Genomic DNA, 57,085 nt, shown 5'->3' with positions numbered 1-57,085 from the left:
AACTCGGTGATTCTGGTGACGCAGATCGATGCCTACGAGCGCGACGGCTACACGCCGTGGGATGCCGTGGTGGAAGCCACCGAGCACCGGCGCCGTCCTATCCTGCTGACCGCTGCGGCAGCCAGCCTGGGCATGATCCCGATTGCGCGGGAAGTGTTTTGGGGGCCGATGGCCTACGCGATGATTGGCGGGATCATCATCGCCACCTTGCTGACGCTGTTGTTCCTGCCAGCGCTTTATGTGGCCTGGTACAAGATTCGCGAGCCGAAAAAAGAACAGGCCTGACCCTCGGCGCCTTCCTGCAAGGATGTGGGAAGGCTCCTGGAAACACTTTCCCTACAGTTGTCTGGCATTAAGTGCTTTACCCTCCGGGCCTGTTTCCGTTTTGGAAGGCCCGTGTCATGCGCCGTTTAGTGCTGATTTTTTGCCTGTTGCTGTCTCCCCGACTCTTCGCTGGCACCGTGCTGGAAAACGCCCTCTGGCGGGTCGAACTCGACCCCGCCACGCTGGCGCTGCGCGTTACTCCGGCGGGCGAGGCCGCAGTGCAGGCTTCCAGCGGTGTGGCGGCGCACGCGGTCACCGGTGTGCAGGCCGATGCCGGGCAAGCCACTTGGCAGTGGGACAGCGGCGCCTACCAGCTGACCGCGCGCCTTGAGCAGCGCGACCTTGCCCTGACCATCAACGCGCGCGAGCCGGGCCAATTGGCGCTGCTGCGCCAACCCGCCGAGGCGATGGGCAAAGGCTTGATCTGGCCCTTGGCCGAAGGGCATTACGTGCCCGCCGGCAACGCCGTGTGGAACTCGTTTTTGCTGGATCAAGGCGAGGTTAATACCACGCAGGATCTCAGCCTGCCGTTATGGGGCTTAGATCATGGCCGTTTCACGCTCAACTGGTTGCTCACCAACCCCTATAACAACCACCTGCAATGGCAGGCAGACGGTGGCGGGCTGGCGCTTTCAATGGCGCATGAATTCACCCGGCTTGAGCCCGCCGCGCCGATGACCCTGCGCCTGCACCTGGGCGATGCCGACCCGTTGGCCGGGGCCAAGCGCTACCGCCAGTGGCTGGTGGCGCAGGGGCGTTATGAACCGCTGGCGGACAAACTGCGTCAGACCCCCGAGGCTGAAAAGTTGCTGGGTGCCAGCCACGTCTATCTGTGGGGCAATGACCTGTTAGGGCCGGAGGATGTGCGCGACTGGCCGCTGCTGGTGAAGGTGCTGCGCGGCCACGAACTCAAGGGCTTGCTGGACAAAGAGGCCACGCAGGTGCTGACGCAGGCCGGCACGTTGGATCGCTACCAAAAGACGGTTTTGCTGCGTGGGCTCAACGCGGCGATCAACAAAAAGGCCCGGCAAACCTGGCAGGCCACCGACGAGCCGGACATGCTCAAGCTGGCTGACGGTTATGGCGTACTGCGCCGTGAACTGGCCACAGCGTTTGCCGGCGCCTTGAGCCACAGTCCCGAGACCTGGGGCAGCACGCTGTCGGCCCAGACCGTCAAGGCGCTGCAAGATGCTGGGTTGAAGCGCCTGCTGCTGACCCTGGGCGAAGGCTGGGAAGGCGGCCTCTGGCACCCCGAAGCGATTCAGGCGGGCGTCAAGGCGGGTTACCTGATGGCGCCGTACGATTCCTATGAAACGGCCTTGTCCACCACCGAAAACCCCGACTGGACCACCGCCCACCTGGGCAGCAAGGCCTATCGCGACTGCGCCATCATCTTGAAAGACGGCAAACTCAAGACCGGCTTCCAACAGTCCGGCCACTACACCGACCCGCGCTGCGTGCGGCCGTTACTGGAAGCGCGGGTGAAAGCGGTGCAAGCCAAGGCCGGTTTCAACGCCTGGTTCCTGGATGCCTATGCGACCAGCATGGTCTTTGACAGCTACCGCAATGGCGCCGAAATGACCCAGGCGCAAAACGCTGAAGGCAATATCGACGCGTCACGCTGGCTCAACACGGTGCTCAAGCTGCCCGCCGGTTCCGAGGACGGCAATGCGGTCACTGCCCAAGGCATTCTGTTTGCCCACGGCATGCAGACGCCCGTGCTCGGCTGGGGTGATCGCGCGATGACCAAGGATAAACAATCGCCTTATTACGTCGGCAACTGGTATCCGCCGGAGCAACCGGCGGTGTTCTTCAAAACGGTGCCGTTGAATGAGCCATTTCGCACCGTGTATTTCGACCCGTCCATGCGCTTGCCGTTGTATCAGGCGGTGTTCCACGGCTCGGTCATCACCACTCACCATTGGCTGTTCGACAGCCTGAAGCTGAGCAATGTGCGGGCTGAGAACGAGCTGGCCCAACTGCTGTACAACGTGCCGCCGCTGTATCACCTGAGTGCCGCGACCCTGAAGCAGCGCATACCGTTGATACAGCGCCAGGACCGGTTTTTTCGGCCGTTGCATGAGCGCTTGGCGACACAGGCAATGACCGATTTTCGTTGGCTGACGGCCGATCGGCAGGTGCAGCAGACCACGTTTGCCGATGGCACGCGGTTGGTGGCGAATTTTGCTGCAGGGGACAAAGAAGGGTATGCGGGAAAGAGTGTGACGGCGTTGGTAGAGGGTGAAAAACCTAGGGTGTATCAGGTGGATTAGCTGGGCCGCTGACGCCTTCGCGAGCAAGCCCGCTCCCACATGGAAATGCATTCCAAATGGAGGAGCTGGCTTGCCTGCGATAGAGCCGGGCCAGACGACGAACATCTACAGTTTGCGCCACACACTCGCCAACCAAGGCTGTTGTTCCCGAGGCAACCCGGCCGGCCGGTAGTAATGCTCCAGCTCCACAAACCCGGCCGCCGTCAGCAGTGCCTGCCACGCCGCGAGGTCGTGATAAGACCCATAGCGAGGGCCGTTCCAGCCTTCCAGGTTTTCACCGCGCGGGTTGGAACTGAACAGCACGCCGCCAGGCTTCAGCGCACCCTGCAACTGCTTGAGCACCCGTGGCAGCTCCTGCTTGGGAATATGGAACAACACCGCGTTGGCAAACACCCCGTCGAAGCGTTCGGTCGGCAGGTCCAACTTGAGAAAGTCCTGCAGCAGCACTTCACAGCCACTGTCCTCGCGGGCCATTTGCGCAAACCGTTCGGAGCCATCGAGCCCCACGGCAATATGGCCCATGCGCGTAAACGTCTGCAGATCACGCCCCGGCCCGCAGCCGAAATCCAGCACGGTAAACGGCGCTGTGCCCTGGATATGGCGCAGCAGCGCGTCGATGTTCTGGCTCACATCGTGATCGCGGGTGCCTTCACGGAAGTCCTCGGCCACCTTGTTGTAGTGGCCGAGGGTGATGGAAGTGATCTGGTTGAGGTCGTCGGGCTTGAGGGTCATGGTGGGAAATACCGGGCGCTAAGATCGCCCGACTATACCTCACCGCTTGTTCAGCACCCGAGCCAGGCGATCGCCGCCCAACTGAATCACCGCGACGAGAACCACCAGCAACACAATCACGGTGAGCATGATCTGCGTATCGAAACGCTGATAGCCGTAGCGGTAGGCAATGTCACCCAAGCCGCCTGCGCCGATGGCGCCCGCCATGGCTGACGAGTTGATCATGGTCACCAGCGTGATCGTGAACCCGCCCACAATCCCCGGCAGCGCTTCCGGCAACAGCACGTGCCAGATGATGTGCCAGCGGCGGCAGCCCATGGCCTGCGCGGCTTCGATCAAACCGTGGTCCACTTCGCGCAGGCTTACCTCGGCGATCCGCGCGAAAAACGGCGTGGCGGCGATGGTCAGCGGCACAACGGCCGCCCACACGCCATAGGTGGTGCCGACGATCAGCCGGGTAAACGGGATCAGCGCCACCATCAGGATCAGAAACGGAATGGAGCGGAAGAGATTGACGAACGCGCCGAGCACGCGGTTCAGCGCCGGTGCCTGATAGATGCCGCCCTTGTCGCTGGTGACCAGAAACACCGCCAGCGGAATACCCACCAACAGCGCGATCAACGACGACACGCCAACCATCAACAGGGTGTCGATGGCGCCCTGCAATAAACGATCAAACCACATAGCCCAGCACCTCCACCTGTTGCGCCCAACGCCCGGCCAGGGTGCGCAGTGCTTGTGCGTTGTGTGGCGAGCCATTGACCGCCAGCAGTAATTGCCCCAAGGCGTGGCCCTGGATCCGTTCCACGCCGCCTTGCAGCAAGCGCACGCGTCCGCCAAGGGCGCCGAACAGCGCGGCCAGGTCGGGTTCGTCGGTGGCGCTGCCGGTGAACTGCAAACGCAGCACCAACGCGGCGTCGGCCGATGTCTGGGTGGGTTGCAGGCGGTTTTGCAGTTCTTCCGGCAGCCCGTGTTGCAGCGGCGCCAGCAGGGTTTTGCTGACCTCATGCTGCGGGTTGCCGAATACTTGCCACACCGGGCCTTGCTCCACGATTCGACCGTGCTCAAGCACCACCACGCGGTCGCAGATTTCGCGGATCACCGCCATCTCGTGGGTGATCAACACGATAGTCAGGCCCAGGCGTTTGTTGATGTCGCGCAGCAGGCCGAGAATCGACTGGGTGGTTTCCGGGTCGAGGGCCGAGGTGGCTTCGTCGCACAGCAGAATCTGTGGGTCGTGCACCAGCGAACGGGCAATGCCGACGCGCTGTTTCTGCCCGCCGGACAGCTGCGCGGGATAAGCCTTGTGCTTGTCCTGCAAACCCACCAGTTCAAGCAGCTCACGCACCTTTTGCTCGCGCTGCAGCTTGGGCACGCCGGCGACCTTCAGCGGCAGCTCGACGTTCTGCCACACCGTTTTGGCCGACATCAGGTTGAAGTGCTGGAAGATCATGCCGATGCGCCGACGCAACGCGACCAGACGGTCTTCGTCGTACTCGCCGATGTCCACCTGATCGATCAGCACGCGCCCGCTGCTGGGTTGCTCCAGGCGGTTGATGGTGCGGATCAGCGAGGATTTGCCAGCGCCGCTGCGGCCGATGATGCCGAACACCTCACCGCGCTGGATCGCAAGGTCAATGCCTTGCAAGGCATGCACGCTGCCGTCATAGGTTTTGCCCAGATTGATGAACCGCACATGGGCACGGTTCAGGTCCGGGTGCAGCGCTGTCTGCTTGGCGTCCCTGGGCGTGGTGCCCACGTCGCGCAGTTGGGCGTTGGCGGCGGTCATTTTTTATCTTCCCAACCGACTTGGTAGAGCTTGCCGAGGGATTTATCCAGCGCGGCGCGTACCACCGGCGAATGCTGGTAGATGTCGACGAACTTGACCACGCGCGGGTCGGTTTTGCTTTTGGGCTGGATCACAAACTGGATCACGTATTCAGGGTGATCGAGGCCGTCGAACAGCAGCGCCGACTCGGCATCGAAGGTCTTGGACAGGCGGATGTAGGCCGGGTAGCCCTGCACCAGATCGGCGTCGTCATAGGCGCGCACCAGCTGCACGGCTTCCACTTGCAGGATCTTGATTTTCTTCGGGTTGGCGATGATGTCTTCTTCGGTGGCCTTGTAACCCACGCCCGGCTTGAGCGTGATCAGCCCGGCCTTGGCCAGCAGTTGCAGGCCGCGACCGCTGTTGATCGGGTCGTTGGCGATCGCCACGCTGGCGCCCTGAGGCAGGTCGTTGAAGCTTTTGTACTTCTTGGAATACAGGCCAACGTTATTGATGATGCCCGGCGCATACGGCACCAGGTCGAACCCGGCGGCAGCCTTGGCGTTTTCCAGGAACGGGATGTGCTGGAAGTAGTTCACGTCGATGTCGCCGGCGGCGAGGCTGACGTTGGGCGCGATCCAGTCGGTAAACTCCACCAGTTCGACCTTCAGGCCTTGCTTGTCGGCTTCGGCGACGGCGGCTTCCAGGGGAATCGCGAAGGCGGCGGTGGTGCCGACTTTCAGCGGTGCATCGGCGGCGAATACCGCCGAGCTGAATAAACCAAAGGCCAGGGCCAGTGCTTTGACTGGGTGGGTGAGCAGTGTCTTTTTCATGATCGGTTTCCAGTCATAAGGTGTCTGTAAGAACAATGTGGTCAACTGTGGGAGCTGGCTTGCCTGCGATAGCGGTCTGTCAGGGATATTTTCTTTGCTGGCCCACCGCTATCGCAGGCAAGCCAGCTCCCACACTTCTAATTCAGTGTCGGTAGGTGGAACCGGTGTGTTGTTCGGGTAACCGTGCAGTGCCCTGGAAGACTTTTTCGCGCAGCGTTCCCTGCTCATAAGCGGTCTTGTACGACCCACGCTTCTGCAGTTCCGGCACCACCAGGTCGATGAAATCGACATAGCTTTCCGGCGTGACAATGCGCGTCAGGTTGAAGCCATCCAGCCCGGTTTCGCTGATCCACGATTCCAGCTCGTCAGCCACTTGCTCGGGCGAGCCGACCAAGGTGATATAGCGCCCGCCGAGGGCGTGCTGCTCAAGCAATTTGCGCCGCGTCCAATCGTTGTTTTGCAGGTTCTTGGTGGCCGACTGAATCGCGTTGCTTTTCACGTACTGGATCGGCTCATCGATTTCGTATTGAGCAAAGTCGATGGCCGTAGAGGCCGAGAAGTGCGCCACTCCGGCTTCCGGGCTGGCATAGCTCACGTACTCGGCGTGTTTGGCCCAGGCCAGTTCTTCGGTGGCGCCCACGATCACGTTGAGGCCCATGAACACCTTGATGTCATCCGGGTTGCGCCCCGCCTGCGCCGCACTGGCGCGCACCTTGTCCACCTGGACTTTGGTGGCGGCCTTGTTCTGGCCGCTGATGAATACGCACTCGGCATGGCGCCCGGCGAACAGCAAGCCACGCTCCGAGCTGCCGGCCTGGAACAGCACCGGCGTGCGTTGCGGCGACGGCTCGCAAAGGTGGTAACCCTCGACCTGATAGAACTCGCCGTGGTGCTCAACCTTGTGCACCTTGCCGGGCTGCGCATAGACCCGTTGCTGTGGGTCGTTGATGACCGCGTCGTCTTCCCAGCTGCCTTCCCAGAGTTTGTATAGCACTTGCAGGTATTCATCGGCCTGGTCGTAGCGCCGGTCATGCTCGACCTGTTCGGTCAGGCCCATGGCCTTTGCGGCGCTGTCGAGGTAGCCGGTGACGATGTTCCAGCCAACCCGGCCACGGCTCAGGTGGTCGAGGGTGGACATGCGTCGGGCGAACAGATACGGCGGCTCGTAGGTGAGGTTGGCGGTGAGGCCGAAGCCAAGGTTTTGGGTGACGGCCGCCATGGCCGAGACCAGCAGCAACGGGTCGTTGACCGGCAGCTGGATCGACTCCTTGAGCGGCACATCGATGGCGTTCTGGTAAACGTCGTACACGCCGACGATGTCGGCGATGAACAAGCCGTCGAACAGCCCGCGCTCCAGGGTCTGCGCCAGGTCGGTCCAGTATTGGAGGGTCTTGTACTGCGTCGAGGTGTCCCGTGGATGCGTCCACAGGCCATGGTTGATGTGCCCGATGCAATTCATGTTGAAGGCATTGAGCAGGATTTTTTTCTTCGCCATTAAATGGTCCCCCGCAGTGGCGGGTTTTCATCGTTGAGGTAGTAATTGCCCACAGCAAAGTACTTCCAGCGCACCGGGTCGTGCAGGGTGTGCACGCGGGCGTTGCGCCAGTGGCGGTCAAGGCCATGTTCGGCCAGGGTTGCCTGGCTGCCGGCCAGTTCGAACAAGGTGCTGCCGGCGGCCAGGGAAATTTCAGTGCTCAAGGCGCGCACTTCGGCGACGGCGATGGAGGCTGCCGCGACGGTTTCGGCAGTGCTGTCGGCCTGGGCGCGGTCGAGGAACTCACCGGAGCGTTCCAGCAATGCCTCGGCGGCGTGCAGGCGGATGCTCAGGTGGCCGAAGCTTTTCAAGGTGAGCGGGTCTTCAGTGGCCTTGTCGTTGCCGGAGTCGATCCACGGCCGGGTCTTGGTGCGCACAAAATGCAGCGCGTCCTCGAAGGCGGCGCGGGCGATGCCGGTGTCGATGGCAGCGTGAAGGATCTGCGCCAGCGGGCCGACCGTGGTCGGGCGCTCGAAAGCGCTCTGGAACGGGACCACGTCCTGGGCGGCGACCCACACGTTGTCAAACACCACGGAGCCGCTGCCGGTGGTGCGCTGGCCGAAGCCGCTCCAGTCGTCGATTACCGTCAGGCCTTCGCTGTCGCGCGGCACAAATGCCAGTTGCTGCACGCCGTGTTCATCCACCACCGAGGTGGGGATGCGTTGGGCGTAGATGGCGCCGGTGGAGTAGAACTTGCGGCCGGTGATACGAAAACCGTCGCCGTCGCGGGTGATTTTGGTCACCCGGTCATGGGCAGTTTTGGTACCCAGCTCCGCCAAGGCGTTGCCGAAACGTCGGCCTGCGAGCACTTCGGCGTACAGGCGTTTCTGCTGGGCCGGGCTGCCATTCACGCGCAGCACTTCCAGGGCATAGAAATGGTTTTGCGGGATCTGGCCCAGCGAGGCGTCCGCCTGGGCAATCAGCGCAATGACCTTGGCCAGGGTGACGTTGGACACACCCGCGCCACCGTGTTCCTTCGGCACGCTGATGCCCCACAGGCCGGAGCGCGAAAACACCTCCAGCTCGGGCAGGGGCAGGCGGCGTTCACGGTCGCGCTGGGCGCTGTCGCGACCCAAGTCTTCGGCCAGGTCGCTGGCGACAATAAGGGCTTGTTCGTCGCTGGTGATAACCGCGACGTTTGTAGAGAAAGTCATGATGTTCTCCAGATGTCTGGTCGGTCAGATCCAGGAATGACGAGCCGGCAACGTGCCGTTCAGGCGATAGGCGCCGATGGCGTGATACTTCCAGCGCACCGGGTCGTGCAGGGTGTGCACGCGGGCGTTGCGCCAGTGGCGGTCGAGGTTGAATTCGGCGAGGGTGGCGCGACTGCCGGCCAGTTCGAAGAGCTTTTCGCTGACCAGCAGCGACACTTCGGTGGTCAGCACTTTCGCTTCGGCCACGGCAATTGACGCGCGCGCGGCGGATTGCGCGGTGATCGGCGCAGCGCTGACCTCGTCCAGCACCTTGCCGGCCTTGCGCAACAGGGCTTGGGCGGCATGCAGTTCGATGTTCAGCTTGCCGATATCGGCGATCACATACAGGTCATCGCTGGCGCGTTCGACCTTGGCGTCGATCCATGGGCGCGAGCGTTCACGCACGAAGGCGATGGTGTCATCGAGGGCGCCGCGGGCGATGCCGGCGTCGATGGCCGCCTGGATCAATTGCGAGATAGCGCCCTGGATGTTCGGGCTTTCGCCGATGCGCCAGTTCTCTATCACCAGTTCGGCGTCCACCGGTACCCGGTCAAGCAGCACGGTGCCGCTGGCGGTGGTGCGTTGGCCGAAGCCCGACCAATCGTCAACGATGCGCAGCCCTTGCGTGCCACGGCGCACAAAGGCCATGACTTGTTTGCCGTCATCGTTCAACGCCTTCACCGCCACCCAATGGGCAAACAGCGCGCCGGTGGAGTAGAACTTCTGGCCGCTGACCACATAGCCGTCACCTTCGGCGGTGAGCCGCGCTTTGAGTTCCAGGGTGTTTTTGGTGCCGCGTTCCGGGCCGCCATTACCGATGCGCCAGCCGTCGAGGACGCTCTGGAACAGCTGCTTTTTCTGGCGTTCGGTGGCAGTGCCCTGCAGCAGATACAGGATGCCGAAGTGGTTTTGCGGGATCTGCCCGAGGGCCGGGTCCGCCGCGCTGATGATCGCGAACACCTCGGCCAGGGTCACGAACGATACCTGTGGGCCGCCGTATTCACGGGGAATGGAAATACTGCCCAGCCCGCTGCGGGTGAACTGCTCAAGCTGCGCCCAGGGCAGCTTGCGCTGCTGGTCGCGCTTGGCCGCTTGCAGGCGCGCGGCCTGAGCCAGTTCGTGTGCTGCGCTCAACGCTTGTGCGTCGTCGCGCAGCACAGCTGCCGGCAACAGCAGTGGGGCTACGTCCAGATCACTCTGGGGGGGTGTTAGAGCCAAGTTAGACATCAGCGCCGCTCCTTGGCTGCACGTAATGCCCTGGCGTTATGCACCGGGGTAATTCTGACCATACCGACCTCGCATTCAATGAAATAAAAACAGAAAAATCAGAGATGTCCGGTGGTCCGGTGCATATACCCTAAGCGTGTTAAATCTTTAAATAAACTAACTTCTAGGAATATGCATAGAAGGTCTGTTACCCAGGTTCGCAGGGAGAACCGGGCTGACGTGGTTGATAGGTCGACGCGGCCCCGGCCGGGCGGGGTGGCGCCTGCGAGGAGCAGGCGGCGATGTTCAACGTGCGCGCGGGTGCCCAGCGCGAATTATTGCCAACGCGATCCAGAATGCAGTACGTCACGTCCAGCCGGCAGTCGTCGCCCGCTTCGACAATCACCGCAGAGGGCACCCACACCTGCACTGTCAGACCGACGTCCTTGCGCTGGATCGTCGGCAGGTCCAGACGCACGTCGCCCCAACGCAGGGTAATGGCGTCGCCAGTGGTCATATGCGCGTACGGCTCGATGCTCAGCGGAATGCCGCGTCGCACCTGGCTACCGTTGATGCCGTAGCGGCGGATCATGTCGGGCAGGCTGACGGGCGCAAGGTTCTGGTTTTCGTCACTGAACCGAGGCGACGGCTGGCCGCCGGGTGGGCAGGTCTTGACCCGCACGTGCGTGACTGCCGAACGGGCCGGGCCGTGGCCGATCTGCATGACCTGGTAGTGAATCTGCGCCGAGCCATCCTGCACAAAGCTGTGCGGGATGCGCAGGCGGGTGGGGGTGCCGATTTTGCACGCGCTCACGCGCCGGGAGTCGGCAAAGCAGTTGTTCCAGAACAGCTCGATCAGGTCGCCTTCCTCCATGCCGGGGTAGGGGGCGATATCCACCTGCAGTTGGGCGGCGGCGAGGGCGTTGATACCGTATCGATTAGCCTGGGGCAGCGTCGGGGCGGTGAGCATGGCCGAGGGTGCAGTGCGCGTCATAAGTAATCTCCTTGATGCAGCCAGCAGCAATCGTTCCGGTGCCCGTGGCGCGAGTGTGCGCAGGGTGCCGAAAGGAACGATTCAGTGAATAGCCGGGATAGGATCCAATCCTCTGGGCCCTAGATAAGAGGGTTGGCCGGCGGGCGTCAATGGCGGCAAAGGGCTAAACGGCGGGTTGGAGCAGATTCAGAAAGAGCTGACGAGGCGGGGGATTTTAAGGTGGGTGCGGCGGTGCGTTTTATTCGTTATCGCGAGGATTTTATGTAGGAACGCGCTTAGGTGGGAGCTGGCTTGCCTGCGATAGCATGGCTGCGGTGTGACTGACACACCGAGGTGCCTGCATCGCAGGCAAGCCAGCTCCCACCCAGGTTTTTCGGGGTGTCAGTGGGCTAAAAACTTGCTCAGGAACTGCTTGGTCCGTTCTTCCTTGGGGTTGGCAAACAGCGCCTTGGCTTCGCCCTGTTCGACGATCACGCCCTTGTCGAAGAAGATCACCCGGTTGGCCACATCCCGGGCGAAGCTCATCTCGTGGGTGACGATGACCATGGTGCGGTTTTCTTCGGCCAGGCTGCGGATGGTTGCCAGTACTTCACCGACCAACTCCGGGTCGAGTGCCGAGGTGGGTTCGTCAAACAGAATCACCTCCGGCTCCATGGCCAATGCACGGGCAATTGCCACGCGCTGTTGCTGGCCACCGGACAAGCGCCGCGGGTAAGCCCCTTCCTTGCCCGCCAGGCCGACCCTGGCCAGCAGCGTACGGCCCAGTTCGGTGGCTGCTTCGCGCGGCATCTTCTTGACCACCATCGGGCCTTCGATGACGTTTTCCAGCGCGGTGCGGTGCGGGAACAGGTTGAAGTTCTGGAACACAAAACCCACGTGCTGGCGCAGGCGCCGCACCAGGCCTTGTTGCTGGTTGAGCGGCTTGCTGCTGTCGATCTCGATGTCACCCACCTTGATGCGACCACTGGTGGGTTCTTCGAGGAAATTCAGGCAGCGCAGGAAGGTGGTCTTGCCGGAACCACTGGGGCCAATGATGGCGACAACTTCGCCTTCCTTGACCTCAAGGTCGATCCCGTTGAGTACCACCTGACCCTTGAATTGTTTGGTCAGTTTTTCAACCACGATCATGCTTCAAGACTCCAGGTCATGCCGGTTGACCCGGTCTTCCAGGCGGTTCTGAAAATGCGCCAGGATGCTTGCCAAAATCCAGTAGATCAGGGCAGCGGAGAGATACATGGTAAAGATTTCGAAGGTGCGCGCAGACACCAATTGGGCCTGGCGGAACAGCTCGGGCACCTGGATGGTAGCGGCCAGCGCGGTGTCTTTTACCAGCGAAATAAAGCTGTTGCCCAACGGCGGCAAGGCCGTGCGCATGGCCTGCGGCAGGATGGCCCGGCGCAGGGTCTGCGCGCGAGTCATGCCGATACTGGCTGCAGCTTCCCATTGGCCGCGCTCGATGGAGCTGATGGCGGCGCGCAGGATTTCACAGGCGTAAGCCGCCATGTTCAGCGAAAAGCCAATCATGGCGGCCGGGATCGGGTCCAGCTCGATGCCCACTTGCGGTAAGCCGTAGTAGATCAGGAACAGCTGCACCAGCAAGGGCGTGCCGCGAAAGAACGACACGTAGACGCGGGCGATCCAACTGACCAGTTTGAAGCGCGACAAACGCATCAAGGCCAGGCCGAAGCCCAGCAGCAAGCCGAAAAACATCCCGCCAAGGCTAAGAATCACCGTGTAGTACGCGCCCTTGAGCAGAAAGGGCGCGGAGTCCAGCGCGAGTTGGAAACCTGCTTCCATTATTGAGTGACGTCAGCGTTGAAGTATTTCTCGGACAGCTTCTTCAAGGTGCCGTCGGCACGCAGTTTGTCGAGGGCCTTGTTCACGGCGTCGAGCAGTTCAGGCTCGCCTTTGCGCAGGGCAATGCCGGCTTCCTGACGGGAGAAAGCATCGCCAGCGGCAGCAGTGTCCGGAGCTTTCTTGGCGTATTCCAGAGCGGCCAGACGGTCGATCAGGATGGCGTCGATGCGGCCGATGCGCAGGTCCTGGAACTTGGTAGGGTCATCGTTGTAGGTCTTGATGATGGCTTTGGGTTGGTTGTCCTTGAGCCATTGTTCGTAGTTGGTGCCCAGGCCTACGCCGACTTTCTTGCCGGCCAGGTCGTCGGCGGTCTTGATGGCGTCGACGTTTTTCTTCAGCACCAGCGCCTGGATACCGGAAACGGTGTAAGGCTTGGAGAAGTCGTACTTCTTCTTGCGCTCCTCGGAGATGGTCACCTGGTTGACCACTGCGTCCAGGCGCTTGGATTCCAGGGCCGCGAGAATGCCGTCCCACGGTGTGGCTTGCAGCTTGACCTTGACGCCCAGCTCTTTGGCCAGCGCTTCGGACAGCTCGACTTCGAAACCGCTGAGCTTGCCGCTTTCATCGACGAAGCTGAACGGCGGGTAGGTGCCTTCCAGGCCGATCTTGATCTCGCCGGCCTTCTTGATGGTGTCCAGCTGTTCACCAGCGATGGCTTGGCCCATCAGACCAGCCCCAAGTGCCAAGCCCAATGTGCCAACCAGCAACGTGCGACGCAATACAGAAATAGTCATGAACAGCCCCTGTGTTTTTTATGTTGAGCGAAGCAGGTGACGCAGTAGTCGTATCCTGCCTTAAAGCGCGAAGCGCGTCTTCGCCTTCGGCGCGACTATAAAGCCAGTTTCTAAGACTTGAAAATAATATAAATTTAATTTGTTATTCGTTATTGGAATATGTAATCCATTTAGTGTGGGAGCCAGCTTGCTCGCGAATGCGCTGTATCAGCCGCCGAATGGATGGGCTGACACTCCGTATTCGCGAGCAAGCCCGCTCCCACCTTCTGATCTGCGTTTATTCAATTAAACGCGGTGTCATACGCAAACAACGCCGGCGCTCCGCCGGTGTGCAGGAAAATAATCGGCCCGTCCTCAAACCGCTGCCGCCCAATACCATCGAGCAGGCCGGCCATGGCCTTGCCCGTATACACCGGGTCCAGCAGCAGGCCTTCCTGGCTTGCCAGTAACTTGACCGCAGCCAGGGTGCCGGCGTTCGGTTCGCCGTAGCGCGGGCCGAAATATTCGTCCCACAGGATCACTTTGAACGCGTCCGGAACGCCCACGCCGAGCAACTCGGCGGTGCGTTCGGCCAGGCCTTGCACTTTCGGGAACTGAGCTTGCTCGGTGCGCGACACGGTGATGCCCACCACGGGCAATGTTGGCAGCACTTCGCTCAACGCCAGGGCGAGGCCACTGTGGGTGCCCGCACTGCCGGAGGCGAGTACCACGGCAGCGAACTCAATGCCGCTGGCTTCGATCTGCCCGGCTAACTCCAGCCCGGCGCGTACGTAACCCAGCGCCCCGAGTGCATTCGAACCGCCGATAGGCACCAGGTACGGCTTCTTGCCGTTGCTGCGCAGGCGATCGGCGAGGGCATTGAGTTGGTCGTCAACGTTGTCGAGGTTCTCGACCCGTTCTACTTTGGCGTCAAACAGCTCCAGCAACAGGCGATTGCCGTTGCCCAGGTAGTTCGGGTCTTCGGTGCCGGTCGGGTTCTCCAGCAGTGCCACGCAACCCAGGCCCAACTTGGCGGCCAGCGCAGCAGTTTGGCGCACATGGTTGGACTGGATCGCGCCAGCGGTCACCAGGGTGTCGGCACCCTGGGCGAGGGCGTCGGCTGCCAGGTATTCGAGTTTGCGCAGCTTGTTGCCGCCCATGGCCAGTGGCGTGGTGTCGTCGCGCTTGACGTAGATGTCCCTGCCCAGCCAGGCCGACAGCCGCTCGAGTTTTTCCAGGGCAGTGGCACCGCCCAGCAGGTCCAGGCGGTTAAAACGGTCGAGCTGTTGTTTGATCATGGCGACGCACAGTGGCTAAGTGATTGGGCGACTATAGGCAGGCACTTTTCATCGGGCAACCGCCAATCGCTTATGTCGGTTAGTTCTTAGCATCACACCATTGGTTCTTAAGGACCGTCAGGGTGCATACCGTAAAGTGATGGGCAATTCGTCAGGAGTGAATACCGTGAGTGAGCGTTCCAGCCATTGGCAATTGCAGACCATCGTCAGCCAGCTGCGCAGCGCCCGGGACCAGTGGCGAACGCGCAATGGCCGCTTGAGTGGCGAGCACGGCGGCCGCGAATTGCCGTCGCGCGAAGCCGTGGCGCAGATTCTTGAATCGCTGTGCGGCGCGTTGTTCCCGATGCGCCTGGGGCCGGTGGACTTGCGTGAAGAGAGTGAAGACTTTTACGTCGGCCACACCCTCGACGTCGCCTTGAATGCCCTGCTCGGCCAGGCGCGCCTGGAGCTGCGCTACGCCGCACGCCAGGGCGGCCAGGACGACAGCGAGGTCGATGCCCTGGCGATCCGCCTGATCCAGGATTTTGCCCTGGCCCTGCCTTCGCTGCGCAGCCTGCTGGACACCGACGTGCTGGCCGCCTACCACGGCGACCCGGCCGCGCGCAGTGTGGATGAAGTGCTGTTGTGCTATCCAGGGATTCTGGCGGTGATTCACCATCGCCTGGCACACCATCTGTACCGCGCCGGGCTGCCGCTGCTGGCGCGGATCAGCGCGGAGATCGCGCACTCGGCCACGGGTATCGACATTCACCCGGGCGCGCAGATCGGCCCGAGTTTCTTTATCGATCATGGGACGGGCGTGGTGATCGGCGAAACCGCGATCATCGGCGAGCGGGTGCGCATCTACCAAGCGGTGACGCTGGGCGCCAAGCGCTTCCCAGCAGATGAGGACGGGCAGCTGCAGAAGGGTCATCCACGCCATCCGATCGTTGAAGATGATGTGGTGATTTATGCCGGGGCGACGATTCTGGGGCGGATCACCATCGGCAAGGGCTCGACGATTGGCGGCAACGTGTGGCTGACCCGCAGTGTGCCGGCGGGGGCGAATATCACGCAGGCGAATTTGCAGCATGAGGATGGGGCGCAGAAATAGAGAATCAGTACAAAGCCCCTGTGGGAGCGGGCTTGCTCGCGAAGGCGGAGTGTCAGTTATTGGATATGTTGCTGACCCACTGCATTCGCGAGCAAGCACGCTGCCACATTTTTGACCGCATTCCATTTTTGAGCCGTACTTAACGTGGAAATCGCTGAACGATTTACCTCGCGCACCCGTCATACCAATCCCTGAGCTAGTGTAGGAATGACCTACCACTCAGCCCTGCGATTAGTCCCAAACCGCCTATTCATGTTTAACTTGAATGTTCGTTCAAGTTAAACCGGTGGTTCGCTGCCCGCTCACAACAGGAGGCTTACCTTTGCTGAGTCCGTTATTTACAGCCACATCCCACACCCTCGGGGTGCATCGTTCATGAGTGCATCGTCCACCCCATCCAGCGGCATGGTGCGCATGAATGCGCCCGTTTTCTACTTTGCCGCCAGTTTCATCCTGCTATTCGGCATCACGGTCATCGCTATCCCGCAACAGGCCGGTGCCTGGCTGCTGGCTGCGCAAAACTGGGCGGCCAACACGGTCGGCTGGTACTACATGCTCGCGATGACGCTGTATCTGGTCTTCGTGGTGGTCACCGCGTTATCGGGCTACGGCAAGATAAAACTCGGTGCCGACCACGACGAGCCCGAATTCAGCTACCTGTCCTGGGCCGGCATGCTGTTCGCCGCCGGGATCAGCATCACGCTGTTCTTCTTCTGCGTGTCCGAGCCGCTGACGCACCTGGTGCAGCCGCCCCAAGGCGCGCCGATGAACGCCGATGCCGCGCGCCAGGCCATGCAGATCCTGTTTCTGCACTGGGGCCTGCACGGCTGGGGCGTCTTCGCGTTTGTTGGCATGGCCCTGGCGTATTTCGCCTACCGGCATAACCTGCCGCTGGCGCTGCGCTCGGCGCTGTACCCGCTGATCGGCAAGCGCATCAACGGCCCCATCGGCTACGCAGTGGATGGCTTTGGCATCATCGCCACCGTGTTTGGCCTGGGCGCCGACATGGGCTTTGGCGTGTTGCACCTCAATTCCGGGCTGGATTACCTGTTCGGCATTGCCCACACACAATGGATTCAGGTTGGCCTGATCACGCTGATGATGGGCGCCGCGATCCTCGTCGCCGTCTCCGGTGTCGACAAGGGCGTGCGGGTGATGTCCGACATCAACATGCTGCTGGCCTGCGCGCTGCTGCTGTTTGTGTTGTTCGCCGGGCCCACCCAGCACTTGCTCAACACCCTGATCCAGAACATCGGCGACTACCTCGGCGCCTTGCCGACCAAGAGTTTCGATGTGTACGCCTACGACAAACCCAGCGACTGGCTGGGCGGTTGGACGGTGTTCTACTGGGCCTGGTGGATTGCATGGTCGCCGTTCGTGGGCCTGTTCATCGCGCGTATTTCCCGTGGCCGTACCATCCGCGAGTTCGTGTTCGGCGTGCTGCTGATCCCGCTGGGCTTTACCCTGGCGTGGATGTCGATCTTCGGCAACAGCGCCATCGACCAAGTGCTGAACCACGGCTTGACCGCCCTCGGCCAGTCGGCCATCGATGACCCGTCGATGAGCCTTTACTTGCTGCTGGAAACGTACCCGTGGAGCAAGACGGTCATCGCGGTCACGGTGTTCATCAGCTTCGTGTTCTTCGTTACCTCGGCCGACTCCGGCACCGTGGTGCTGTCGACCTTGTCGTCCAAAGGCGGTAACGCCGATGAAGACGGGCCTAAATGGCTGCGCGTGTTCTGGGGCGCAATGACTGCGTTGGTCACCAGTGCCTTGCTGTTTGCCGGCAGCATCGATTCGCTGAAATCGGCGGTGGTGCTGACCTCGTTGCCGTTCTCGCTGATCCTGCTGCTGATGATGTGGGGGCTGCACAAGGCGTTCTACCTCGAATCGCAAAAGCAGATTGCCCAGTTGCATTCGCTGGCGCCGGTATCGGGCTCACGCAAGGGCACTGGCGGTTGGCGCCAGCGCTTGAGCCAGGCGGTGCATTTCCCATCGCGCGATGAGGTGTACCGGTTCCTTGAGACCACGGTGCGCCCGGCGATCGAAGAAGTGACGGCGGTGTTTGTCGAGAAAGGCCTCAGCGTCGTCACCCAGCCCGACCCGTCGAACGACAGCGTCAGCCTGGAAATCGGCCACGGTGAAGAGCACCCGTTCGTGTATCAAGTGCAGATGCGTGGCTATTTCACGCCGTCGTTTGCGCGCGGCGGCATGGGCTCCAAGCAGCTCAATAACCGCCGCTACTATCGGGCGGAAGTGCATTTGAGCGAGGGTAGCCAGGACTACGACCTGGTGGGCTACACCAAGGAGCAGATCATCAACGACATCCTTGACCAGTACGAGCGGCACCTGCAGTTCCTGCACCTGGTGCGCTAGCCTCCTGTGCTTGCCCGCGATCGCACCAGCTCGGTGTTTGAGAGACACCGAGTTGCCTGCATCGCGGGCAAGCCCGCTCCCACAAAAAAGCCCGCAAAGCCCCGTTCTACGGGGCTTTTTTTAAATTTAATTTCATTCGTTGAAACCCCGGTTTGACTCCGAACTGTCATCTGGCCACTGCGTAATTGTGTGAAGCGTTTGACGCTTTCATTTCAGAACAGTGACGGAGACCGGTAACAATGAAGACGTTAATAAGCCCCGTGGTGGGTGTCGCCATGGCGAGCTTTATGCTGTCCGCCCACGCCGATTTTATCGACGACAGCCACGCCGATGTGACCTTGCTCAACCGCTACCTCAACCAGCAAGGGCGTGATGTGGTGAACAGCAACGCCAAGGCCCACAGCATTCGTGATTGGGGCCAGGGTTTCGAGTTCAACTTCAAGTCGGGCTACACCGATGGGCCGGTTGGTTTTGGCCTCGATCTGCAGGCCTTCTATGGCTTGAAACTGGACTCTGGTGGTGACCTCAATGACAAGGACCACCAAGGGCGCTACCCCGGCAGCATGTTCCCGTTGGACAACGGCAAATCCGCCGACCAGTTTGGTGTACTGAGCCCCACATTCAAGATGCGCTTTGCCAAGGATGAGCTGCGCGTGGGCACGCTGTACGGCAACAACCCGGTGCTGGCCAACACCGACGGGCGCCTGTACCAGCAGACCAACACCGGCGTGCAGCTGGTGTCCAAGGACCTTACCGATTTCACCTTCACCGGCGGCGATATCTTCAAGACCAAGATCCGCAACGAAACCGGCGACCAAGGCATGATCACCGCCGGTGGCACCAAAGAGAGTGACCGCTTCCTGTTCGGCGGTGCGGACTACACCGGCATTCAGAACACCACCGTCAGCCTGTGGTATTCCAACCTTGAGGATTACTACCAGCAGTTCTTCCTCGGCGCCAAACGGCATGATGCGTTGTCTGTGGGCGCCATCGACACCGACGTGCGCGTGTTCCGCAGCCTGGGTGTGGGCGCCAACGCCGATGGCGACAAAGACTTCGCCGGGGCCGGCCTCTACGGTGACGGCACCAGCAAAGGCCGCATCAACCAGACCACCGCCAGCTTGCTGGAGAGCTACAGCCTGGACGGCCATACGGTCGGCCTCGGTATCCAGAAAAACAGCGGTGACAGCGACTTCCCGTACCTGGATTCGGGCTTGAACAGTGGTGACGCACGCCAAGGCCCAGGTTCAGGTGCGGACACGCCGGCGCTGACCAACATGCAGCTGAACAAATTCCAGCACGCCGGCGAGCGTACCTGGCTGGCGCAATACAAATATGACTTCGGCAAGCTGGGCCTCACCGGCCTGACATTCTCGGCCGCGTATGCCCACGGCGATGACATCCGCACAGCGCAGGGCGACACCAGCGAATGGGAACGCAACATCGCGGTGGCCTACCAGGTACCCACCGGCACTCTCAAGGGCCTGGGCGTGACCTGGAAAAATGCCCACGCCAGCCCGGACATTACCGGCGCCACTGTGCAAGATGAAAACCGCTTCTATGTGAGCTACGTCGTTCCACTTTGGTAGGAAATTGCTGTAAAAGAGACGGGCATAGTTAAGCGATTCAGCGGCTTAAAAGGCCTGGGAATAACCTTATTCCCAGGCCTTATTTGCCCCTAAGCCCAGAGAGGATTCGATGACGTACATTGCTGCCGAAAACCGCTATGAATCTATCCCTTATCGCCGCGTAGGCCGCAGTGGATTGGTGCTGCCCGCACTGTCCCTGGGGCTGTGGCACAACTTTGGCGACAGCACCCCGATCGACACCCAGCGCGCGTTGCTGCGCACCGCGTTCGACCTGGGGATCAACCACTTCGACCTGGCCAACAACTACGGCCCGCCCTATGGCAGCGCCGAGATCAACTTCGGCCGTTTGCTGCGCGAAGACTTCAAGCACTATCGCGACGAACTGATCATCTCCAGCAAGGCCGGCTGGGACATGTGGCCCGGCCCTTACGGTCAGGGCGGCGGTTCGCGCAAATACGTATTGGCGAGCCTGGACCAGAGCCTGCAACGCCTGGGCGTCGACTACGTAGATATTTTCTACTCCCACCGTTTTGATGCCGACACCCCACTGGAAGAAACCGCCAGCGCCCTCGCCACCGCCGTGCAACAGGGCAAGGCGTTGTACATCGGTATCTCGTCTTATTCCGGCGTGAAAACCCGCGAGATGGCTGCGCTGCTCCAGGAATGGAAAGTGCCGCTGCTGATCCACCAACCGGCCTACAACCTGCTCAACCGCTGGGTGGAAAAAGACCTGCTGGACACCACCGAAGAACTCGGTACCGGCGTGATTGCCTTCACGCCGCTGGCCCAGGGTTTGCTCACCGACAAGTACCTCAATGGCGTGCCGGCGGATGCGCGGGTTAATCGCCCAGGGGGTGGTTCGCTGCAGGCCAAGCACTTGTCCGAAGCCAACATCGCCCATGTGCGTGCGCTGAACGAAATTGCCAAGCGTCGTGGCCAGAGCCTGGCGCAACTGGCGCTGGCCTGGACCCTGCGTGACCCACGGGTGACCAGTGCGCTGATCGGTGCAAGCCGGCCGGAGCAGATCATTGAAAACGTCGGGGCGCTGCAGAACTTGAGCTTCAGTGCTGAGGAACTGGCGGAAATCGATCGGTTTGCCCAGGAAGGCGGGATCAACCTGTGGGAAAAACCATCGACCGCTGAATAACCTGATAGCACCGGGTCAATGTGGGAGGGGGCTTGCCCCCGATGGCGGTGTCAGTCACGTGACCCGTTGACTGACCCAGAGCTATCGGGGGCAAGCCCCCTCCCACATTTTATGTGCAGTGTGGCGACTAGAACGGCACGTCCCCAAGAATCGTCGCGCGGTACATCACTCGCCGCTGCGGCCGGTAGTCATCGACCGCTGAATAACCTGATAGCACCGGGTCAATGTGGGAGGGGGCTTGCCCCGATGGCGGTGGCAGTCACGTGACCCGTTGACTGACCCAGAGCTATCGGTGGCAAGCCCCCTCCCACATTTTATGTGAAGTGTGGCGACCAGAACGGCACATCCCCAAGAGTCATCGCGCGGCACATCACTCGCCGCTGTGGCCGGTAGTTATCGACCGCTGGATAACCTGATAGCACCGGGTCAATGTGGGAGGGGGCTTGCCCCCGATGGCGGTGGCAGTCACGTGACCCGTTGACTGACTCAGAGCTATCGGGGGCAAGCCCCCTCCCACATTTTATGTGCAGTGTGGCGACTAGAACGGCACATCCCCAAGAGTCATCGCGCGGTGCATCACTCGCCGTTGTGGCCGGTAGTCATCGACCGCTGAATAACTTGATAGCACCGGGTCAATGTGGGAGGGGGCTTGCCCCGATGGCGGTGGCAGTCACGTGACCCGTTGACTGACCCGGAGCTATCGGGGGCAAGCCCCCTCCCACATTTTTGCTCTTCAGCGTGGCAAATGTATTCGCTACGACTCGATCACTGTGGGAGCCGGGCTTGCCCGCGATGACGGTGGGTCAGTCGATGAAGGTTGTGCCTGGCTTAAAAGGGCACGTCGCCCAGAATTGTCGCGCGGTGCATCACTCGCCGTTGTGGCCGGTAGTCATCGACCGCGTAATGCTGGGTCACGCGGTTGTCCCAGAACGCTACGTCGTTCTCCTGCCAGCGCCAGCGGATGGTGAACTCTGGCCGTGTCGCATGAGCAAACAACAGCTTGAGAATGGCTTCGCTTTCAGGCGGCTCCAGCTCATTGATCCTGGTGGTAAACCCATCGCTGACAAACAACGACTTGCGCCCACTCACCGGGTGCGTGCGCACTACCGGGTGCGACAGCGGCGGGTTTTTCTTGCGGGTTTCTTCCCAGCGCGCCAGGTCGTCGGCGGTGTTGCCAAAGCGCTCCAGCGGGAAGGACTTGGTGAAGTCATGAGTCGCCGTCAGGCCATCGAGCAGGCGCTTGAATGGCTCAGACAGCGCCTCATACGCCGCAATGCCACTGGCCCACAACGTGTCGCCACCAAACGCCGGCAGCAGCTTGGCGCTGAGCACCGCGCCGAGGGCCGGAGTGGGCAGGAAGGTCACGTCGGTGTGCCACACGGCGTTGTCACGCACGTCGGTCACGGCGGTATCCAGAATCAGCACTTCGGGCTGCTCCGGCACGTTGGGGTAAATCGGGTGAATGTGCAGGTCGCCAAAATTTGCCGCGAACCGCGCCTGTTGCTGCGGGGTAACGGCTTGGCCACGGAAAAACAGCACCGAGTGGGTGAGCAATGCCTGCTCAATGGCGTCGCGCTGTTCCAGGTTCAGCGGCTGGGTGATATCGACGCCACTGATCTGGGCGCCCAGGGCGGTGCTTAAAGGCGTAACGGTCAGGCTGCTCATGCTCTTCTCACTCAATGTGCCTGGCCATGCCAGGGCACCCATTTACGCTGCAGGGCACGCAGGCCCATTTCCATGGCGAAAGCGATCAGGGCGATCACCAGAATCCCCAGCACCACCACATCGGTGACCAGGAACTGCGCCGCCGACTGCACCATAAAACCCAGGCCGCTGGTGGCGGCGATCAACTCGGCCGCAACCAAGGTCGACCAGCCTACGCCCAGGCCGATGCGCACACCGGTGAGGATGTCGGGCAGGGCGCTGGGCAGGATCACGTGGCGAATCAATTGGGCACGGGTGGCGCCCAACGATTGCGCGGCCCGCAGCTTGGCCGGGTCGACGGTGCGCACGCCGGTGGCAGTGGCGATGGCGATAGGCGCGAAGATCGCGAGATAAATCAGCAGCACCTTGGACAGCTCGCCGATGCCGCACCAGATCACGATCAGTGGCAGATAAGCCAGCGGTGGAATCGGCCGGTAGAACTCAATCAGCGGGTCGAGAATGCCGCGCGCGATACGGTTGGCCCCGATGGCAATGCCCACCGGCACGGCGGTCAGCACCGCAAAACCCAGGCCCAGGCCGATGCGCTGCAGGCTCGCGCCCAAGTGCTGCCACAAGGTGGAATCCATGTAGCCAGTGGTCGCCAGCAGCCAGCCTTTTTGCAGCACGGCGGACGGTGGCGGCAGGAACAGCGGTTCGATCAAACCGGTGGCAGTCACCGCCCACCAGAGTGCCAACAAGGCAAACAAAGTGAGCACGCTGATCCAGCGTGTGCTCAGGCTGCGACGCACAGGAATAACGGCGTGAGCCACCGGCTTGGCGGCGGTGGCGGGGAGTTCGTAACTGCTCATGCGGACACCTGCCGTTGCGAGAACACTTTGCCCAGCACGTGCTCGCGGGTTTCGATAAAGCGCGGGTCGGACTTGATCGCGCGCGCCGATTCACCGGCGGCGTAGCGCTGGCCGAAGTCCAGGTGCAGGCGCTCGACGATCTGGCCCGGGTTGGGCGCCAACAGGATCAAATCGGTGGCGAGGAACACCGCCTCTTCGATGTCATGGGTGATCAGGAACACCGGCTTGGCCGTGCGCCGCCAGACTTGCAGCAGCAACTCCTGCATCTGTTCGCGGGTGAAGGCATCGAGGGCACCGAAGGGTTCGTCCATCAGCAGTACACGCGGGTCGGCTGCCAGCGCGCGGGCCAGGCCCACGCGCTGTTTCTGGCCGCCGGAGAGTTGCCAGATACGGCGACTGTCGAAGCCGGCAAGGTCGACCAGCGCGAGCATTTCACGGGCGCGTACTTCGCGTTGTGCCTTGGGCACGCCAGCCAGTTCGAGGCCGAAGCCGACGTTGGCCAACACGTCCTGCCAGGGCAGCAGGGCGTCGTCCTGGAACACCACGCCACGCTCGGCGCTGGGGCCTTTGACCGGCACGCCATCGAGGGTGATGCGCCCGGCAGAGGGTTCGACGAAACCGGCAATCAGGTTCAACAGCGAGGTCTTGCCACTGCCGGACGGGCCGAGAGCTACCAGCAATTGCTGGGGCCCAAGGTCCAGTGAAATATCAGACAGTACCGGTTCTGTGGCGCCTGGGTACTGTGCGCTGATGCGCTCCAGTTGTAGCAAGGCCATCGCAATGAACTCCTTGAATCAGTTAGTGATGAACTTGGCGCTGACGTAAGGGGCGTAGTCCGGCAGCACGGCGTCGACCTTGCCTTGCTCCTTGAGAAACGCGGCGGTGTCGGTCACAGCCTTGGTGGTCGGGGCGCCCAGCAGGGTCACCTGATCAGCGGCCAGCGGGTAGACGTTGCCTTGCAGCAGCAGCGGGATGTCACTGGCCTTGGCGCCGGAAAGCTTGACCAGCTTGTCGACGTTGCCTGTGTCGGCGAGCCACGCTTGTGGGTCCTTGCGGTACGCGGCGTAGGCGTCCAGCGTGACTTTGGCGAAGGCGGTGACGATTTCCGGGTGCTTCTCGGCGAAGTCTTTGCGCACGATCCACGCGTCGAAGGTCGGCGCGCCGAACTTGGCCAGTTCGCCGGAGGTGATCAGCACCTTGCCGTTTTCCTTGGCCACGCCCAGGGCGGGGTCCCACACGTAGGTGGCGTCGATGTCACCGCGCTTCCAGGCGGCGATGATGGCCGGCGGCGCGAGGTTGAGGATGGTCACCTTCGAAGGGTCGATGTTCCAGTGCTTCAGCGCGGCCAACAGGCTGTAGTGGCCGGTGGACACGAACGGCACAGCGATCTTTTTGCCGATCAGGTCCTGCGGGCTGTTGATCCCTGAACCGTTGCGCGCTACCAAGGCTTCGGCGCCGCCGATCTGGGTGGCGACGAGGAAGGTTTCCACTGGGACTTTGCGGGTCACGGCAGCGGTCAGCGGGCTGGAACCGAGATAGCCGATCTGCACGTCGCCGGAGGCGATGGCAGCGATGATGTCGGCGCCATTGTCGAATTTGCGCCAATCGATCTTGGCGTTAGTGGCTTTTTCGTACGCGCCGTCGGCCTGGGCGACTTTCGCCGGGTCCACGGTGGTTTGATAAGCGATGGTGACATCTGCCGCCTGGGCAAACAGGCTGGCACCGGCCAGGGACAATGCGGCCAAGAGGCGCAGAGGGGTAAGCAGTTTCAAGGGGAAGCTCCTCAATCAGGCGGCCGAGGGTCGGCGTGTGAGGAGACTAAATGATCTAAGAACCCGAAAATAAATAACGTTTTCGAATTAGCTTATGTGAAGAAAGGTTGAAGCAAATCTTGAGCTTGATGAGGGCAAAAATGTGGGAGGAGGCTTGCCCCCGATGGCGGCGGATCAGTCACTGATGGGTGACTGACACTCTGCTATCGGGGGCAAGCCCCCTCCCACATTTCGAGCCGGGTTCGGCTTCAGTTAGTTACTGATTGCCAGGATGCTCGCCTGGTACGACCCGACGAACACATCGAAGTCGCCGACCTCGTTCTGCTCCAGTTCCGCCTGTTGCGCCAGCGACGTGCGCGCCAGTTCTTCAAAGCGCGCCTGTTCTTCGGCCGGCAGCGGCTCTTTACGGAAATGCTCGGCGTGCACCTCGCTCTGGTGCAGGGAGAATTGCGCAAAGCTTTCCTTGCGCTCGGCCATCGCCGCCAACACCTGGGCTGATGGCGTCAGGGACGGATCCTTGACCTTCGCCAGCTGAGCGTCCAGCGCCTCGCTGTGCTCGGTCATGCCATGGCTCTGATCCAGCAACGCTGCCAACGGCGCAATGTGCTCCAGCAGCTCGGTGGCCCATTCCTTCATGTCCACAGGCTGGCCCTGACGCTGCAACTGCAGGCCCGGACGGCGGCCTTCCTTGACCACGCTGAGGAAGTTGGAGGTGGCATTGCCGCACTCGTTGTTGGCGAACAGCGGGCTGTCGTTCAGTGCGCAATACAGCAGGAATGCGTCGAGGAAGCGCGACTCCGGCAAGTCAATGCCCATGGGCAGGAACGGGTTGATGTCCAGGCAACGCACTTCGATGTACTGGATGCCACGGGCCATCAGCGCCTGAATGGGGCGCTCGCCGGTGTAGGTCACGCGCTTGGGGCGAATGTTGGAGTAGTACTCGTTTTCGATCTGCAGGATGTTGGTGTTGAGCTGAACCCACTCACCGTCCTTATGGGTGCCAACTTCGACATAAGGCGCGTAAGGCGTTGCCACCGCTTCGCGCAGGCTGTCGGTGTAGCTGGCCAGGTCGTTGTAGCACGGCGTGAGGCCGGCCTGGGCGTTGCTCTGGTAACCCAGGTCGCTCATGCGCAAGCTGGTGGCGTACGGCAGGTACAGCGTGTCGGCGTCCAGCACTTCCAACTGGTGCGAGCGACCGCGCAGGAAACCTGCGTCCAGGGCCGGCGAGGCGCCGAACAGGTACATCAGCAGCCAGCTGTAGCGGCGGAAGTTACGGATCAATGCAATGTAGGCCGTGGACTGGTAGTCGCGGTCGGTACCGACGAAACCTTCAGTCTCCTTGAGCAAGGGCCACAACTGCTCCGGCAGGGAAAAGTTGTAGTGAATGCCGGCGATGCACTGCATGGTCTTGCCGTAACGCAGGGCCAGGCCCTTGCGGTAAACGTACTTGAGCTGGCCGATATTGGAGGTGCCGTAGTAGGCAATCGGGATATCTTCCTCAGCCGGCAGCGGGCACGGCATCGAAGGGCTCCACAGGTACTCGTTGCCGAGTTTGCTGTAGGCAAAGCGATGGATCTTGTCCAGGCTGCTCAGGGTATCGGCCGGGTTGGGCAGGGCTGGGGTAATAAACTCCAGCAGCGATTCCGAGTAGTCGGTGGTGATCAATTCGTTGGTCAACGCGGCGCCCAGGGCTTCGGGGTGCGGCGTTTGTGCCAGGCGACCCTCACCGGTGACGCGTAGGCATTCGCGCTCGATGCCGTGCAAGCACTGCTCTAGCAGGGAGAGGTGTTCGCGCTTGCCGAGCAAGGCCAGGCGGCGGTTGAGAAGTTCGCTCAAGTTGGATTCCTTCACGCGTCAGTCGCCCCAATATGGGGGTGGGCAGGACGGTCTACAAGGGTGAAGTTAAAACTGGCGTTATCGCCTGGTTTTGAGTCGATTTGACCCGCTTTGAAAAAGCCTACTTCACTCCATGAATTGGGCTATAGCGCAGCAAGAAAATTCCGACGCTGTTGTCGCAGCGCCGAAATTAACTCAAATCGAGGGCGGGGAGCTATAGGACAGCGAATGTGCCTTGTGCTTTTGCGACCAGTTTGTCGTCCTGATACACCTCCGCTTCGACCACCAATGTGCGCCGACCCGCGTGGATAACACGGCTGGTGCACAGCACGTCGCCATCGGACACGGCACGGATATAGTTGATTTTGCACTCGATGGTCGCGCTCTGCTGGTCGAAACCATGGGAGCTGGAACAGGCCAGCCCCATGGTGATGTCCACCAGGCTGAAAATCGCCCCGCCGTGGAGCTTGCCTGCACGGTTGCGCAGCTGCGGCTCCAGGGTCAGGGCCACCTCGGCAACGCCCTCGTCCAGGCGTTGCAGGCGACAGCCGATCAGCTCGCTGAACGCGCTCTGGGTCAAACCGGCCGGGATTTGCATCAGCGTTTCTTCAACTGCTTGGCATTGGCAAACAGCGACGCCATGGCGTTGTTGCTTGGCGCTGCGGTGGCAGTTTCTTTGCGCGGTGCGTTGTTCTGCGACTGGCGTGGCGCCGAGCCTGGGCGAGCGCCACGGGCACCGTCGATTTTCTCGCCGGGGGTGTCGCTCATGCGCATCGACAGGCCAACGCGTTTGCGTGGAATGTCGACTTCCATGACCTTGACCTTGACCACGTCACCGGCTTTCACCGCTTCGCGAGGGTCTTTGATGAACTTCTCCGAAAGCGCGGAGATATGCACCAAACCGTCCTGATGCACGCCGATGTCCACGAACGCGCCGAAGTTGGTCACGTTGGTGACCACGCCTTCGAGGATCATGCCCAGTTGCAGGTCCTTGAGGTCTTCGACGCCGTCCTGGAACTCGGCGGTCTTGAACTCGGGACGCGGGTCACGGCCAGGTTTTTCCAGCTCTTGCAGAATGTCGGTGATGGTCGGCACGCCGAAGGTTTCGTCGGTGTACTTCTTTGGATCCAGGCGCTTGAGGAACGCGGCGTCGCCGATCAGCGAGCGGATGTCGCGGTCGGTCTCGGCAGCAATGCGCTGTACCAGCGGGTAGGCTTCCGGGTGAACCGCCGAAGCGTCCAGCGGGTTGTCGCCGTTCATTACGCGTAGGAAGCCAGCGGCCTGTTCAAAGGTTTTTTCGCCCAGGCGTGCGACCTTTTTCAGCGCCGCGCGGGTTTTGAACGCGCCGTTCTCGTCGCGGTGGGTGACGATGTTCTGCGCCAGCGTTGAGTTGAGGCCGGAAATACGGGCCAGCAGCGCGACCGAGGCAGTGTTCACATCCACGCCGACCTTGTTCACGCAGTCTTCCACCACCGCATCCAGACCGCGTGCCAGTTTCAGCTGCGACACATCGTGCTGGTACTGGCCGACACCGATGGATTTAGGGTCGATCTTCACCAGCTCGGCCAGCGGGTCTTGCAGGCGGCGAGCAATGGAGACGGCGCCACGGATCGATACGTCGAGGTCCGGGAATTCCTTGGAGGCCAGTTCCGACGCCGAGTACACCGACGCGCCGGCCTCGGAGACCATGACTTTGGTCATCTTCATGGCTGGGTATTTTTTGATCAGCTCGGCGGCCAGCTTGTCGGTTTCACGGCTGGCGGTGCCGTTGCCGATGGCGATCAGGTCCACGGCGTGCTTGGCGCACAGCGCAGCCAGGATGGCGAGGGTCTGGTCCCACTTGTTGTGCGGCACATGTGGATACACGGTGGCGTGGTCCAGCAGCTTGCCCGTGGCGTCGACCACGGCCACCTTGCAGCCGGTGCGCAGGCCCGGGTCGAGGCCCAGAGTCGCGCGCGGGCCGGCCGGGGCAGCCAGCAGCAGGTCGTGCAGGTTGTGGGCGAAAACATTGATCGCTTCGGTTTCGGCGCCGTCGCGCAGCTCACCGAGCAGGTCGGTTTCCAGGTGGGTGTAGAGCTTGACCTTCCAGGTCCAGCGCACGACTTCACCGAGCCACTTGTCCGCCGGGCGGTTCTGATTCTGGATGCCGAATTGCTGACCAATCATGCCTTCGCACGGGTGCATGGTGCCCGGCAGCTCGTCGCCGACCTTCAGCGCGGAGCTGAGAATGCCTTCGTTGCGGCCGCGGAAAATGGCCAGTGCGCGGTGCGAGGGCATGCTCTTGAGCGGTTCGTCGTGCTCGAAATAGTCGCGGAACTTGGCACCTTCCTCTTCTTTGCCAGCGATGACGCGGGCGCTGAGGGTGGCTTCCTGTTTCAGGTAGTTACGCAGTTTTTCCAGCAAGTTGGCGTCTTCGGCGAAACGCTCCATGAGGATGTACTTGGCGCCTTCGAGGGCCGCTTTGACGTCGGCGACGCCTTTTTCGGCGTTGATGAAGCGCGCGGCTTCGGTTTCCGGGGTCAGCGACGGGTCGTTGAACAAGCCGTCCGCCAAGTCGCCCAGGCCGGCTTCCAGGGCGATTTGGCCCTTGGTGCGGCGCTTCTGTTTGTACGGCAGGTAAAGGTCTTCGAGGCGGGTTTTGGTGTCGGCGAGTTTGATGTCGCGTTCCAGTTGCGGGGTCAGCTTGCCTTGTTCCTCGATGCTGGCGAGGATGCTGATGCGCCGTTCGTCGAGTTCTCGCAGGTAGCGCAAGCGCTCTTCCAGGTGCCGCAGCTGGATGTCGTCGAGGCTGCCGGTCACTTCTTTACGGTAACGGGCGATGAAAGGCACCGTGGAGCCTTCATCCAGTAGAGCGACGGCCGCTTCGACCTGTTGTGGGCGTACGCCGAGTTCCTCGGCGATGCGGCTGTTGATGCTGTCCATAAAACCACCTGAAATTCTGAAAGCAGCTCGCACGCCCGGAAAACAAGGCGTTGCAAGGCTGGTTGAGCGGCCCGACTGGCGCCGCTACCTGGGTCAAAAGGCAGCCTGTTGACCCTCGAAATCGGAAAATTGCTGCCCGTCGCGGTAAAAAATAGCGAGGCAGCAAGCAGTAAAGTCTGACATTGCTCAGTGCAAAGGCGGCGCATTATAACCAGCGTTCTGCAGCTGGGGGGGATTGCGCCGAAGGTTGCAGGGGGCGGGTTCGCTGGCGGTAGAGGAAAAATCTGCTAACAATGCACACGGTGCGTATAACGGCAGCTACGCCATAATGCGCGCCGAGATAAGAGGAGCATCTAATGAGCAGCACTGCACAAACTGCTGAAGGCGAAAAAATTCTCATCGTTGATGACGACCCGGGGCTGAGCAGCCTGCTGGAGCGTTTTTTCAACTCCAAGGGCTACCGTGCCCGCGCGGTGCCAAACACCGAGCAGATGGACCGCCTGTTGGGGCGCGAAGTGTTCAATCTGGTCGTACTCGACCTGATGCTGCCCGGCGAAGACGGCCTCACCGCCTGCAAACGCCTGCGCGGTGCGAACAACCAGATCCCCATCATCATGCTTACCGCCAAGGGTGATGAGTTGAGCCGCATCAAGGGCCTTGAGCTGGGCGCTGATGATTACCTGGCCAAGCCGTTCAACCCGGACGAGCTGATGGCCCGGGTCAAAGCCGTGTTGCGCCGTCAGGCAGCCCCGGTACCCGGCGCGCCAGGCAGCGAAGACGAAAGCGTAACCTTTGGCGACTATGAACTGTCGCTGGCCACCCGTGAGCTCAAGCGTGGCGAAGAAGTGCACATGCTGACCACCGGTGAGTTCGCCGTGCTCAAGGCCCTGGTGATGAACGCTCGCCAGCCGCTGACGCGCGACAAACTGATGAACCTGGCCCGTGGCCGGGAGTGGGATGCATTGGAGCGCTCCATCGACGTGCAGATTTCCCGTCTGCGCCGCATGATCGAGCCGGACCCGTCCAAGCCGCGCTATATCCAGACGGTGTGGGGTGTGGGTTATGTGTTCGTGCCGGATGGCACCGCAACCAAGTGACCGATGATTTGCAGGCGCGGGCATCCGGCGTTTAACTCCATGAGAGTCAACGGGATGCCCGGCGTCTGCAATTCTGCGAGCGCCGCTCGTTTCTGCAAGGTGTCCAGCCGTTTCCTATGAAAACCCCGTTGTGGTTCCCGCAAAGTTTCTTTTCACGCACCCTTTGGCTGGTGCTGATCGTCGTTCTGTTTTCCAAGGCACTGACGCTGGTTTATCTGTTGATGAACGAAGACGTGCTGGTGGATCGGCAATACAGCCACGGCGTCGCCCTGACGCTTCGTGCCTATTGGGCCGTCGATCCCGAAAACCGTGAAAAGGTCGCCAAGGCATCGACGCTGATTCGAGTCGACGGCGCCGGTGTACCTGAAGGCGAGCAGCATTGGCCTTACAGCGAGATTTATCAGCGCCAGATGCAGGCTGAGCTGGGGGACGACACCGAGGTGCGATTGCGCATGCATGTTTCGCCTGCGCTGTGGGTGAGGGCGCCGAGCCTGGGCGACGCGTGGATCAAAGTGCCGCTGTACCCGCACCCGTTGCGGGGACAGAAGATCTGGAACGTGCTGGGCTGGTTCCTGGCGATTGGCTTGCTTTCAACGGCGTCCGCCTGGATTTTCGTGCGCCAGCTCAACCAGCCACTCAAACGCCTGGTCTTTGCCGCGCGCCAACTGGGGCAGGGGCGCAGTGTACGCCTGCCGGTCAGCGATACGCCCAGCGAGATGACCGAAGTGTACGGCGCCTTCAACCAGATGGCGGAAGACGTTGAACAGGCCGGCCGCGAACGCGAGCTGATGCTGGCGGGCGTGTCCCACGACCTGCGCACACCGTTGACACGGTTGCGGTTGTCCCTGGAGTTGATGGGCAACCACAACGACCTCACGGATGACATGGTGCGTGACATCGAGGACATGGACGCGATTCTCGACCAGTTCCTGGCGTTTATCCGCGATGGCCGCGACGAAGTGGTCGAGGAAGTCGACCTGACGGACCTGGTGCGTGAGGTGGTGGCGCCCTACAACCAGAACGGCGAACAGGTACGCATGCGCCTGGAGCCTATTCAGCCGTTTGCGTTGCGTCGGGTGTCGATGAAACGCCTGCTCAACAACCTCATTGGCAACGCCTTGCACCATGCCGGTTCCGATGTGGAAGTGGCGGCGTATGTGTCCGGCGACAGCACTGCGCCTTATGTGGTGTTGAGTGTGATGGACCGCGGCACGGGGATAGACCCGGCAGAGCTGGAAGGCATCTTCAACCCGTTCACCCGTGGTGACCGTGCCCGGGGCGGCAAGGGCACGGGCTTGGGGTTGGCGATTGTGCGGCGGATTGCCTCGATGCATGGCGGCAATGTCGAGCTGCGTAACCGGGAGGAGGGTGGTCTGGAAGCGCGAGTGCGGTTGCCGCTTGGCCTGATGTTGCCTAGAGACGCGGTCTGACACACAACAGAAATCAAATGTGGGAGCGGGCTTGCTCGCGAAGGCAGTGTGTCAGTCGACAGATGTATTGACTGACCCGACGCCTTCGCGAGCAAGCCCGCTCCCACAGTGTTTTGTGGTGTTTGAAACTGAGCGTGTTCAGCCCTTACCCTTGGTCCGCGTCATATTCGGCCCACCATTCTTTTCCAAATGCTGAATGATGATCCCCGCTACATCCTTCCCGGTAGTGGTCTCAATCCCTTCCAGACCCGGCGATGAGTTCACTTCCATCACCAACGGCCCATGGTTTGACCGCAGGATATCCACACCCGCTACCGCCAGCCCCATCACTTTGGCTGCCCGCAGCGCGGTCATGCGTTCTTCCGGGGTGATCTTGATCAGGCTGGCACTGCCGCCACGGTGCAGGTTGGAGCGGAATTCCCCCGGCTTGGCCTGGCGTTTCATTGCCGCAATTACCTTGTCACCCACCACGAAGCAGCGGATGTCCGCACCGCCAGCTTCCTTGATGTATTCCTGCACCATGATGTTCTGCTTGAGGCCCATGAATGCCTCGATCACCGATTCAGCAGCGGTCGCGGTTTCGCACAGCACCACGCCGATGCCTTGGGTGCCTTCCAGCACTTTGATCACCAGCGGTGCGCCGTTGACCATGTCGATCAGGTCGGGAATGTCATCGGGGGAGTGGGCAAAGCCGGTCACCGGCAGGCCGATACCGCGCCGCGAGAGCAATTGCAATGAGCGCAGTTTGTCGCGTGAGCGGGCAATGGCTACCGATTCGTTGAGGGGGAATACGCCCATCATTTCAAACTGGCGCAACACCGCGCAGCCATAAAACGTCACCGAGGCACCGATACGCGGGATCACTGCATCAAAGCCTTCCAGCGGTTTGCCCCGGTAATGGATCTGCGGCTTGTGGCTGGCAATGTTCATATAGGCACGCAACGTGTCGATCACCACCATTTCGTGGCCACGTTCGGTGCCGGCCTCGACCAGGCGGCGGGTGGAATACAGACGCGGGTTTCGCGACAGCACAGCAATCTTCATGCAGCACCTGGGGCAGAAATAGTAGAGACCGGGAACACCGGCTTGTCTTGAACGTACTTGACGCCTGGACTGACCACCAAGTGGCCGTCAATCAGCGCCTTGGAGCCCAGCAACAGGCGGTAACGCATTGCCTTGCGACAGGCGAGAGTGAACTCCACTCGCCACACCCGATCACCCAGCGCGAGGGTGGTGCTGATCACATAGCGCACCTGCGCATGGCCGTTGGAGCTCTTGATGGTTTTCATCGTCACCACCGGCGCCTCGCAGCGGCGGTGACGCAGTTGCACCACGCTGCCCAGGTGCGCGGTAAAGCGCACCCACTTCTCACCGTCGCGCTCAAATGGCTCGATATCGGTGGCGTGCAGGCTCGAGGTACTGGCACCGGTGTCGATCTTTGCGCGCAGGCCAGCCACTCCCAAGTCGGGAAGTGCCACCCACTCACGCAGGCCCACAACGGTCAAATGGTCAAATGTCTTCAATATGGGTAACCGATCAGTTCGCCCAGGCCTGTGGTGAAACCTCGGCCAGGGCTTTGAATGCAGGCCTGGCGAACCAGTAACCCTGCATCAGAAATATTCCGCAGTCGGACAGGAAGTCGCGCTCGCCGGCACTTTCGATGCCTTCGGCAATGACAGTAACGCCCAACTGCTCACAGATTGTGACAATCCCCTGGACGATTACCTGACGGACACGATCCTGGTCGACATCGCGAATCAGCGCCATGTCGAGTTTGATCAGGTCAGGTTGGAAATCGGCCAGCAGGTTCAGCCCCGAATAGCCCGCACCGAAATCGTCGATGGCGGTCTTGAAGCCGAATTCGCGGTATTCACGCAGAATATTGGTCAAATGGCGATAGTTATCTACGTGCTCGCTTTCCAGTGTTTCAAAAATCAGCTGGTTCAGCGGAAAGTTGTGCGCGCGGGCCGCCTCCAGCGTGCTGCGAATACACAGCTCGGGCCGGTAAACCGCATTGGGCATGAAATTGATCGAAAGATGAGTTTGCATACCCAAGGCAGTGGCCCCGGCAATCGCTTGGGTACGACACCGCTGGTCAAAGCGGTAACGGTTGCTTGAGTTGACCTGGCCCAGCACCGACAGCGCACCTTCGCCTTGCGGGCCTCGCACCAACGCCTCGTGGGCGAAGATCGAATGGTCCCGAAGATCTACGATAGGCTGATAGGCGAATGCGAAATCGAAACCCAGGGGTTCGCTTTGCTGGCAACCCACGCAACGCTGGTTTGGCGAGGTGAGTGAAATGGGGAAGTCGGTCACAGCGTATCCTCGCGAAAACAGGGTGGTGCCTGGCGTATCTTAGGTGAGCGTTGGGGTTTATGCGTCGAAGGGCTTCAACGGTAAAGTTGCGACATTTTTCAGAGCGAGGAATTCAAGTGGCTCAAAAGCAGGAAGAGGAAGAAAAAGTCCGTTTGGACAAATGGCTGTGGGCAGCGCGCTTCTTTAAAACCCGCGCCCTGGCGAAGGCCGCTATCGAAAGCGGCAAAGTGCACCATCGCGGCGAACGCTGCAAGCCGGGCAAGGAGCCGCGCGTCGGTGATGAGCTGCAGATTCGGGCAGGGTTTGATGAAAAGACTGTCGTGGTGCAAGCCTTATCCGTTGTGCGCCGCGGCGCGCCCGAAGCGCAGGCGTTGTACACCGAAACCGAGGCCAGTATCGCCAAACGCGAAAATGCGGCCGCCATGCGCAAGGCCGGGGCTACCGGTATGACTACCGATGGCAAGCCGAGCAAGAAGCAGCGTCGCGATTTGTTCAAGTTTCGCGGCAGTGGTAATGACGAGTGATGGCGCAAATCTCCAGCAATACGCAGACCCAAATGTGGGAGCGGGCTTGCTCGCGAAGGCGGTGGGTCAGTGAAAAATGCTTAACCTGACACTGCGCTTTCGCGAGCAAGCCCGCTCTCACAATAAGCCTGTGGCGTTACGCCGCGGTGCGTATGACGCTCAACCGCCCGATCACCGGCAGCTTACCGAGCAAACCGAAGATCGGCGCCGTCAGTCGCAGCAACCCATTCGACACCTTCGCCGCAAACGGCGTGTAATACCCCCAGCCCAGCGCCAACAGCGCCAGCAATACCCCGCCGATATAATCGTCTTGCCCCCAGTGGGCGCCTGCCACCAGCCGCGGCATCATGAACAACAGCGCCAAGCCCCAAATCACCAGCACCTGGCCGATGCGCTTGGCAAACACCGTCATGAACATGCCCCAGATCAGCAATACCGATGCATGATCGCCGGGGAAGCTCTGGCTCGAACGGTCCTTCAGCTCCCAGGTTTTTTCCAGCCCAGGGAAGTAGTCACTCATATGAATCGCCCCGCTGATCACCATCGACGGGCTGCTGTGCTGCCAGCCCATCTGCGCTGCGAGTTTGGAAAACAGCATGCGGATGAACAGCAACAGCAGCAGAATCCCGAAAAAACCGAAGAATGCCTGGCGCACTTCAATCGCCTTGAACACCCAATCTCCGCGAATCAACAGCGACAGCAAGATCACGCCGACCACCGCGTCAAATGGCCGCAAACTGGCCACGGCCCACACATGCAGCCATGTCGAATGGCTCGCCAGCGGGTCATTGAGCAGGTGAAACAGCCATTCGTCGAAAATCACACACAGCATCTGGCCTGTGGGCCACAGCCAAAAACACAGCAGTCCGATAGCGAGTAGATTGCACAGAGCCCATCGCCGGAGGTTCCACTTGGCTTGGAACAAACCCGGATTGTTCATAAACTGTTCCTCTTCGCTCTATTTAGCCCTCCGTTTCCAGGAGAAAGCCGCACCAATATGGTGCTAAAGCGTTTAATTTTATAAACCTTGTAATCATTTTGTCATCAATTCAGATACCCAGACCTATGACTGATCTACCGGATACCGACTTCACCCAACGCTTCATCTTCGACGAGAACGATGCCCGCGGCGAACTGGTCTCGCTGGAGCGCAGCTATGCCGAAGTCCTCGCCAAGCATCCCTATCCGGAGCCGGTTGCGCAGTTGCTCGGTGAACTGATGGCGGCGGCATCGCTGCTGGTGGGCACCATGAAGTTCGACGGTCTGCTGATTTTGCAGGCGCGTTCCGAAGGCCCGGTGCCGATGCTGATGATCGAGTGCTCCAGCGAGCGCGAAATTCGTGGCCTGGCCCGTTACGACGCCGACCTGATCGCGCCGGACGCCACGCTGTCCGACTTGATGGCCAACGGCGTATTGGCGATCACCGTCGACCCGACGGAAGGCCAGCGCTACCAGGGCATCGTCGATCTCGACGGCGAAACCTTGTCGGACTGCTTCACCAACTATTTCGTGATGTCTCAGCAGGTCGGCACCAAGTTTTGGCTGAATGCCGACGGCAAGCGCGCCCGTGGCCTGCTGCTGCAACAACTGCCGGCCGACCGCATCAAGGACGACGACGAGCGCACTGACAGCTGGCGCAAGCTGACCGCCCTGGCGGGCACCCTGACCGCTGAAGAGCTGCTGGGCCTGGATAACGAAACCATTTTGCATCGCCTGTACCACGAAGAGGCCGTGCGCCTGTTCGACGAACAGGGCCTGCGCTTCCGTTGCAGCTGCTCGCGTGAACGCTCGGCGAATGCCTTGGTCAGCCTGGGCCTGGAAGATGCGCAGAATCTGGTGGTGGAACACGGTGGCAATATCGAGATCGACTGCCAGTTCTGCAACCAGCGTTACCTGTTCGACGCGGCCGATGTAGCCCAATTGTTCGCCGGCGCAGGCATCGACACCCCTTCCGACACCCGCCACTAAAACGTTTAAGCACAGGTAAATCACCTGACGAACGCCGGATTAGCGCAGTTCTGACGGGAGGGCCCTACTCTTTTTGGGCTTTTCTGGCATAATCCGGCCCACTTTTTTCGCGGTAGTAGTGCGCAACTTTCTACTACAAAACGTTTGGAGCACTCGGCCATAGGCCGACGGGGAACCTCATGACGCAAGCCAATAACGCCGTATACACCGATCTGAGTGTTGACGATCTGGTCAAAGAAGCCCTGCAGCGCGGTGAAGGCGTGCTTGCCGATACTGGCGCGCTGGTCGTAGAAACCGGTCACCGCACCGGTCGTTCTCCGGTCGACCGCTTCATCGTTGAAGAGCCTTCCACCCAGGACGCCATCGCCTGGGGCCCGATCAACCGCAAGTTCCCAGCCGACAAGTTCGATGCGCTGTGGAGCCGCGTAGAAGCATTCAACAACGCGCAAGAGCATTTCGTTTCCCACGTTCACGTAGGGGCTGCAGAAGACCACTACCTGGCCGTGAAAATGACCACCCAGACTGCCTGGCAGAACCTGTTCGGTCGTTGCCTGTTCATCAACCCGGCTCAGTACAACCCGGCCGGCCGTGATGAGTGGCAAGTGCTTAACGTGGCCAATTTCGAATGTGTGCCAGAGCGTGACGGCACTAACTCCGACGGTTGCGTGATCCTCAACTTCGCACAGAAAAAAGTCCTGATCGCCGGCATGCGTTACGCCGGTGAAATGAAAAAAGCCATGTTCTCGGTGCAGAACTTCCTGCTGCCGGCTGCTGATGTGTTGCCAATGCACTGCGCCGCCAACATCGGCGAAGAAGGCGACGTGACCCTGTTCTTCGGTCTGTCGGGCACTGGTAAAACCACCCTGTCCGCCGACGAAAGCCGTTACCTGATCGGTGACGACGAACACGGCTGGGGCGAAGGCGTGGTGTTCAACATCGAAGGCGGTTGCTATGCCAAGTGCATCGACCTGTCCGAGAAGAACGAGCCGGTTATCTGGAAAGCCATCAAGCACGGCACCGTGCTCGAAAACGTGGTGATCGACGATGCCAAGCACGCCGACTACACCAACGTCAGCCTGACCCAGAACAGCCGCGCCGCGTACCCGCTGGAGCACGTTGCCAAGCGTTCCGAGAAGAACCTGGGCGGTGAGCCAAACGCGGTAATCTTCCTGACCTGCGACCTGACCGGCGTGCTGCCGCCTGTGTCGATCCTCAGCGAAGAACAAGCGGCCTACCACTTCCTGTCCGGCTACACCGCGCTGGTGGGCTCGACCGAAATGGGTTCGGGCAGCGGCATCAAGTCGACCTTCTCCACCTGCTTCGGCGCGCCGTTCTTCCCACGCCCGGCCGGCGAATACGCTGAGCTTTTGATCAAGCGCGTGCGCGGCTTCGGCTCCAAGGTCTACCTGGTCAACACCGGCTGGACCGGCGGCGGCTACGGCGTCGGCAAACGCTTCAACATCCCGACCACTCGCGGCGTGATCGCAGCGATCCAGAGCGGCGCGTTGATCGGTGCTGAGACCGAACACCTGGACACCATCAACCTCGACGTGCCATTGGCCGTACCGGGCGTTGAGACTGGCCTGTTGAACCCACGTAACACCTGGGCTGATAAAGCTGCCTACGACGAAGCGGCGAAAGCGCTGGCGGGTCTGTTCATCGAGAACTTCAAGAAGTTTGAAGTGAGCGACGCGATCAAGGCGGCCGGGCCGAAGTTGTAAGGTTCAAAAGCTGTTAAAAACCGCCCCCAGTGGGCGGTTTTTTTATGCGCGAAAGGTTAGTCGGCGATGTGCAAAACCACTGCGCCGGCCAGCACTAATGCAACGCCCAACACTTGCATTGCCGACAACCGTTCCTTGAAAAACACAAATCCCAGCACCGCCGCAATCCCACCCGACAATGTACTGATCACCGTCACCACTGAAACCGACCCCGCCATCGCCCCCCACGAAAACGCCGAGAAACCCCCAAGGTTCATCAAGCTCGCACCGGTCAATGTCGCGCAGTTTTTCAGCGGTGGGATTTTCAGCCCGTCCTTGATCTTCAATACCATCACCACCAGCACGCACAGGCCTACCAGGTAACCCAGCCACAACATGGTGATCGGTCCCAGTGCCGGCAGCGTGTAGCGACCTTGCAGCCAGAAGCTGGTGCCATACAGCAAGGCGGCGAGCATGGCGTAGGCAATGGACAGGCGTGGGTGGTTGTGCGGAACGCCGTTGTCCTTGTGGATGCTGGAGAGGATCACGCCGACGACGCACGCGCCGATGCAGCCAAGTTGGATCAGGCTGATGTGCTCACCACTGGCCCAGGACAGCAGCGTAGTGACCACGCCGTACGACGTCACCAGCGGCGCGACGATGGCCGCTTTGCCCAGGGCGAAAGCCTTGGACAGCGCGAGGGCACCGGAGACGGTGAGCAGCGCGGCCGCGATGCCCAGGAGCCAGACGTTCAACGGGGCATTCAGGGATTTGAACAGGTAGGCCGGGAAGATGACCAGCAGCAGAGTCATGATCAGGAAACCGAGGGCTTGGCCGAAGTACACCGCGCGTTTAACGCCGACAGCCCGGGCATTGAGACCCACAAGAAAGTCCGTGCCACCCCAGAGCAGGGCGGCCAGCAGGCCCATTAATACGTCCATGTACGGTCCTTGGTAGGTAGGCAATTCGCCAGGTTAGCGCATCGCCAATGTGGGAGCGGGCTTGCCCGCGCATGCGGTGGATCAGTGAGCGATACTCTACCTGACACACCACATTCGCGAGCAAGCCCGCTCCCACATTTGATCCTCAGGGTCGTTCAGATCAACTGAGGTTTTCCAGGGTCTGGGTATCCCAGCTATGCGTTTTGATGGCCAGGTAGAGCATGCCGATGGTCAGCGGCACTTTGTCGCCTCGGCCTTTGGCGCGGCGTTTGAGGAACACATCGAACACCGGCGGTTGGAAGTAACGGTAGGCATCGTAGTCGCCCAGATCGACTGCAAAATCCTGCTCCAGCGCTTCCATAAATTGCCTGGCCTCAGCGCGGTCGCAGCCAAGGTCGAAGTTGAGCGAGGTGTCAAGGCGAAGGGTCGTGTGCTTCGGCAGACCGATTTCTTCGTGCAGCAATTGCAGGAGCTGCCGCATGACGGGGTCTTCGGGGAAGTTGGGGGCCAGGTTCATGGTGGGAGCACGCAGAAGTGGGTGAGGGGGATGGTTGCATTGTCGGCGGAATGTGTTTCGGGTGATGAAGAGTAGCAACCCTAACAAGAATATGAAGACCGGTAGGAATGGCATTCTGAGGATCACCGCTACGTAGGGTAGCAGGAACGTCAAAGTGAGACCTGTGGCGAGACAGGTGATGGCGAAGCGCTTTCTAAGCGTGGGGTCGGTGATCTGGTAATGCACCACCATATAGATAAGGAGAAAAATCGCGGATTGAAGGTAAAGGTCCATGTGATCAAGACTCGTCTGAGTAGACATGCATTGAGAGTGTTGACCGCTGAGGCCCGATTCCTCCTCTCACATTTGCGTCCAATCCGATGATGGTGTCACCTGCGTTATACCTGCGAAGCTTGCCGGAAATCGTATCGCCAACTAAGCCAGCCGTTACCGTAGATATAGCTATCCCCGGGGCTTTAATCGCGCCGGAAATTATTTGTTTGATGAACACATTTTGATCGTTTAACCGGTCGGCCTGGCTCCGTCTCAGCGGTTGGGAAATCGCGACTGCTCTCTCGCAGGATAAATCTCGGGCCAACATTTTCTCGTACAAGCTGCGTATCTGATCACGCACTTTCCGCGCAGCTGTTTTCGCTTCAAGCAGGCACAGGTTAGCCAAGGCATGCCGACTGTCAGGCACAACAGTGAGGCGAATCATTGTGAAGGTGACGCCATAGTGGCCGATGTATTGAGTCCTTTCGATATTCACGGGTTTTTGCCGGGACAGTGGAGAGGTCACTAGTTTCGGTCATGTGAAGGGAGGTTATGTAGAGGGTGAGATAGCTGTTTTAAGCAGTTTGGGAAGAGGGCTACATCGTCTTTGTCTGCTTCCCACAGAGCTTTCCGGCATTTGAGGTTTGACAGTGATTTTTTGGTAACACCCACCCAATGTGGGACCCGGGCTTGTCCGCGATGGTGGTGTGTCAGGTATGGAAATATTGCCTGACATGCCGCCATCGCGGGCAAGCCCGCTCCCACAGGTTTAGCTCAGTGGTTGGATTGGTTATGGCTGTATTTCGACTGCCGGTTGCAGTTTGGAGCGGGCCTTAGAAGTCAGCGTTATTTCGAGCAACAAACATATGGTTCAATCATTTGGATCGTTCCCACGCAGAGCGTGAGGAACGATCAGTGAGTCTCAGTGGGATAGGAGGCGACGGCGCGGTACTTGGCAAGCACGGCTTCGCGGGGCGGCAGAGGTTTGTCGAAGTCGGTCGGCTGGGTGTCGAATCTTTCCAGGCGCAGACTGGCCAACCAATTGGAGCGACGGATCTTGCGGTAGTGATCCTGTTTTTGTTCAAACGTCGGTTCGCTCATTGCAGCGCACTCTTGGGGCGCAAGGCTTGATCGTAGCGCAATGCTTCGGTTCGCAGGCGGGATAAAATCAAACGCAAAACTGCTAAGTCAGCAGGTAGAGCGGATCTAAAATGCAGCTCCCACATCTGGTTCTTAGTGCTCCGACAAATCCGCGCGAAACATCCCACGTCGGCCCTGGGCCATCCTCTACCCCTGTATCATCCTGTCTCTTTTTTCCTTGTGACCTTTCTCGATTCGCGGAGCGCGCTGGTCTATGTTTTGCGCTCGTTCAGCGGTCAATGGAGTGACAGCTTATGCACAACACCCTCCAACAGGTCTTTGGTTATCCACAGTTTCGTTTGGGCCAGGAAGAGGCGGTCAGCGCCGTACTGGCCGGTCGTTCGGCCGCTGCTATTTTCCCCACCGGCTCGGGCAAGTCGTTGTGTTATCAGCTGTCGGCGGTGCTGCTGCCGCACCTGACGCTGGTGGTATCGCCGTTGTTGGCGTTGATGCAGGACCAGCTGGGTTTCCTGCAGCGCCATGGCATTTGCGCCGGCAGTATTGATTCGGCGCAGAGCCGCGAGGACGCCAATGATGTGATGGCCCGTGCGCGTTCGGGCGAGCTGAAAATTCTGATGATTTCCGTGGAGCGCTTGAAGAACGAGCGCTTCCGTAACTTTCTGCAAAGCGTGCAGATCTCGCTGTTGGTGGTGGACGAGGCGCACTGTATTTCCGAGTGGGGCCACAACTTCCGTCCGGACTATTTGAAGCTGCCGGACTACCAGCGTCAGTTCAATATCCCACAAGCGCTGCTGCTGACGGCTACGGCGACGCCCAAGGTGATTGCCGACATGCAGGCGAAGTTCGCCATTGCGCCGGACGATGTCATCACCACAGGCTTTTACCGGCCCAATCTCAACTTGCTGGTGGAGCCGGTGAGCGGGCATGACAAACGTCGGCGCCTGGTCGAATGGATGAGCGAGCGAGCCAATCAGCCGAGTATCGTCTACGTCACCTTGCAGAAAACCGCTGAGCAGATCGCCGAACATCTGAACCGCAACGGCATTCAGGCCGAGGCTTATCACGCCGGTTTGCCCCACGGCAAACGCGAGGGTATCCAGCAGCGTTTTATGGGTGGGCGCTCCAATTGCATCGTCGCCACCATCGCATTCGGCATGGGCATCGATAAAAGTGACATCCGCAACGTGGTGCACTTCGACCTGCCTAAATCCATTGAGAACTACAGCCAGGAAATCGGCCGTGCAGGGCGGGACGGGCAGCCATCCGATTGCCTGGTGCTGGCCAACCGCGACAGCCTCAATGTGCTGGAAAACTTCGTGTACGGCGACACGCCGGAGCAGGCGGGCATTCTCCGTGTGCTGGAGGAGTTGCAGGCGGCGCGCGGCGAGGGGCAGTGGGAGTTCTTGTTGAGGTCGCTGTCGGACCACAGCAACATCCGCGAGCTGCCATTGAAAACGCTGCTGGTGCAATTGGAGCTCAAGGGCGTAATTGCGCCGCGTTATGCTTTTTACGCCGAGTACCGCTTCAAATACCTGATCGAACCCGAAGCGTTGCTGGCGCGTTTTTCCGGCGAGCGACAGCAGTTTGTCGCGTCGATCATTCAGGTATGCAGTCGCGCCAGAACCTGGGCGACCGTGGATTTCGACGCGCTGTACCAACAGCACAATGCCGAGCGTAGCCGGGTGGTAAAAGCGCTCGATTACTTCCAGGAGCAGGGCCTGATCGAGCTGGAAAGTAAGCAGATGACGGAGGTTTACAGCTTGCTGCACACCGAGTTCGATCCACGGGTGTTGAGTGAGGAGTTATACACAGGCTTCAAGCAGCACGAGGTGACGGAGGTGGCGCGGATCCATGCCATGCTCGATCTGTTTGCCACCGAGGATTGCCTGGGCCAGCGTTTGGCCCACTACTTTGGCGATGAAAACGCGCCGCTGCGCTGCGGGCATTGCTCGGTATGTCATGGCCATGTGGCGCATTTACCGCCACCCCCGAGTTTGCCAGCGCTTGTGGATAAAAACTTCATGGCACTGTGCGGTGATTTTATCCACAGGCACCATGAGCACACCGGGCAATTGCCGGGCGCGGAGCGGTTGACACGATTCCTGGGGGGTATCAGCGTGCCGCTGTTTACCAAGTTGAAGGCGCGCGGTATTCCGGGCTTCGCTGCGCTGGAGGCGTATCCCTACGCCGAGGTGCGTGAATGGGCCCAGGCCCATCTGAACGACCTGTAAATCCACTTATGAGAGCTGCACATGTCTGATTCTATGCCGCAACGCGCTGACTACCGTCACTTCCAACCGATCATCACGCGTTGGCACGATAACGATGTGTATGGTCACGTGAACAATGTCACCTACTACAGCTACTTCGACACGGCGGTGAATACTTACCTGATTGAAGAGGGTGGGCTGGATATTCACGACGGTGAAGTGGTGGGGTTTGTGGTGAGTTCGGCGTGCGATTACTTTGCGTCGATCGCGTTTCCCGATCGCATAGAGATTGGCCTGCGCGTGGGCAAGTTGGGTAACAGCTCGGTGCAGTATGAATTGGCGGTGTTCAAGTCAGGCGAAGAGGATGCCTGTGCGGCGGGGCGCTTTGTGCATGTCTTTGTGGACCGGGCGTCGAACCAGCCGGTGACGATTCCGGGGCGATTGCGCGAGGCGTTGCAGCGGTTGGTGGTGTAACACAACCTGTGTCATCAGCGAAAATCAATGTGGGAGCTGGCTTGCCTGCGATAACGGTGCGTCAGGGTTGGATGCGCTTCCGACACTACGCTATCGCGGGCAAGCCCGGCTCCCACAGGGCGTTTCCGTGTGCCTGGGACCGTTGGCTTAACGGTGACGATAGTGATGCTTGTTCTTGCGATGCCCATACGCATGGCCACGGCCACGATGGTCATCACGGTCATAACGACGGTTATCCCGACCGCGATAGCGACGGTCGTCGTCATCGCTCTTGTTGCCCATGTAGTTGCCCAGCGCGCCACCTGCACCGCCGCCTGCGGCTGCGCCGATCAGGCTGCCGGTGTTGCCACCCATGCTGCGGCCTACCACGTTGCCGCCTGCCGCGCCGAGTGCGCCGCCAATGGCTGCTTCACCACGGCTGCGCTTGTCAGCGCCGACTGCACTGCCGCCCGCGCCGCCCAGCGCTGCGCCGATGGCCGAACCGGTGTTACCGCCGACCTGCTGGCCGACAACCGAACCTAGAACCCCGCCCAATGCGCCGCCCACACCGGCTTCGGTGGTGCCACCGGCCATGGCTGCGCCACTGACCAGGCCAAGGGACAACAAGAGAATCGAGGAAAACTTCATAGAGAGACCTCAAGAGGATGACGCCGCGATCCTGAGGTTGTATCGGGATGCTGACAATCGAAAACCGACCAGTGGTACAGGTTGTATACAATTCTCTAAGTTACTGTTTTGTATGGGGAACTTAAGTGGATTTTGCGAGTCTTTAGCTACTTCGGAACGGCCGCTTTTATGCAAAAGCGGCCTTTTTTGTGCCTGGGGTTTTCAGTAGTCGTGGCGAGCGGCTTGTTGTGGTGAGCGGGCTTGCCCCGCGTTGGGCTGCGAAGGGGCCCCAGATAATGTCAGCGCATTTTTTCAGTCAGAACGCAGTGCCTGGACCAGGGGCTGCTACGCAGCCCAACGCGGGGCAAGCCCGCTCGCCACAACGGGCCCGGTGCCGCAACAAGCGCGCTTGCCACAACGGGTCTCGGTCAGGCCGAGCGCGCCATGATCAGGCCGGTCGCACTCGCCGCTTCCAGACGGATCGCCACAAACTTCGACGTCGGCGTATGGCTGCCATCGCCTGTGCTCTCCAGTGGCACCAGCGGGTTCACTTCCGGGTAGTAAGCGGCTGCCTGCCCTGCGGGAATATCAAACGCCAGCAACGTAAAGCCCTTCACTCGACGTTCACGGCCGTCTTCCCACAGCGAAATGATGTCGGCTTTCTGCCCGGGCTTGAAGCCCAGGCGGATGATGTCGGCTTCATTCACGAACAGCACGTCACGCTGACCTTTCACGCCACGGTAGCGGTCGTCCAGGCCGTAAATGGTGGTGTTGTACTGATCGTGAGAGCGCATTGACTGCATGATCAGGTCCGGCACCCGGCCTGTGGCGTGGGTGCGTTCGTGGATCAGGTCTTTGGGCAGCACGTTCGGGCGGAAATTGGCGCGGCCCGAGGGCGTGTTCCAGCGGCGTGCGCCAGCGGAGTTGCCCAGGTAGAAACCGCCCGGGTGTTTGATGCGCTCGTTGAAGTCCTTGAAGCCTGGGATGGTGTCGGCGATGAGGTCGCGGATGCGCCCGTAGTCGGCGACCAGCCAGTTCCAGTCCACGGGTTTGCTGCCCAGGGTTGCGGCAGCAATGCCGGCAAGAATCGCAGGCTCGGATTTCATCAGCTTCGACAGTGGCTGCAGTTGGCCGTTGGAGCCGTGAACCATGCTGAACGAGTCTTCCACCGTCACCGCTTGCGGGCCGTCGGCCTGGATATCGATGTCGGTACGGCCCAGGCACGGCAGGATCAGCGCGTCTTTACCGTGCATCAAATGGCTGCGGTTGAGCTTGGTGCTGATCTGCACGGTCAGGTCGCAGCTGCGCAGTGCTTCAAAGGTGCGCGGGCTGTCGGGCGTGGCTTGGGCGAAGTTGCCGCCCAGGCCGATAAACACTTTGGAGCGGCCTTCGAGCATCGCGTGGATGGCTTCCACGACGTTATGGCCACTGTGGCGCGGCACCTGGAACTGGAAGCGTCGTTCCAGGGAATCGAGGAATGCCACCGGTGGGCGCTCGTTGATGCCCATGGTGCGGTCGCCCTGCACGTTGCTGTGGCCGCGCACCGGGCACAAGCCGGCGCCTGGGCGGCCGATGTTGCCGCGCAGCAGCATCAGGTTGGCGATTTCCTGGATGGTCGGCACCGAGTGGCGGTGCTGGGTGATGCCCATCGCCCAGCACATGATCACGTTCTTGCCTTTGGCGTACATGCGCGCCGCTTGCTCGATCTCCACCAGGGTCAGGCCGGACTGCTCGACGATCTCATCCCACGAGGTGTCGTCGATCTGGCCCAGGTACTCCAGCACGTTGGTGGTGTGTTCGTTGAGGAAGTCGTGATCGAACACGGCTTCTTTGCCTTCGGCCTGGGCCTGGCGTTCCCACAGCAGCAGGAACTTGGCCATGCCGCGCAGGATGGCCATGTCGCCGCCCAGTGCCGGGCGGAAATAGGCGGTGTTGGTCGGCTTGTCGCCGTTGGTGAGCATTTCCAGCGGGTGTTGCGGGTGCTGGAAACGTTCCAGGCCGCGCTCTTTCAGCGGGTTGATGCACACCACTTGGGCGCCGCGTTTGACTGCCTCACGCAGCGGTTCGAGCATACGCGGGTGATTGGTGCCGGGGTTCTGGCCCCACACGAAAATCGCATCGGCGTGTTCGAAATCGTCAAAGGTCACGGTGCCTTTGCCCACCCCCACGCTTTGCGCCAGGGCCACGCCGCTGGCTTCGTGGCACATGTTTGAGCAGTCCGGGAAGTTGTTGGTGCCGTAGGCGCGCACAAACAACTGATACAGGTAAGCCGCCTCGTTGCTGGCGCGGCCCGAGGTGTAGAACTCGGCCATGTCCGGGCTTGGCAGTGCGTTGAGGTGCTTGCCGACCAGGTCGAACGCCGCTTCCCAGCTGATCGGCGTGTAGCGGTCAGTTTCGGCGTCATAGCGCATTGGCTCGGTCAGGCGGCCCTGGTATTCGAGCCAATAGTCGCTTTGCTCCAGCAGTGCGGTGACGCTGTGCTTGGCAAAAAAAGCGGCATCCACGCGGCGTTTGGTGGCTTCCCAGTTGACCGCCTTGGCGCCGTTTTCGCAGAACTTGACCATGCCGCTTTCCGGCGAATCGCCCCAGGCGCAGCCCGGGCAGTCGAAGCCGCCGTTCTGGTTGGTCTTGAGCATCATGCGCAGGTTTTTCAGCGCGTTGTCGCTGGTCAACCAGGCCTGCGCCACGCTGATCAGCGCGCCCCAGCCGCCAGCCGGGCCTTTGTAGGGCTTGTAGCGCGGAGTCGGGGTTTGGTCGGCTTGGTGGTGCTGGCTCATGACTGGTTCTCCATCGCAGGGCTGTAGACCCGCGGCGCACTTTTCTGCGGCAGGTGGATGAGATTGAGGTTGTGTCGGCGGGCCCATTGCAAGGCCAGGCCGGTAGGCGACGACAGGCTGACCAGGGTCTGGATGCCCGCGCGCAGAACTTTCTGGATTAATTCGAGGCTGCAGCGACTGGTGACAATCGCCAGGCCGCCGTCGGTCGGAATCTTTTGGCGGATCAAGGCGCCGATCAACTTATCCAGGGCGTTATGCCGGCCGATGTCTTCGCGGCCCATCAGCAATTCGCCCTGATTATTCATAAACACCGCCGCATGCACTGCGCCGCTGTACTGGCCCAACGGCTGGAACGCGCTGATGCGCTGGCGCAGGCCGTCGAGCCATTCGGCAGGTGGCAAAGGCGCGCCGGTCAGCACTTTAAGGTCTGGCAGGGCTTGCTCCACCGCCTCGACACCGCACAAACCGCAGCCACTGGTGCCCGCCAATTGGCGGCGCTGCTGCTTGAGGTTCCAGAATGCACGGCTGGAAATTTGCACCTGAGCGTATTGGGCGGAGCCCGAACCGCTGAACTTCAAGTCATATATGTCGCTAACGTCGGTGATAATGCCGCTGCCGATGCTGAAGCCGACGATGAAATCTTCCAGGTCCGTTGGCGTCACCAACATGACCGCCTGGCTGATGTCGTTATAGGCAATCGCCAACGCCACTTCTTCCGCCAACGCTGTGCTGGCGAATTCTGTGTGTTCGAGGTTGTAAAACTGGTAGCTCTGGCTGGAGGCGGGCGCGGGTATTTCGAGGGCGGGCGCCGCGCAGACCGGGCGCTTGGCGTTCATGTGGCAGTACCACCGGCGGATTGATCAGTGTTTAGACTAGGCGCGACAAAGGGTCGCGTCTAATCGCCAGTACTGATCTATTGATAGATGGCGTCGATCAAGGCTCTTGTTGCGATTTTTGAAACAGCGTGAAACAGGATTCCGCCAATGCCGAACGCGGTGCGCTGCGACGCATGATCAGCCCAAGGCGAGCCAATGTGTGAGCGTCTTCAATGGGTTGCAGGCGCAGGTGCTCAGTCAGTGCATCCAGGCCGCCGTCCAATGGCATTACCGCGCAGCACAGGCCGCCGTGCACGGCTTGTAACAATTGATGCACCGCATCGGTTTGCAGCAGCGGTTGCGGGTTGAGCCCGCGGCTGTGGAAATTGTGGTCGATGGACTGACGGAAATGCATGCCGCTGGTGAGCATGCCCAGCGGCAGTTCGATCAGCGCTTCCCAGCTCAACGGCTTGTCGCCGAAGCTGAAAAAACGCTGGTCGTAGAGCAGACCCATGCGGGTTTCGCAAGGCCAGCGAGTCGAAGCGCTCGTTATCCAGGCGCTCCAGATAGGACATGCCGAGGTCCAGGCGGTTGCTCGCCAGCTGTTCGAGGACTTGCTCGGAGCTCAATGCCGACAGTTCAAAGCGCAGGCTCGGATGCGCTTTATGCAGTTGCTGCAAGGCCAAGGGATCGAAGCTCGACAACGGCACCACACCCAGGCGCAAGGTCCCGACCAAATTGCCGCGACAGGCCGCTGCTTCGGCCTGCAAGCCGTCATAGGCCGCCAGCACCGTGCGCGCCCACGCCAGCACGCGCCCACGCCAGCACGCGCTCGCCCGGCGCGGTAAAGCCTTCAAAGCGCTGGCCGCGATTGACCAGCGGCAAGTCCAGCTCTTCTTCCAGGTTACGCAAGCGCATCGACAGGGTCGGCTGGGTGATATGGCAGCGCGCGGCCGCCTGACCGAAGTGGCGCGTCTCGTCGAGGGCGATGAGGAATTTCAGCTGTTTGATGTCCATCTTCGCTCCGGGCTTATTCCAATGGCGGGGGATTCTAGCGCGTTTGGGTCTTTGGTCGGCCTGGAACCCAAGGCAGCAGGACTGGTCTAGTCTTTGGCATCTGGAACTTAAAAACCCAAGGAGAGCGCACCATGAGTATTTTTAGCTTTGTTAAAGAAGCAGGCGAGAAACTTATTGACCTGTTGACGCCGGGTAACGCCAACGCAAGTGATGAGTTGAAAAAGCACATCAGCGATGTCGGGCTCGGAAACCCGAATATCACCGCAACCGTTGATGGCGACAAGGTCACCGTGAAGGGTGAAGTTGCCTCTCAGGAAGAAAAAGAAAAAATCATCCTGGCTGCAGGCAACATCGCAGGTGTTGGCAGTGTAGAAGACCAGATCACCGTGACCGGCCCGGCTGTGACAGCGGCCCGTTTCGTCGTCGTGAAAAAGGGCGACACGCTGAGCGCGATTTCCCTGGCGGTGTACGGCAACGCCAACCAGTACCAAAAGATCTTTGAGGCCAACAAGCCGTTGCTCAAAGATGTGGACAAAATTTACCCAGGGCAGACACTGCGCATTCCTGAGTAATACGCTGGCCCAACGGTGGGAGCCGGCTTGTGTGGGAGCTGGCTTGCCTGCGATAGCATCACCTCGGTGTCATTGATACACCGAGGTGCCTATATCGCGGGCAAGCCCGGCGCTCACACAAGCCCGCTCCCACTTTTGATTAGAGCCCGGCGATCAGATCCCGGTAATCCCCCACCGCCGCAAACTCTGCCGTGTCCTTTGGCCCCTTCTTGCTGTCCGGTTCTTTCACTGCCAGCAGATGCCCCACGCCAAAATCCCGGGCACTGCGCAGGATCGGCAAGGTGTCATCAATAAACAGGCTGCGCGCCGGGTCGAACTGGATGTCCGCTTGCAGGGCATCCCAGAATTGCGGGTTCTCCTTGGCAAAACCATAGTCATGGGAGCTGATCAACCGCTCGAAATACGGCGCCAGTTCAATGCGTTCCAACTTCAAGGACAGCGAGTCACGATGAGCGTTGGTGATCAGAATCACGCGCTTGCCGGCCTGCTTGATCGCCGCCAGAAAGGTATCCGCGTCCGGGCGCAGGGCAATCAGGTGGGCCGTTTCCAGCTTGAGTTCGCGCACCGGAATATTCAGTTCCGTGCTCCAGAAGTCCAGGCAATACCATTGCAACTGTCCCGCGTTACGCTCGAACAGTGGCTGCAGTTCCCTATCGGCCATGGCCCGGCTTACGCCGTGCAGCTCGGCGTAGCGTTGGGGTAGGTGCTCCATCCAGAAATGGTTGTCGAAATGCAGGTCGAGCAAGGTGCCGTCCATGTCCAGCAGGACGGTATCGATGGCGTGCCAGGGCAAAGAGGGCATGGGGCGTTCTCATGTAAGTAAAGATATCCGACACAGACAATCGGAAAAGCCACGGTATAGTAACCCGATCACGCCAAGGAGCCGCTTATGCGCCAGAAACCCACCGTCCTCGCCCGCGAAATAGTCGCCAGTAGCCGTTTGTTCCGCGTGGAGGAAGTGCAATTGCGCTTTTCCAATGGCGTTGAACGGACCTACGAGCGCCTGGTAGGCCGCGGTGCCGGCTACGGCGCGGTGATGATCGTGGCGATGATTGACGACGATCATGCGTTGCTGGTGGAGGAGTACTGCGGCGGCACCGATGAATATGAGGTGTCGTTGCCCAAGGGGCTGATCGAACCCGGCGAAGACGTGCTGGCGGCGGCCAACCGTGAACTCAAGGAAGAGGCCGGTTATGGCGCGCGTCAGTTGGAGCACATTACCGAGCTGTCGTTGTCGCCCGGCTACATGAGCCAGAAAATTCAGGTGGTGTTGGCCACCGATCTGTACGAAGAGCGCCTGGAGGGCGATGAGCCTGAGCCGATGCGGGTTGATCGGGTTAACCTGCGCGAGCTGTCGCAGCTTGCGCAAAACGAGCAGTTCAGCGAGGGGCGCGCCCTGGCGGCGCTGTATCTGGTACGAGACCTGTTGACCCAGCGTGGAGCGTTTATCGCATGAGCGAACTGTTTTTAGGTCACCCGTTTATTGCCCCTGTGATTGAGCTGGCCCGTCAGGCGGGTGAAGTGATCCTGCCGTATTGGCGCGCCGACGTGGAGGTTACTTCCAAGTCGGATGACTCGCCGGTGACGGCAGCGGACCTGGCCGCTCACCATCTGATTCTCGCCGGCCTTACCGCGCTCGACCCGAGCATTCCGGTGTTGTCCGAAGAAGACGCGGATATCGACCAGAGTGTGCGTGCGGGCTGGCAGCGCTGGTGGCTGGTTGACCCGCTGGATGGCACCAAGGAATTTATCTCTGGCAGCGAAGAATTCACCGTCAATATCGCCTTGATCGAACAAGGCCGCGTGGTGTTTGGCGTGGTATCGATGCCGACCAGTGGTCGTTGCTACTTCGGAGGCGCGGGGCTGGGGGCGTGGCGCTCTGATGTGAACGAGGCACCCAAGCAGATTCAGGTACGCCAGGCGCCGGCAGCGGGTGAAGCCTTCACCGTGGTTGCCAGCCGTCGCCACAGCAGCCCTGAACAGGAGCGCCTGCTACACGGCTTGAGCGAAGGCCTGGGAGCGTTGAAGCTGGCGAATATCGGCAGCTCGCTGAAATTCTGTCTGTTAGCCGAAGGCAGTGCCGATTGCTATCCACGTTTGGCGCCGACGTCGCAGTGGGACACCGCAGCGGCCCAAGGCGTGTTGGAAGGCGCGGGCGGCGAGGTGTTGGAGTTGAGTGGTAAGCCGTTCAGCTATCCGGCGCGGGAATCGCTGCTGAACCCGTTTTTTTTGGCGCTGCCGGCCAAGGCCGCATGGCGCGAGCGCTTGCTGACCCTGGCGAGATCCTGAGCCTGGCCTAGATTCAATGTGGGAGCTGGCTTGCCTGCGATTACGGTAGAGCAGCCACTCACGCTGTGACGGTCAGGCCGCTATCGCGGCGCCTCAACAGACCTTCCGATAAACGCAAAATAGGTAACAGACGAGCTTTCGTGGCGAGCGGGCTGGCCCCGCGTTGCGCTGCGAAGCGGCCCCACTAAGAACACCGCGCTCTGCTGACCGACCGCCGTTTCAGGTTTTAGGGCTGCTTCGCAGCCCAACGCGGGGCAAGCCCGCTCGCCACGGGGGATGGGGTCACCATTCGCAAGTTGTGTAAACACCGTGGCAATCCAGCGCTCATATTTTTTTGGGGTTTGGCGGTTAACGGTGCAAGACGTACTGGCCAGTAAACGCCACCGCGCGCTCCTCACTCCCCTCATTCACAATCCACGTCTCCAGCGTCAGCCGCGCGCGACCATAACGGTTATACGTCGCCACAAAACGCTTCCACACCTTCTCCTCCGGCGCTCGACACACCACCGTCGCATCCCGTGTGACTGGCAGCGGATAGCTGATCTGCCCTTCCTGAATCACGATATGCCCGTCTTCTATGCCTGCTTCGCGCAATTGCAGGTGCAGCCAACCCCAGCCCGCCAGCACGGCGCCGCAATACAGGCTGCCGCCAAACATGGTGCTCTTGTGGTTGATATTGGCTTGCAAGGGCAGGTGCAGCTGCAACTGGCCGTGTTGCCAGTCAAGCACCTTGAGGCCCATTTCCCGGGTAAGCGGGATGTCGTGGTGAAGGATGGATTCCAGGTAACGGCTGTCGCGGCTCATGGCGGCCTCTTGGCGAGTGGGCAGGGTCATTCGTCGTCGGCGCTGTGGTTGGCGCTGTCGGCGAAGTTCAGGCCGTGCTTGCGCAGTTTGTCGTGCAGGGTTTTGCGCGGTATGCCCAAGGCTTCGGCGAGGCTGCGCACCGAGCTGTGGGGGCGGGTCAGCTCGGCGGCGATCAGGCTTTTTTCGAACTGCTCGACCTGTTCGCTCAGGCCGCCGGGCGTAGAAGTCAGGATGCCAGCGGCAGGGTTGTCCGCCGTGGCGTCCAGTGCCAGTTCGAGCCCCAGGGCAAAGCGTTCTGCCGCGTTCTGCAGTTCGCGCACATTGCCGGGCCAGCTATGACGCAGCAGCAGCGCGCGTTGGCCTGGTTGCAGCTCGTTAAGCGGCAGGCCGTGACGGCTGCTGGCCTCGTCGGCGAAGTGTTGAAACAGCATCAAGGCATCCTCGCCGCGCTCGCGCAACGGTGGAATGCGCAGCGGTGCAACATTGAGGCGGTAATACAAGTCGGCGCGGAAGCGACCCTGATCGGCAGCCTGGCGCAGGTCTTCCTTGGTGGCAGCGATGATGCGGATATCCAGCGGGATCAGTTGATTGCCCCCCAGGCGTTCCACCACGCGCTCCTGCAACAGGCGCAACAGCTTGACCTGAACGTCCAGGCTCATGCTTTCGATTTCATCGAGAAACAGCGTGCCGCCATTGGCGAACTCGAATTTGCCGATACGGCGTTTCTGCGCGCCGGTAAACGCTCCCGGCTCATGGCCGAACAGCTCGCTCTCGACCACTGATTCGGCCAGTGCGCCGGCGTTGATCGCCACAAACGGCCCGCTGCGTCGGCTGGACAGGTCGTGCAGCGCGCGCGCCACCACCTCTTTGCCGGCGCCGGTTTCGCCGAGGATCAGCACGTCGGCGCGGGTCGCGGCCAGGGCGCCGATCTGCTCGCGCAGGCGCAGCATTTGCGGCGAATGCCCGACCAGGCGCGTGCTCAATTGCTGACGGTCACTGAGGGCCAGGCGCAGGCTGCGGTTGTCCAGCACCAGACGGCGCAGGGCCAGGGCGCGACGCACGCTGTCGAGCAGGGCATCGCTGGCGAAGGGTTTTTCAAGGAAATCATAAGCGCCGGCTCGCATGGCTTGCACCGCCAGCGGCACGTCGCCGTGGCCAGTGATCAACAGCACCGGCAATTCCGGGTCCTGGCCGTGCAGTTCGGCGAGCAACTCCAGGCCGTCCATGCCGGGCATGCGGATGTCGCTGACCACCACGCCCGGCCAGTCCCGCGACAGGCGCGCAGTGAGGCCGGTGGCTTCGCCCAGGGTCAGGACGTTCAGCCCGGCCAGGTCCAGGGTCTGGCACAGGGCCTGACGCAGGTGTGGATCGTCGTCGATCAACACCACCTGAATCTGGTTATCGATACTCATACACTGCGGTCCTCGGACGGTTGCAGACTGACGCCCGGCGAGCCGGCACGCAATTTCAAGGTTAACAGCGCACCGCCTTCCTTGTGGTTGGCAAACAGCAATTCGCCACCAAAGGCACGCATCAACGTGTCACAAATTGCCAGCCCCAGCCCAAGGCCCTGGGTGCGCGTCTTGGTGGTGTAGAACGGCTCGCTGGCGCGGCCCAGGGCTTCCATGCAAAAGCCTGGACCGTTGTCGCGAATGTACAGGTTGACGCCCTGTTCGGTGGTTTGGGCACTCAACCAGAGTTTGCGCGGCGGGCCTTTTTCGGTGAGAGCATCGAGGGCGTTGGCCAGCAAGTTGCCGAGTACCTGGCGCAGACGCGTTTCGCCGGCCTGTACCCACAGGGTTGCTTCTGGCAAATCGCGGATCAGCTCCACTTCCATCGACCGTCGCCGCTTGGCCAGCAACGCCAGTGCATCGTCCAGCGCCGGTTGCAGGGCCACGCTTTCCGGTGCGTGGCGGTCGCGACGGGCGAACGCGCGCAGATGCGCGATGATCGAGGCCATGCGCCCGGTCAGTTCGCTGATCAGTTTGAGGTTGCCGCGAGCGTCATTGGTGCGCTCGTGGTCGAGCAGGATCTCGGCGTTTTCTGCGTAGCTGCGAATCGCCGCGAGCGGTTGATTGAGTTCGTGGCTGATGCTCGCCGACATGGTCCCCAACGCTGACAGTTTGCCGGCTTGCACCAGGTCGTCCTGGGCGCGAACCAGTTCCTGCTGGGCGTGTTCGCGCTCAAGCACTTCCTGTTTCAGGCGCCGGTTGAGGCCTTCAAGGTCGCTGGTGCGCTCGATCACGCGGGCTTCCAGTTCGCGGCGCGCCTTGGCTTCAAACGCGATTCGTTCCAGATAATGGCGACGGCGCTGCATCATCAAGCCCAGCAGCAGCATCAGTACCAGCAACGTGGCGCCGCCGACCGCTACCACCGTGCGCACCGGGCGATTGATCAGCGAGCGCGGCGCCAGAATTTCCACCGTCCAGCCGGTTTCGGCAATGGCTGAGGATTGGCGCAGCCATGCCGTCGTACTCAAGGCCAGCGGCTGGGGGTCGCGCGTCGGGTAGGGCTGGATCGCGATGATGGCTTGGCGCTCTTCGGCGGTCAGCGGCCGTGTCGCACGGAATCGCCATTGCGGGCGCGATGTAAGGATCACCACGCCGTTGTGGTCCGTCACCAGCAGTTGTTCCGGGGTTTTGCCCCACAGGCTTTCGGTATGGTCCAGGTCAACCTTGACCACCAGCACACCGATGATCGTGTCGCCATCGCGCACGGCGGCGGCGAAGAAGTAGCCGCGTTTGGCCGACGTGGTGCCCAGGCCGAAAAACCGGCCCAGGCGCCCGGCCATGGCTTCGCTGAAATAGGGGCGAAACGAGAAGTTGCGCCCGACAAAGCTGTCCTGCTTGTCCCAATTGGAGGCGGCGAGCGTTTTGCCGGTGGTGTCCATCAGGTACATCACTTCCACCCCGGCCTGGGCGGCGACGTTCTTGAGCAACAGGTTGGCGTTGACCAGGTTGGTGCTGACATCGGGCGCATCCAGCGCGGTGCGCAGGGCCGGCAAGTCACCCAGAATCTGGGGCAGCACTTCATAGCGGTGCAGGGTGCCGAGCAGGTTGGCGACGTAGAGGTCAAGGGTCTGGCGGTTTTGACCGGCCAGTTCGCTGCGGTAATAGCGCTCGGCCAGGTGTTCCAGCGGCCACAGCAGCGGTGCCAGGCACAACGCCAACAGGGCGAGGCTGCGCCAGCGGGGTCTTCGCGGAAGGGGTGGAGTCATGGGAATCATGCGCCTGTGGGGACAGGCGCATTATGCCTAGCTGTGGTGCGTGATGCTGTTGTTATGCGATCAGGTCTTTTGGCTCGGTGTTACCCAGGCGCTCACCCTGATAGCTGCCGTCCTGAACGCGGCGGCACCAGTCGAGGTTATCGAGGTACCACTGCACCGTTTTGCGCAGGCCGGTTTCGAAGGTTTCTTCGGGCACCCAACCCAGGTCGTGCTCGATCTTGCTGGCATCGATCGCGTAGCGCTGATCGTGGCCCGGGCGATCCTTGACGAAAGTGATCAGGTCGGTGAATTTTTCCACGCCCGCCGGGCGATTGGGTGCCAGTTCTTCGAGTAGGCCACAAATGCCGCGTACCACGTCGATATTCTTCTGTTCGTTGTGGCCGCCGATATTGTAGGTCTCGCCGACCACACCTTCGGTAACCACTTTCAACAGCGCGCGAGCGTGATCTTCGACGAACAGCCAATCGCGCACTTGC

General features: G+C 60.8%; 50 protein-coding genes and 2 pseudogenes (2 of these 52 only partly in view). 16 read left to right on the top strand and 36 right to left on the bottom strand.

Going from position 1 to position 57,085, the window contains the following annotated elements; translation table 11 throughout:
• Positions 1-285, top strand: the end of a protein-coding gene (locus AC19YS_RS05655; RefSeq protein WP_106577385.1) for an efflux RND transporter permease subunit. It extends 2,769 nt beyond the left edge of the window; the window shows 285 of its 3,054 coding nt (coding positions 2,770-3,054); the start codon falls outside the window, past its left edge; the stop codon is at positions 283-285.
• 116 nt (positions 286-401) lie between these two features.
• A complete protein-coding gene (locus AC19YS_RS05650) occupies positions 402-2,597 on the top strand; it encodes a glycoside hydrolase (protein ID WP_500601141.1) in 2,196 nt (731 codons plus the stop codon).
• Between the two features lie 105 nt (positions 2,598-2,702).
• Here AC19YS_RS05650 and AC19YS_RS05645 read toward each other — a convergent pair whose 3' ends face one another.
• From AC19YS_RS05645 to AC19YS_RS05590, 12 genes are all read right to left on the bottom strand, one after another.
• Positions 2,703-3,329 (bottom strand): class I SAM-dependent methyltransferase, encoded by a 627-nt coding sequence (locus tag AC19YS_RS05645; RefSeq protein WP_106577387.1) that lies wholly within the window; start codon positions 3,327-3,329, stop codon positions 2,703-2,705.
• A 39-nt stretch (positions 3,330-3,368) separates the two neighbouring features.
• Entirely contained in the window at positions 3,369-4,013 is a 645-nt protein-coding gene (locus AC19YS_RS05640; RefSeq protein WP_056858169.1) for a methionine ABC transporter permease, read from the bottom strand.
• Complete coding sequence (locus tag AC19YS_RS05635) at positions 4,003-5,118, bottom strand: methionine ABC transporter ATP-binding protein (RefSeq protein WP_500601138.1); 1,116 nt, start codon at positions 5,116-5,118, stop codon at positions 4,003-4,005. The genes AC19YS_RS05640 and AC19YS_RS05635 overlap by 11 nt, the downstream gene beginning before the upstream one ends.
• Complete coding sequence (locus AC19YS_RS05630) at positions 5,115-5,930, bottom strand: MetQ/NlpA family ABC transporter substrate-binding protein (RefSeq protein ID WP_200624249.1); 816 nt, start codon at positions 5,928-5,930, stop codon at positions 5,115-5,117. The genes AC19YS_RS05635 and AC19YS_RS05630 overlap by 4 nt, the downstream gene beginning before the upstream one ends.
• Positions 5,931-6,072: 142 nt before the next feature.
• On the bottom strand, positions 6,073-7,425 hold the full coding sequence (locus AC19YS_RS05625; RefSeq protein ID WP_169367988.1) for an LLM class flavin-dependent oxidoreductase: 1,353 nt from the start codon (positions 7,423-7,425) through the stop codon (positions 6,073-6,075).
• A complete protein-coding gene (locus AC19YS_RS05620; RefSeq protein WP_500601137.1) occupies positions 7,425-8,618 on the bottom strand; it encodes an SfnB family sulfur acquisition oxidoreductase in 1,194 nt (397 codons plus the stop codon). The genes AC19YS_RS05625 and AC19YS_RS05620 overlap by 1 nt, the downstream gene beginning before the upstream one ends.
• Before the next feature lie 24 nt (positions 8,619-8,642).
• Positions 8,643-9,884 carry an SfnB family sulfur acquisition oxidoreductase gene (locus AC19YS_RS05615; protein ID WP_179678402.1) on the bottom strand — a complete coding sequence of 414 codons (1,242 nt, stop codon included), beginning with the start codon at positions 9,882-9,884 and terminating at the stop codon, positions 8,643-8,645.
• Positions 9,885-10,071: 187 nt separating this feature from the next.
• Entirely contained in the window at positions 10,072-10,857 is a 786-nt protein-coding gene (locus AC19YS_RS05610; protein ID WP_124416174.1) for a hypothetical protein, read from the bottom strand.
• Positions 10,858-11,238: 381 nt separating this feature from the next.
• The gene (tcyN, locus tag AC19YS_RS05605) at positions 11,239-11,985 is read right to left on the bottom strand and encodes an L-cystine ABC transporter ATP-binding protein TcyN (protein ID WP_106577394.1); all 747 of its coding nucleotides are present in this window, start codon (positions 11,983-11,985) and stop codon (positions 11,239-11,241) included.
• A gap of 3 nt (positions 11,986-11,988) precedes the next feature.
• Positions 11,989-12,654 (bottom strand): cystine ABC transporter permease, encoded by a 666-nt coding sequence (gene tcyL, locus AC19YS_RS05600; protein ID WP_106577395.1) that lies wholly within the window; start codon positions 12,652-12,654, stop codon positions 11,989-11,991.
• Positions 12,654-13,448, bottom strand: coding sequence for a cystine ABC transporter substrate-binding protein (gene tcyJ / locus AC19YS_RS05595; protein WP_106577396.1), 795 nt, complete (start codon positions 13,446-13,448; stop codon positions 12,654-12,656). Before tcyJ ends, tcyL begins: the two co-directional genes overlap by 1 nt.
• A gap of 281 nt (positions 13,449-13,729) precedes the next feature.
• Positions 13,730-14,725 (bottom strand): D-cysteine desulfhydrase, encoded by a 996-nt coding sequence (locus AC19YS_RS05590; protein ID WP_106577397.1) that lies wholly within the window; start codon positions 14,723-14,725, stop codon positions 13,730-13,732.
• Between the two features lie 166 nt (positions 14,726-14,891).
• Here AC19YS_RS05590 and epsC point away from each other — a divergent pair, with 166 nt between their 5' ends.
• The 4 genes from epsC to mgrA all read left to right on the top strand — a co-directional run bounded on the left by epsC (position 14,892) and on the right by mgrA (position 20,930).
• Positions 14,892-15,818, top strand: coding sequence for a serine O-acetyltransferase EpsC (epsC, locus tag AC19YS_RS05585; RefSeq protein ID WP_106577398.1), 927 nt, complete (start codon positions 14,892-14,894; stop codon positions 15,816-15,818).
• A 414-nt stretch (positions 15,819-16,232) separates the two neighbouring features.
• On the top strand, positions 16,233-18,194 hold the full coding sequence (betT, locus tag AC19YS_RS05580; RefSeq protein WP_164487965.1) for a choline transporter BetT: 1,962 nt from the start codon (positions 16,233-16,235) through the stop codon (positions 18,192-18,194).
• A gap of 239 nt (positions 18,195-18,433) precedes the next feature.
• Positions 18,434-19,783 carry an OprD family outer membrane porin gene (locus AC19YS_RS05575; RefSeq protein WP_119738208.1) on the top strand — a complete coding sequence of 450 codons (1,350 nt, stop codon included), beginning with the start codon at positions 18,434-18,436 and terminating at the stop codon, positions 19,781-19,783.
• Positions 19,784-19,892: 109 nt separating this feature from the next.
• Complete coding sequence (mgrA, locus tag AC19YS_RS05570; RefSeq protein WP_119738206.1) at positions 19,893-20,930, top strand: L-glyceraldehyde 3-phosphate reductase; 1,038 nt, start codon at positions 19,893-19,895, stop codon at positions 20,928-20,930.
• A gap of 127 nt (positions 20,931-21,057) precedes the next feature.
• Here the strand turns inward: mgrA and AC19YS_RS05565 are convergent.
• The 8 genes and pseudogenes from AC19YS_RS05565 to AC19YS_RS05530 form a co-directional block, all read right to left on the bottom strand.
• Positions 21,058-21,132: pseudogene (locus AC19YS_RS05565) on the bottom strand (hypothetical protein); the annotation flags it as partial.
• A gap of 626 nt (positions 21,133-21,758) precedes the next feature.
• Positions 21,759-22,595 carry a taurine dioxygenase gene (gene tauD / locus AC19YS_RS05560; protein WP_500601136.1) on the bottom strand — a complete coding sequence of 279 codons (837 nt, stop codon included), beginning with the start codon at positions 22,593-22,595 and terminating at the stop codon, positions 21,759-21,761.
• An 11-nt stretch (positions 22,596-22,606) separates the two neighbouring features.
• Positions 22,607-23,443 carry a taurine ABC transporter permease TauC gene (gene tauC / locus AC19YS_RS05555; RefSeq protein WP_145159790.1) on the bottom strand — a complete coding sequence of 279 codons (837 nt, stop codon included), beginning with the start codon at positions 23,441-23,443 and terminating at the stop codon, positions 22,607-22,609.
• Positions 23,440-24,219, bottom strand: coding sequence for a taurine ABC transporter ATP-binding subunit (gene tauB, locus AC19YS_RS05550; protein WP_064450187.1), 780 nt, complete (start codon positions 24,217-24,219; stop codon positions 23,440-23,442). The genes tauC and tauB overlap by 4 nt, the downstream gene beginning before the upstream one ends.
• A gap of 18 nt (positions 24,220-24,237) precedes the next feature.
• The gene (gene tauA, locus AC19YS_RS05545) at positions 24,238-25,215 is read right to left on the bottom strand and encodes a taurine ABC transporter substrate-binding protein (protein ID WP_106577404.1); all 978 of its coding nucleotides are present in this window, start codon (positions 25,213-25,215) and stop codon (positions 24,238-24,240) included.
• Positions 25,216-25,467: 252 nt separating this feature from the next.
• Positions 25,468-27,051, bottom strand: a complete 1,584-nt coding sequence (gshA, locus tag AC19YS_RS05540; RefSeq protein ID WP_106577405.1) for a glutamate--cysteine ligase — start codon at positions 27,049-27,051, stop codon at positions 25,468-25,470.
• Positions 27,052-27,265: 214 nt separating this feature from the next.
• Positions 27,266-27,649, bottom strand: a complete 384-nt coding sequence (locus AC19YS_RS05535; protein ID WP_367242400.1) for a PaaI family thioesterase — start codon at positions 27,647-27,649, stop codon at positions 27,266-27,268.
• Positions 27,649-29,973 carry a Tex family protein gene (locus AC19YS_RS05530; protein ID WP_119738198.1) on the bottom strand — a complete coding sequence of 775 codons (2,325 nt, stop codon included), beginning with the start codon at positions 29,971-29,973 and terminating at the stop codon, positions 27,649-27,651. The genes AC19YS_RS05535 and AC19YS_RS05530 overlap by 1 nt, the downstream gene beginning before the upstream one ends.
• Positions 29,974-30,329: 356 nt before the next feature.
• Here AC19YS_RS05530 and ompR point away from each other — a divergent pair, with 356 nt between their 5' ends.
• Both ompR and AC19YS_RS05520 read left to right on the top strand, forming a co-directional pair.
• Complete coding sequence (gene ompR, locus AC19YS_RS05525) at positions 30,330-31,070, top strand: osmolarity response regulator transcription factor OmpR (protein WP_053255745.1); 741 nt, start codon at positions 30,330-30,332, stop codon at positions 31,068-31,070.
• Between the two features lie 116 nt (positions 31,071-31,186).
• A complete protein-coding gene (locus AC19YS_RS05520) occupies positions 31,187-32,500 on the top strand; it encodes an ATP-binding protein (RefSeq protein WP_106577408.1) in 1,314 nt (437 codons plus the stop codon).
• Between the two features lie 138 nt (positions 32,501-32,638).
• On the opposite strand, the gene rimK is transcribed toward AC19YS_RS05520, so the two are convergent.
• The 3 genes from rimK to rimA are packed head-to-tail and all read right to left on the bottom strand — an operon-like array spanning position 32,639 to position 34,816.
• Entirely contained in the window at positions 32,639-33,544 is a 906-nt protein-coding gene (gene rimK, locus AC19YS_RS05515) for a 30S ribosomal protein S6--L-glutamate ligase (RefSeq protein WP_025855543.1), read from the bottom strand.
• On the bottom strand, positions 33,541-34,023 hold the full coding sequence (gene rimB / locus AC19YS_RS05510; RefSeq protein ID WP_094950878.1) for a retropepsin-like aspartic endopeptidase RimB: 483 nt from the start codon (positions 34,021-34,023) through the stop codon (positions 33,541-33,543). The genes rimK and rimB overlap by 4 nt, the downstream gene beginning before the upstream one ends.
• Positions 34,024-34,036: 13 nt before the next feature.
• A complete protein-coding gene (rimA, locus tag AC19YS_RS05505) occupies positions 34,037-34,816 on the bottom strand; it encodes a S6 modification regulatory phosphodiesterase RimA (protein ID WP_200624256.1) in 780 nt (259 codons plus the stop codon).
• A gap of 116 nt (positions 34,817-34,932) precedes the next feature.
• On the opposite strand from rimA, the gene AC19YS_RS05500 reads away from it, so the two are divergent.
• Complete coding sequence (locus AC19YS_RS05500; protein ID WP_119738196.1) at positions 34,933-35,340, top strand: RNA-binding S4 domain-containing protein; 408 nt, start codon at positions 34,933-34,935, stop codon at positions 35,338-35,340.
• Positions 35,341-35,476: 136 nt separating this feature from the next.
• On the opposite strand, the gene AC19YS_RS05495 is transcribed toward AC19YS_RS05500, so the two are convergent.
• On the bottom strand, positions 35,477-36,280 hold the full coding sequence (locus AC19YS_RS05495) for a phosphatase PAP2 family protein (protein WP_200624257.1): 804 nt from the start codon (positions 36,278-36,280) through the stop codon (positions 35,477-35,479).
• Between the two features lie 125 nt (positions 36,281-36,405).
• Between AC19YS_RS05495 and hslO the strand changes: the two genes are divergently transcribed.
• Both hslO and AC19YS_RS05485 read left to right on the top strand, forming a co-directional pair.
• The gene (gene hslO, locus AC19YS_RS05490; RefSeq protein ID WP_106577412.1) at positions 36,406-37,308 is read left to right on the top strand and encodes an Hsp33 family molecular chaperone HslO; all 903 of its coding nucleotides are present in this window, start codon (positions 36,406-36,408) and stop codon (positions 37,306-37,308) included.
• Positions 37,309-37,487: 179 nt separating this feature from the next.
• Positions 37,488-39,029 (top strand): phosphoenolpyruvate carboxykinase, encoded by a 1,542-nt coding sequence (locus tag AC19YS_RS05485; protein ID WP_119738189.1) that lies wholly within the window; start codon positions 37,488-37,490, stop codon positions 39,027-39,029.
• A gap of 56 nt (positions 39,030-39,085) precedes the next feature.
• Here AC19YS_RS05485 and AC19YS_RS05480 read toward each other — a convergent pair whose 3' ends face one another.
• The 3 genes from AC19YS_RS05480 to AC19YS_RS05470 all read right to left on the bottom strand — a co-directional run bounded on the left by AC19YS_RS05480 (position 39,086) and on the right by AC19YS_RS05470 (position 41,819).
• A complete protein-coding gene (locus AC19YS_RS05480; RefSeq protein WP_500601135.1) occupies positions 39,086-39,949 on the bottom strand; it encodes a DMT family transporter in 864 nt (287 codons plus the stop codon).
• Between the two features lie 160 nt (positions 39,950-40,109).
• A complete protein-coding gene (locus AC19YS_RS05475; RefSeq protein WP_500601217.1) occupies positions 40,110-40,466 on the bottom strand; it encodes a DUF1493 family protein in 357 nt (118 codons plus the stop codon).
• A gap of 1,164 nt (positions 40,467-41,630) precedes the next feature.
• Positions 41,631-41,819, bottom strand: coding sequence for a YhfG family protein (locus tag AC19YS_RS05470; protein WP_500601134.1), 189 nt, complete (start codon positions 41,817-41,819; stop codon positions 41,631-41,633).
• A gap of 293 nt (positions 41,820-42,112) precedes the next feature.
• On the opposite strand from AC19YS_RS05470, the gene AC19YS_RS05465 reads away from it, so the two are divergent.
• Together AC19YS_RS05465 and AC19YS_RS05460 are read left to right on the top strand one after the other, a co-directional pair.
• Positions 42,113-44,050: a RecQ family ATP-dependent DNA helicase gene (locus AC19YS_RS05465; protein ID WP_200624258.1), complete on the top strand. Its 1,938-nt coding sequence runs from the start codon at positions 42,113-42,115 to the stop codon at positions 44,048-44,050.
• Positions 44,051-44,071: 21 nt separating this feature from the next.
• Positions 44,072-44,503, top strand: coding sequence for an acyl-CoA thioesterase (locus AC19YS_RS05460; RefSeq protein WP_106577420.1), 432 nt, complete (start codon positions 44,072-44,074; stop codon positions 44,501-44,503).
• Between the two features lie 147 nt (positions 44,504-44,650).
• Here AC19YS_RS05460 and AC19YS_RS05455 read toward each other — a convergent pair whose 3' ends face one another.
• The 4 genes and pseudogenes from AC19YS_RS05455 to AC19YS_RS05440 form a co-directional block, all read right to left on the bottom strand.
• The gene (locus tag AC19YS_RS05455; protein WP_145159820.1) at positions 44,651-45,130 is read right to left on the bottom strand and encodes a glycine zipper domain-containing protein; all 480 of its coding nucleotides are present in this window, start codon (positions 45,128-45,130) and stop codon (positions 44,651-44,653) included.
• Positions 45,131-45,537: 407 nt separating this feature from the next.
• A complete protein-coding gene (locus AC19YS_RS05450) occupies positions 45,538-47,886 on the bottom strand; it encodes an FdhF/YdeP family oxidoreductase (RefSeq protein ID WP_200624259.1) in 2,349 nt (782 codons plus the stop codon).
• The gene (fdhD, locus tag AC19YS_RS05445; protein ID WP_200624260.1) at positions 47,883-48,722 is read right to left on the bottom strand and encodes a formate dehydrogenase accessory sulfurtransferase FdhD; all 840 of its coding nucleotides are present in this window, start codon (positions 48,720-48,722) and stop codon (positions 47,883-47,885) included. The genes AC19YS_RS05450 and fdhD overlap by 4 nt, the downstream gene beginning before the upstream one ends.
• Before the next feature lie 97 nt (positions 48,723-48,819).
• A pseudogene (locus tag AC19YS_RS05440) lies at positions 48,820-49,718 on the bottom strand (LysR family transcriptional regulator).
• Between the two features lie 131 nt (positions 49,719-49,849).
• Here AC19YS_RS05440 and lysM point away from each other — a divergent pair.
• Positions 49,850-50,290, top strand: a complete 441-nt coding sequence (gene lysM / locus AC19YS_RS05435; protein ID WP_200624261.1) for a peptidoglycan-binding protein LysM — start codon at positions 49,850-49,852, stop codon at positions 50,288-50,290.
• A gap of 139 nt (positions 50,291-50,429) precedes the next feature.
• On the opposite strand, the gene yrfG is transcribed toward lysM, so the two are convergent.
• Complete coding sequence (gene yrfG / locus AC19YS_RS05430; protein WP_106577426.1) at positions 50,430-51,092, bottom strand: GMP/IMP nucleotidase; 663 nt, start codon at positions 51,090-51,092, stop codon at positions 50,430-50,432.
• Between the two features lie 87 nt (positions 51,093-51,179).
• Between yrfG and nudE the strand changes: the two genes are divergently transcribed.
• The gene (gene nudE / locus AC19YS_RS05425) at positions 51,180-51,746 is read left to right on the top strand and encodes an ADP compounds hydrolase NudE (RefSeq protein ID WP_106577427.1); all 567 of its coding nucleotides are present in this window, start codon (positions 51,180-51,182) and stop codon (positions 51,744-51,746) included.
• Positions 51,743-52,579: a 3'(2'),5'-bisphosphate nucleotidase CysQ gene (gene cysQ / locus AC19YS_RS05420; protein WP_200624262.1), complete on the top strand. Its 837-nt coding sequence runs from the start codon at positions 51,743-51,745 to the stop codon at positions 52,577-52,579. The genes nudE and cysQ overlap by 4 nt, the downstream gene beginning before the upstream one ends.
• A 348-nt stretch (positions 52,580-52,927) precedes the next feature.
• Here the strand turns inward: cysQ and AC19YS_RS05415 are convergent, their stop codons facing one another.
• The 4 genes from AC19YS_RS05415 to rfbB all read right to left on the bottom strand — a co-directional run.
• Positions 52,928-53,383, bottom strand: a complete 456-nt coding sequence (locus AC19YS_RS05415; protein ID WP_200624263.1) for a thioesterase domain-containing protein — start codon at positions 53,381-53,383, stop codon at positions 52,928-52,930.
• Between the two features lie 26 nt (positions 53,384-53,409).
• Complete coding sequence (locus tag AC19YS_RS05410; protein ID WP_119738161.1) at positions 53,410-54,795, bottom strand: sigma-54-dependent transcriptional regulator; 1,386 nt, start codon at positions 54,793-54,795, stop codon at positions 53,410-53,412.
• Positions 54,792-56,600: a sensor histidine kinase gene (locus AC19YS_RS05405; protein ID WP_106577431.1), complete on the bottom strand. Its 1,809-nt coding sequence runs from the start codon at positions 56,598-56,600 to the stop codon at positions 54,792-54,794. Before AC19YS_RS05405 ends, AC19YS_RS05410 begins: the two co-directional genes overlap by 4 nt.
• Positions 56,601-56,661: 61 nt before the next feature.
• On the bottom strand, positions 56,662-57,085 hold the end of the coding sequence (gene rfbB, locus AC19YS_RS05400) for a dTDP-glucose 4,6-dehydratase (protein ID WP_106577432.1). It continues 659 nt past the right edge of the window; the window shows 424 of its 1,083 coding nt (coding positions 660-1,083); its start codon lies beyond the right edge, outside the window — the gene reads right to left on this strand; its stop codon occupies positions 56,662-56,664.

It is taken from the genome of Pseudomonas sp. MF08831, assembly GCF_059862645.1.
The sequence above is the reverse complement of the archived record's forward strand: the minus strand, read 5'-3'. Positions and strand labels throughout refer to the sequence as shown.

Excerpts from the sequence above, each read along its gene's own strand:
- AC19YS_RS05520 (WP_106577408.1), top strand. The coding sequence starts at position 31,187 with ATGAAAACCCCGTTGTGGTTCCCGCAAAGTTTCTTTTCACGCACCCTT.
- mgrA (WP_119738206.1), top strand. The coding sequence starts at position 19,893 with ATGACGTACATTGCTGCCGAAAACCGCTATGAATCTATCCCTTATCGC.
- tcyL (WP_106577395.1), bottom strand. The coding sequence starts at position 12,654 with ATGGAAGCAGGTTTCCAACTCGCGCTGGACTCCGCGCCCTTTCTGCTC.
- AC19YS_RS05405 (WP_106577431.1), bottom strand. The coding sequence starts at position 56,600 with ATGACTCCACCCCTTCCGCGAAGACCCCGCTGGCGCAGCCTCGCCCTG.
- nudE (WP_106577427.1), top strand. The coding sequence starts at position 51,180 with ATGCGCCAGAAACCCACCGTCCTCGCCCGCGAAATAGTCGCCAGTAGC.
- AC19YS_RS05635 (WP_500601138.1), bottom strand. The coding sequence starts at position 5,118 with ATGACCGCCGCCAACGCCCAACTGCGCGACGTGGGCACCACGCCCAGG.
- tauC (WP_145159790.1), bottom strand. The coding sequence starts at position 23,443 with ATGAGCAGTTACGAACTCCCCGCCACCGCCGCCAAGCCGGTGGCTCAC.
- AC19YS_RS05465 (WP_200624258.1), top strand. The coding sequence starts at position 42,113 with ATGCACAACACCCTCCAACAGGTCTTTGGTTATCCACAGTTTCGTTTG.
- tauD (WP_500601136.1), bottom strand. The coding sequence starts at position 22,595 with ATGAGCAGCCTGACCGTTACGCCTTTAAGCACCGCCCTGGGCGCCCAG.
- AC19YS_RS05645 (WP_106577387.1), bottom strand. The coding sequence starts at position 3,329 with ATGACCCTCAAGCCCGACGACCTCAACCAGATCACTTCCATCACCCTC.
- AC19YS_RS05495 (WP_200624257.1), bottom strand. The coding sequence starts at position 36,280 with ATGAACAATCCGGGTTTGTTCCAAGCCAAGTGGAACCTCCGGCGATGG.
- AC19YS_RS05650 (WP_500601141.1), top strand. The coding sequence starts at position 402 with ATGCGCCGTTTAGTGCTGATTTTTTGCCTGTTGCTGTCTCCCCGACTC.
- AC19YS_RS05460 (WP_106577420.1), top strand. The coding sequence starts at position 44,072 with ATGTCTGATTCTATGCCGCAACGCGCTGACTACCGTCACTTCCAACCG.
- AC19YS_RS05455 (WP_145159820.1), bottom strand. The coding sequence starts at position 45,130 with ATGAAGTTTTCCTCGATTCTCTTGTTGTCCCTTGGCCTGGTCAGTGGC.
- AC19YS_RS05530 (WP_119738198.1), bottom strand. The coding sequence starts at position 29,973 with ATGGACAGCATCAACAGCCGCATCGCCGAGGAACTCGGCGTACGCCCA.
- AC19YS_RS05590 (WP_106577397.1), bottom strand. The coding sequence starts at position 14,725 with ATGATCAAACAACAGCTCGACCGTTTTAACCGCCTGGACCTGCTGGGC.
- AC19YS_RS05450 (WP_200624259.1), bottom strand. The coding sequence starts at position 47,886 with ATGAGCCAGCACCACCAAGCCGACCAAACCCCGACTCCGCGCTACAAG.
- AC19YS_RS05535 (WP_367242400.1), bottom strand. The coding sequence starts at position 27,649 with ATGCAAATCCCGGCCGGTTTGACCCAGAGCGCGTTCAGCGAGCTGATC.
- AC19YS_RS05575 (WP_119738208.1), top strand. The coding sequence starts at position 18,434 with ATGAAGACGTTAATAAGCCCCGTGGTGGGTGTCGCCATGGCGAGCTTT.
- AC19YS_RS05630 (WP_200624249.1), bottom strand. The coding sequence starts at position 5,930 with ATGAAAAAGACACTGCTCACCCACCCAGTCAAAGCACTGGCCCTGGCC.
- AC19YS_RS05625 (WP_169367988.1), bottom strand. The coding sequence starts at position 7,425 with ATGGCGAAGAAAAAAATCCTGCTCAATGCCTTCAACATGAATTGCATC.
- cysQ (WP_200624262.1), top strand. The coding sequence starts at position 51,743 with ATGAGCGAACTGTTTTTAGGTCACCCGTTTATTGCCCCTGTGATTGAG.
- AC19YS_RS05620 (WP_500601137.1), bottom strand. The coding sequence starts at position 8,618 with ATGACTTTCTCTACAAACGTCGCGGTTATCACCAGCGACGAACAAGCC.
- AC19YS_RS05615 (WP_179678402.1), bottom strand. The coding sequence starts at position 9,884 with ATGTCTAACTTGGCTCTAACACCCCCCCAGAGTGATCTGGACGTAGCC.
- AC19YS_RS05480 (WP_500601135.1), bottom strand. The coding sequence starts at position 39,949 with ATGGACGTATTAATGGGCCTGCTGGCCGCCCTGCTCTGGGGTGGCACG.
- AC19YS_RS05410 (WP_119738161.1), bottom strand. The coding sequence starts at position 54,795 with ATGAGTATCGATAACCAGATTCAGGTGGTGTTGATCGACGACGATCCA.
- lysM (WP_200624261.1), top strand. The coding sequence starts at position 49,850 with ATGAGTATTTTTAGCTTTGTTAAAGAAGCAGGCGAGAAACTTATTGAC.
- hslO (WP_106577412.1), top strand. The coding sequence starts at position 36,406 with ATGACTGATCTACCGGATACCGACTTCACCCAACGCTTCATCTTCGAC.
- AC19YS_RS05485 (WP_119738189.1), top strand. The coding sequence starts at position 37,488 with ATGACGCAAGCCAATAACGCCGTATACACCGATCTGAGTGTTGACGAT.
- yrfG (WP_106577426.1), bottom strand. The coding sequence starts at position 51,092 with ATGCCCTCTTTGCCCTGGCACGCCATCGATACCGTCCTGCTGGACATG.
- tcyJ (WP_106577396.1), bottom strand. The coding sequence starts at position 13,448 with ATGACTATTTCTGTATTGCGTCGCACGTTGCTGGTTGGCACATTGGGC.
- AC19YS_RS05475 (WP_500601217.1), bottom strand. The coding sequence starts at position 40,466 with ATGAACCTGGCCCCCAACTTCCCCGAAGACCCCGTCATGCGGCAGCTC.
- tcyN (WP_106577394.1), bottom strand. The coding sequence starts at position 11,985 with ATGATCGTGGTTGAAAAACTGACCAAACAATTCAAGGGTCAGGTGGTA.
- tauB (WP_064450187.1), bottom strand. The coding sequence starts at position 24,219 with ATGGCCTTGCTACAACTGGAGCGCATCAGCGCACAGTACCCAGGCGCC.
- fdhD (WP_200624260.1), bottom strand. The coding sequence starts at position 48,722 with ATGAACGCCAAGCGCCCGGTCTGCGCGGCGCCCGCCCTCGAAATACCC.
- rimK (WP_025855543.1), bottom strand. The coding sequence starts at position 33,544 with ATGAAGATTGCTGTGCTGTCGCGAAACCCGCGTCTGTATTCCACCCGC.
- AC19YS_RS05470 (WP_500601134.1), bottom strand. The coding sequence starts at position 41,819 with ATGAGCGAACCGACGTTTGAACAAAAACAGGATCACTACCGCAAGATC.
- AC19YS_RS05610 (WP_124416174.1), bottom strand. The coding sequence starts at position 10,857 with ATGACGCGCACTGCACCCTCGGCCATGCTCACCGCCCCGACGCTGCCC.
- ompR (WP_053255745.1), top strand. The coding sequence starts at position 30,330 with ATGAGCAGCACTGCACAAACTGCTGAAGGCGAAAAAATTCTCATCGTT.
- AC19YS_RS05640 (WP_056858169.1), bottom strand. The coding sequence starts at position 4,013 with ATGTGGTTTGATCGTTTATTGCAGGGCGCCATCGACACCCTGTTGATG.
- AC19YS_RS05415 (WP_200624263.1), bottom strand. The coding sequence starts at position 53,383 with ATGAGCCGCGACAGCCGTTACCTGGAATCCATCCTTCACCACGACATC.
- betT (WP_164487965.1), top strand. The coding sequence starts at position 16,233 with ATGAATGCGCCCGTTTTCTACTTTGCCGCCAGTTTCATCCTGCTATTC.